Here is a 56,935-nt window from a genome sequence, read left to right as displayed (position 1 = left end):
TCGAGCTGGAAGAGGTGCGCGACCTCGCTGGCCGCGACCAGGTGACCATGGTGAATCGGGTCGAAGGTCCCCCCCATCACACCCAATCGACGCGTTCGTGACATGTCATGAACCCTAACGAGCCCGTCCGCGAGACGCGCACGCAGCCCCTGCGGATCTCAACGGGCCTCGCGCCGGCCTGCCGGAAATGCCCCGGGCGCCGACTCGCAATGGCGGCGAATCGCGCGGCGAGTGGTTCAGGGAACCCTGGGCCTGAGCGGTTCGTCGGAAATAGCATGTCGGATATGACGTCGAACACCCCGGATCGAAACCGCACTCGCTTCCCCGGGATCAGCTCCCGGGCCTACGAACACCCCGCCGACCGTTCCGCGCTCGTGGCGCTCCGGTCGCTCACGGGTTTCGACACCGTGCTCCGGAAGATGTCGGGGCTGTTCAGTGAGCGCGCCATCCGGCTCATGTACCTGGGCGGCAGCGTCCGGGTGAGCGAGGACCAGTTCCGCAACCTGCACGACATGGTGCGCGACGCCTCCTACATCCTGGACCTCCCGGAGGTCCCCGAGCTGTACGTCATCCAGGAGCCGACGCCCAACGCGATGGCCATCGGCGTCGACCACCCGTTCATCGTCATCAACACCGGCCTGATCGACCTCCTCGACGAGGAGGAACTGCGCTACGTCGTGGCGCACGAGGTCGGCCACATCCTGTCCGGTCACGCGGTCTACCGCACGCTCGCGCTCATCCTCGCCTCGCTCGGCTCCCGGCTGGCCTGGCTGCCGCTGGGCAACATCGGGATCGCCGCGATCCTCATGGGCCTGCAGGAGTGGCAGCGCAAGGCCGAGCTGTCGGCCGACCGGGCCGGGCTGCTCGCCTCGCAGGACCCCGAGGCGGTCAAGCGCGGCCTGATGAAGATGGCCGGCGGCGCCAAGCTCACCGAGATGAACACCGAGGCCTTCCACGCCCAGGCCCGGGAGTACGAGGCCGCCGGCGACGTCCGGGACGGCCTGCTGAAGTTCCTCAACCTGCTGCGCCAGTCGCACCCGTTCGCCGTGATCCGGTTCGCCGAGATCGACAAGTGGGCCCGCAGCGGTGAGTACGCGCGCATCCTGGACGGCGACTACCCCCGCCGGTCGGACGACGGCAGCGCCTCGATCTCCGACGAGGTCAAGAACGCCGCGAACTCCTACCGCGAGTCCTGGAGCCAGAGCGCCGACCCGTTCATCGGCAAGGTCCGCGACGTCGCCGAGGGCGCGGCCAGCGCGGCCGAGGGGCTCTTCGACCGGTTCAGCCGCCGCGGTGGCGGCGGCGGTTCGCAGAGCAGCAACAACTGAGCGCTCCCGCACGACCGATCGTGTGGCCGGTGTCGCCACCGGCCACGCGATCACACCACGGCGGCGCCGGCTCAGAAGGGAGCCGGGACGAGGAGCTCGACGTTCCGGTCCTCGGGCTTGCCGCGGCGTAGGTCGTTGTCCTCCTGCCAGTCGTTGCCGGCGAGCTCCCGGGAGAGCGACGCGAGGTGCAGCGGGTCACCGAGCTTCCCGGCGTACGACTCCGGGGCCGCCGAGTCGACCACCGTCGCGAAGATCGACAGGGTTCCGTCGAGGTTGTCGGCGATCTCCATCACGCGGCTCTGCTGCGGCCAGTCGATGTGGGCGGCCGTGCTGACCTCCCAGAAGCCGCCCTTGACCGCGGCGGCCGCGGCCCGGGGGTGCGGCGTGACCTCGTTGACGTGGGTGTGCCCGTTGACCCAGAGCACGACGTTGGGAAACCGCAGCAGCAGGGCCTCCAGCCGCCCGGCCAGCACCCGCCCGCCGCCGAGCGGGTTGTTCATGGTGGCCAGCGTGTGGTGGCTGAAGATGACGACGAGCCGGTCGGTGACGGCGTGCCTGACGACCTTGCCGTCGGCGCGGAGGTAACGGCTGCTCGCCGCGGTGAGCTGCGCCTCCAGCCAGCTCAGCTGCTCCTCGTCGATCGAGCCGTCGGCGTAGCCGTTGGGGTTGACCGTGTCGAGCACGATGCCGCGGACCTTGCCCCGGGTGAAGGCGTAGTAGGCGGTGCCCTTCACCAGGTTGGACCGGGTGAAGCCGTGGCCGCCACCGCTGCTGAAGTGCTCGCGTACGACCTCTGCGCGGGAGAGCAGCCGGCGCCGCGGGTCCGGGGTCACCATGCGGAACAGTCCTGATCGCGCACTCGCCAGCCGGCGCAGCGCGGATCCGTCGCCGTTGCGCAGCATGTCGTCGATCTCGCGGACCTCGGCGTCGTCCGCGGGTGCCGTGATCTTGATGGCTCCGGTGGCCATCGCGTTGAGCAGCGCGTTGATCGGCAGGTTGCCCTGGACCAGCCCGTCGTGGTTGCCGAACACCGCCAGCCACGGGGTGTCCAGCCCGGTCGCCTGGAACGGCGCGCGGGCGGCGTCCAGCAGTCCCTTGACCGTGGGGAAGCCGTGGTCGGCGTGCGGGAGGTCCGCCCGGGCGCCGTCGGGCGCTCCGTCCGGGTGCCAGTAACGCCGGTCGTAACCGACCAGGTCCATGACGCCCTCGTACCTGCCCAGGTCACCGGAGTCGGGGTGGATCCGTTTTCCGTCGAGCAGGTCGATGACCCAGCGCACCTCGTTGAGCTGCACGTTGTCGGCGGCGTCGCCGGTGTTGATGGTGAAGGCGGGCCGGGTGCCGGTGACCGGCCCCAGCGTCACCTTGTTGACCGCGCGGACCATCGCCTCGGCCACCTGGGTGGTGAGGAGTTCCTGCGGCCGGTGGGACGAGGTGAACGGCAGCAGCGCCAGCGGGCTGCCCGGATCGTCGGCCCGGTCGAGGTACTCCACCCGGGCCGGTGACTGCGAGTCGACGATGTGCACGTCGGTCAGGTGGCCGAAGACCAGGACGGGCCGGCGCCCGGTCGTACGGGCCGGGCTCGCGGTGCCGCCCAGATCCCGGCGGAGCAGGTGCGGCTCGCCCGGCCCGGCCACGACCGGCCGGTAGCCCTTGGCACCCGGGCTGCCGAGCAGCAGTGTCCGGTCGAGCGTGGTCCCCGCCACCGAGCCCTTCAACGGGGCGGGGGCCTTGACCGCCGAGGCGGCCGTCGCGGGACGCGCGGGGAGGACGGCGAGCCCGGCCCCGGCCGCGGTGAACTTCAGCATGCGGCGCCGGGTGAGCCGGCCGCTGTCGCCGGTGCTTCCGGCCCGGGGGGTGTTCTGGGGGGTGGGGGTCACAGCCCACGATCAGACCACAACCGCCAAGTGACATCAATCCCCTATGTGTCACTGTCGCCGTGGATTCCCGGATCAGCCCCGGAGGTGGCCCTCCCCGGTGATGACGTACTTGGTGGAGGTGAGCTCGGGCAGTCCCATCGGACCGCGGGCGTGCAGCTTCTGGGTGGAGATGCCGATCTCCGCGCCGAAGCCGAGCTCCTCGCCGTCGGTGAACCGGGTCGAGGCGTTGACCATGACCGCGGCCGAGTCGACCAGGCCGACGAAGCGCCTGGCCGCCTGCTGCGAGGTCGTCACGATGGCCTCCGTGTGCCCGGATCCGTACCTCCGGATGTGGGCGACCGCGTCCTCCAGCGAGTCGACCACCGCGGCGGCGATGTCCAGCGAGAGGTACTCGGCGAAGTAGTCCTCCTCGGTCGCCTCCACCACGTCCGGGCCGTACGACCGGACCGTGGCGTCGCCGTGCACGGTGACGCCCTTGTCGCGGAGGGCCGCCAGCGCCAAGGGCAGGAAGTCCCCGGCGATGTCGCGGTGGACCAGCAGGGTCTCGGCGGCGTTGCACACCGAGGGCCGCTGGGTCTTGGCGTTGACCAGGATGTCGACGGCCATGCCGAGGTCGGCGGCGGCGTCCACGTAGACGCTGCAGTTGCCCACCCCGGTCTCGATCACCGGCACCATCGACTCCTCGACCACCGAGTTGATCAGAGAGGCGCCACCGCGCGGGATGAGCACGTCGACCAGCCCGCGGGCGCGCATCAGGTGCTTGACCGAGTCGCGGCTCCGGCCCGGCACGAGCTGCACGGCGTCGGCGGGCACCTGGGTGCCGCGGAGGGCGTCGCGCATGACCTCGACCAGGGCGTGGTTGGAGTCGTACGCCGAGGACGACCCGCGCAGCAGCACGGCGTTGCCGCTCTTGAGGGTGAGGGCGGCGGCGTCGACGGTGACGTTCGGCCGGCCCTCGTAGATGATGCCGACGACACCGAGCGGCACGCGCAGCTGCCGTACCTCCAGAGCGTTGGGCAGCGTGTAGCCGCGGACGACCTCGCCCACCGGATCGGGCAGCGCGGCGACCGCGCGCACGGCGTCGGCGATGGCGAGCACGCGCTGCTCGGACAGGCCGAGCCGGTCGATCATGTAGTCGGCGGTGCCGGCCGCGCGGGCCCGGTCGACGTCGCCCTCGTTCGCCTTGACGATCTCAGGGATCCGGGCGACCAGGGCGTCGGCGATGCGCGCCAGCGCGGCGTCCTTGACCGCCCGCGGCAGCGGGGCCAGCGTCGCGGCCGCCTCCTTGGCCCGGCCGGCCACCCGCAGGAAGTCCGTCTGCTCCGCCGCCTGCGCCGCGGTGCTCTCGCCCATCGCCGGCTCCTTTCGCTGCACGATCGTGACAGGGTCGCGTCACCCTCACGACCGTGGGGTGAGGGTGTCCTTCTGACTCAGCAGTACGAGGTCGTCACGGTGGATTATCTCGCGTTCGTACTCGGGACCGAGCTCACGCGCGAGCCACCGGGTCGACCGGCCCATCAGGTCGGGGATCTCTCCCGCGTCGTAGTTGACCAGGCCACGGGCCACCACCCGGTCCTCGGGATCGCACAGGTCCACCGGGTCACCGGCCACGAAGTCGCCCCGGACCCCGGTGACGCCGGCGGGCAGCAGTGACTTGCGGCGCCGTACGACCGCGTCGACCGCTCCGGGGTCCAGCGTCAGCCGGCCGTGCCCGGTGGTGGCGTGGGCGAGCCAGAGCAGCCGGGTCGAGGGACGGTGGGCGCCCGGGTGGAAGAAGGTGCCGACCGACTCGCCGGCCAGCGCGGCGGCGGCGGAAGCGGCGTCGGTGAGCACGACCGGCACCCCGGCGCCGGTGGCGATCCTGGCCGCCTCGACCTTGGTGACCATGCCTCCGGTGCCGACCTTGCTGCCGGGCCGGCCGAACACCACTCCGTGCAGGTCCGCGGCGTCCCGTACCTCGTCCAGCCGGGTGGCGCCGGGCCGGCGCGGGTCACCGTCGTAGAGCGCGTCCACGTCGGAGAGCAGCACCAGCGCGTCGGCCCTGGTCAGGTGTGCGACGAGCGCGGCGAGCCGGTCGTTGTCGCCGAAGCGGATCTCGTCGGTGGCCACCGTGTCGTTCTCGTTGACGATCGGGACGACGCCGAGGGCCAGCAACTGGCTGAGGGTGCGCTGCGCGTTGCGGTGGTGGGCGCGGCGCATCATGTCGTCGGCGGTGAGCAGCACCTGGCCCACGGTCAGCCCGTGCCGGGCGAACGCGACCGTGTAGCGCGCCATCAGCAGGCCCTGCCCGACACTGGCCGCTGCCTGCTGGGTGGCCAGGTCACCGGGCCGGCGGGAGAACCCCAGCGGTCCCAGTCCCGCGGCGATGGCGCCCGAGGAGACGAAGACGATCTCCCCGCCGGACGCGCGCCGTGCCGCGAGCACGTCCACGAGCGCGTCGATGCGAGCGCCGTCGATGGCGCCCTCACCCGTCGTCAGCGACGAGGACCCCACCTTGACCACGATGCGACGGGCCTTCGTGACGGCCGAACGCACGATTCCTCCCCCACTTCGCCGGTGCTTGCCGGCGATTCCTCCCCCACTTCGCCGGTGCTTGCCGGCGGTGCCGCCGGCGGTCGCACCGGCCGGTGCTACAGGTGCCCGAGTCGTCTGTCGGTGCCGCGCGGACCGAACCCGACGTCGCCGCCGGCGGCGATGTCCGGCTCCCAGTCGAAGACGACCGACTCTTCCATGGTGCCGATCATCACGGTGGCACCGGCCTCGGCACCGGCCTCGCGCAGCCTCTCCTCGATACCGATCTTGGCGAGACGGTCGGCGAGGAAGCCCACCGCCTCCTCGTTCTGGAAGTCGGTCTGGCGCAGCCAGCGCAGCGGCTTCTCGCCGGTGACGAGGTAGGTGTTCTCGCCCAGGCGCTTGATGTCGAACTCCACGCCGCCGACCGCCCGGGGCCGGATGACCAGCCGGGTGGGCTCCTCCGGTGGCAGCGAGGCACGGTAGGACTCGACCATCTCGGCGAGCGCGAAGGACAGCTCACGCAGTCCCTCGTGTGAGGAGGCCGAGACCTCGAACACCTGGAGGCCACGCTCGGTGAACTCCGGGCGCACCAGCTCGGCGAGCTCCCGGCCGTCCGGGACGTCGATCTTGTTCAGCACCACGATGCGGGGCCGGTCGGACAGCGGCCGGTCGCCCAGGTCGCTGTCGTAGGCCGCGAGCTCGCGCTCGATCACCTCGAAGTCGCTCACCGGGTCCCGGCCGGGCTCGGGGGTGGCGCAGTCGAGCACGTGCGCCAGCGTGGCGGAGCGCTCGATGTGCCGCAGGAACTCCAGGCCCAGGCCCTTGCCCTCGCTGGCGCCCTCGATCAGGCCGGGCACGTCGGCGACGGTGAAGACGTGGTCGCCTGCGCTCACCACCCCGAGGTTGGGCACCAGGGTGGTGAACGGATAGTCGGCGATCTTGGGCCGGGCCGCGGAGAGCGCGGCGATCAGCGAGGACTTCCCCGCGCTGGGGAACCCCACCAGCGCCACGTCCGCGACCGTCTTGAGCTCGAGGATGATGTCGAACTCGCCGCCGGGCTCACCGAGCAGCGCGAACCCCGGCGCCTTGCGCTTGGCCGAGGCCAGCGCGGCGTTGCCGAGGCCGCCCCGGCCCCCTTCGGCCAGGACGTACCGGGTGCCGGCCCCGACCAGGTCGGCCAGGACCTCGCCCTCGGGGGTCTTCACGACCGTCCCGTTGGGCACCTGCAGCACCAGGTCCTCACCGTCCGCGCCGTTACGGTGCGAGCCCTGCCCCGGACGCCCGTTGCCCGCCCTGCGATGCGGGCGCTTGTGGTAGTCGAGCAGGCTGGCGGTGTTGGTCTCGACCTCCAGGATCACGTCCCCGCCGTTGCCGCCGTTGGCCCCGTCAGGGCCGCCGAGAGGCTTGAACTTCTCCCGGTGTACGGAGGCACAACCGTGCCCGCCGTTGCCCGCCCCCACGTGCAGGACGACGCGGTCCACGAACTGCGCGCCATGCGCACTTCCGGCCATGTCTTCCCCTCAGTTTCCTGCTCGGACTCTGCTGCTCGGGCTCCGCCCGTTTCAGGCTCCGCCCGCTCAGGTCTGCCTGCACAGACACGGACAAGGGGCGGACCGAACAGGTCCGCCCCTTGCCGACCCCTCACGGGGTCCCAGGGGGTCGACCCCCTGGATCAAGACTCTTCCGGTGGCGGACTACTCCGCCGCCGGCACGATGCTCACGGCCCGGCGACCGCGGTAGCGGCCGAACTCGACCGCGCCGTCCACCAGGGCGAACAGCGTGTCGTCACCGCCACGGCCGACGTTGAGGCCGGGGTGGAAGTGGGTGCCGCGCTGACGCACGATGATCTCGCCGGCGTTGACCACCTGACCACCGAAACGCTTCACACCAAGGCGCTGCGCGTTCGAGTCACGGCCGTTCCGGCTGGACGAGGCGCCCTTCTTATGTGCCATGTTCTGCCCCTCCTGGACCAACCCCGTAACACGGGGCGAACAACTACTTGTCGGCCGTGATACCGGTGACCTTGACCTGGGTGTACGGCTGACGGTGACCCATCCGCCGCTTGTACCCGGTCTTGTTCCGGTAGTGCATGATGTCGATCTTCGGGCCTTTGAGAGCGCCGATGATCTCGGCGGTGATCTCGTACTTGGCCAGCTCGGCGGGCGCGCTCACGACGCTTTCGCCGTCGACGACCAGCAGCGCCGGGAACGTCACCGTCTCGCCGGCCTTCCCGGCCAGCTTGTCGACGGTGAGCACGTCGTCGACGGCCACCTTCTCCTGCCTGCCGCCGCAACGGACAATCGCGTACACGCGGAACCCTTCCGGTTCATCCCCGCACATGCGGAGCTGAAAATCCTGATGATGCTCGGAGTCATCCCTGCAGATGCGAGGGCTGATGGACCTTCCCCACGAATGGGGCTGCGTCCGGGCCGTGGGGAGAGATCCCGGCGACGGCCTCGAACAATGAGCAACAGGCGCGCTCTGCACGCGCCGATTGCCTAGCGTACCGGATCGGGAGCACCGAAGGCGAACCGAGCCCCCGGTCCGCCCCACCCCCGTCCACCCGCCCCCACCCATGCGTGATCATGCAATCCATCGACGATGGATTGCATGATCACGAACGGTGGACGGGCGGGGTCAGCTGTCGGCGTCGACCTCGGCCTTGGTCCTGACCCGGCGGGGCCGCCGGCGGCGGCCGCCGGTCGTCACCGAGGGCTCGGTGACGTCGTCCTCGCCGATGGCCGCGACGCTGAACTCCTCGGCGTCGGCGGGCTCGAGCACGGCCAGGGAGATCTCGGCCGGTGCCTCGGGCTCGTCCGCGTCCTCGGTCCGCTCGGCCTCGTGCAGGGCCAGCTTCTCCTCGACCGCCTTCTCGACCTCGCCCTTGCGCTTGCGCCGCCGGCCGCCGGCCGCCGTGGTCAGCGCGGCGGGCGAGCTCGCGGGCTTCTCACCCTTGCCGTCCGCCACGGTCAGCGAGACATGGATGCCCCGGCCGTTGCAGCACTCGCACGTCTCGGAGAAGTTCTCCAGCAGGCCGGAGCCGACCCGCTTGCGCGTCATCTGCACCAGGCCCAGCGAGGTGACCTCCGCCACCTGGTGCTTGGTGCGGTCGCGGGAGAGGCATTCGAGCAGCCGGCGCATCACCAGGTCGCGGTTGCTCTCCAGCACCATGTCGATGAAGTCGACGACGATGATCCCACCGATGTCGCGCAGCCGTAGCTGGCGCACGATCTCCTCGGCGGCCTCGAGGTTGTTGCGGGTGACGGTCTCTTCCAGGTTGCCGCCGTGACCGGTGAACTTCCCGGTGTTCACGTCGATGACCGTCATGGCCTCGGTGCGGTCGATGACCAGCGAGCCGCCGCTGGGCAGCCAGACCTTGCGGTCCAGCGCCTTGATGATCTGCTCGTCGACCCGGTAGGCGGCGAACACGTCCTCGGGGCCGCTCCAGTTGGACACCCGCCCGGCCAGGTGCGGCGCGACGTAGCTGACGTAGTCCTCGACGGTGTCCCAGGCCTCGGAGCCGGAGACGACCAGGCTGGCGAAGTCCTCGTTGAAGATGTCGCGGACCACCCGGACGGTGAGGTCCGGCTCGCCGTACAGCAGCGCGGGAGCGCTGGCGGTCTTGGCCTGACGCTGGATGTCCTCCCACTGGGCGGACAGCCGCGACACGTCACGCGACAGCTCCTCCTCCGTGGCCCCCTCGGCGGCGGTACGGACGATCACCCCGGCGTTCTCCGGCATGATCTTCTTGAGGATCTGCTTGAGCCGGGTGCGCTCCTTGTCGGGCAGCTTGCGGCTGATCCCGGTCATCGAGCCGTCCGGCACGTAGACGAGGTACCGGCCGGGCAGCGAGATCTGGCTGGTCAGCCGGGCGCCCTTGTGCCCCAGCGGGTCCTTGGTGACCTGCACCAGCACCGACTGGCCGGACTTGAGCGCCGACTCGATGCGGCGCGGCTGTCCCTCCAGCCCGGCGATGTCCCAGTTGACCTCGCCCGCGTAGAGCACCGCGTTGCGGCCCTTGCCGACGTCGACGAAGGCCGCCTCCATCGAGGGCAGGACGTTCTGGACCTTGCCCAGGTAGACGTTGCCGACGTACGACTGGTGACTGGCGCGGTCCACGTGGTGCTCGACCAGGATGTCGTCCTCGAGCACCGCGATCTGGGTGCGCTCACCGTCCTGCCGGACGACCATCACGCGGTCGACGGCCTCCCGGCGGGCAAGGAACTCGGACTCGGTGATGATCGGCGGCCGGCGGCGGCCCTGCTCGCGGCCCTCACGGCGCCGCTGCTTCTTGGCCTCCAGCCGGGTGGAGCCGCGCACCGACTGGACCTCGTCCGCGACGGCCCTTGCGGTGCGGACGTGGACCACGGTGTTGGGCGGGTCGTCCTGCTCCTGCTCCTCACCGCCGGCCTGCTGGCCTCCGGTGCGGCGGCGGCGCCGACGGCGGCGGCGGGTCGATCCGCTGCCCGACTCGTCGTCCTCGTCGTCGGTCTCCTCGGCCCCGGCCTCGCCACGGGCGGCCTCGGTGGTCCGGGCCGCCGCGGACTCGTCCGCGGCGGTGTCGTCGGCGGACTGCTCGTCCTCGTCGGAGTCGCGGACCTTGCCCCGGCCACGGCCGCCGCGGCGGCGACGGCGGCGCGAGGGCCGATCCGACTCGTCCTCGTCCTCGGACTCGTCCGCGAGTTCCCCCTGCTCGGCGGGCTCCTCGGCCACGGGCTCGGTGACGGCGGGCTTGGCCGCCGGCTTGGCCGCGGACTTCGGGGCGGACGCCGCGGGCTGCGGCGGCTGGAAGACGACCATGGGCGGCTGGAAGGTCACCGCGGGGATGCCCCCGGCGGGCTCCTGCTCGAGTGCCACGGCGTCCTCGTCCGGTTCCGCGACCTCTGCGACTTCCCCGGCGGCGACCGCCGCAGCGGCCACGGCGGCGGCGTCGGCCGCCTCGGCAGCCTCGATCGCCTCGGCCTCGATGGGCTCCGGCGGCGCCTCGGCGCGCTTACGGGTGCGGGCCGCGCGGGTGCGGGCCGGCTTCTTGACGGCGGGCTCCGGGCTCTCCTCGGCGACCGGCGCCGGCTCGGCGTCCGCAGCCTCGGGCACGGAGACCGCCTCGGGCCCGGGGGCCCCCACGGGCTCGGAGACCACAGGCTCGGAGACCGCGGGCTCGGGCTCGGGTGCCGGCCGGGCCGTAGGCGTGGACACCGGCTCGGCCGCGGTCTGGGCCGCCTGCGGCTGAACCGGCGGGACCGCCGGAGGCTCGTCGGCAGGTGGTGCCGGGGGCTCCTGCGCCGGCCGCACGGCGGCCGGTGCGGGCAGGTCCTCGGGCTCCGGCGGCGGACCGGCAGGCCGGCTGGCCGCACGCCTGCGCGTGCGGGTGACCTTGGGCGCCGTCTCGGCCGCCGGATCAGTAGTAGTGACGTTGTCCTCGGTGGCTGACGCCACCCCGTCGATGGGTTCGTTCTCGGGCATGCGGGCAATCTCCCGTCAGGCTTCCGGGCGCACGGCCATGCCCAACCCTCAGGCGAACCGGCTTCATGCGCCGCACGGAAGCACTCCGTATGTCGTCAGCGTCGTCGCGTCCCGGCCCCGATGGCCGGCAACGACGACAAAAGTCGTTGGGGGCGCGCCCGTCCGTCCCCTAGGAGCCGGTGCCGTCTGCACGGCGCCGGTCCTACGCCCGGGCGCTGACGAAGTCCTAGCCCGCGGTTCGCACCGGCTGCCCGGAGGCAGAGCCGCTGGCCGCCATGGCTTCATCGCCAGGCGGTACGGCCTCCCGGTCGGGATCCAGTGGATCCGCGAGCTCGCCGGTCTCTGCGTTCAGCGGCCCCTGCGCCAGCCTGGTCACCAACGGTGGTGACGGCGGCGCGAGGTCGGCCACTTGACGTAGCCCGGCGAGGACGTCGTCTGGTCGTACGGCAGGTGTGAGATGCCGAACAACCATTCGAAGTATCGCATATGGACGGTCCGTCGCTATCCCGGCGCGCCGGTCCAGCTCGAAGGCGGACACGGCGGACCTGGCGTCGAAACGGCGCCGTCCCTTTTTTGTGAGGCGTTCTACCTCGATCACTTCGGCGGCCATGAAGGCCCGCACGGCGTCTTCGGCGGTGCCGGGGGCGACACCGTCGAGCCGTACCAGCCATTCTGACGCCTGCAGCCGGTCCGCGAACGTCGTGCCCACCGTGGCGGGCACGACATCGAGGATGTCGAGACCGTCGGGAAGCGCGGCGTCGAGGTCGGCAAGAACCCGAGCTGGCGCACGGGTGTCGGTGAGCCCGATCTCGAGGTACTCCGCCTCACTGGCCACCCCTGTCGCTGCCGCGCCCGAATAAGAGATCTTCGGATGCGGCGTGAATCCAGCACTGAACGCGACGGGGATCCCGGCGCGCCGGACGGCGCGTTCCACGGCCCGGGATATGTCGCGATGGCTCGTGAACCGCAGCCTGCCACGCTTTGCGTAGCGCACGCGCAGCCGCTGGGTCACGGGGGCCGGTGCTGGACCCTCCGGCATGGGAGCCAGGGCTCTAGTCCTTCCTACTCGTATCGAGTCAGACGTCTGATACCAGAGTACGGGGCATCTGGCCGGCTCGTATCCAGGCATGTGCCCGGGAGCCCGCACAGCCGCCCCGCTCCGACCGCTGACGTACGTGTGACGCACACCAGCCGTCTCAGGTTCACCACGGTACGCCACCTTCGGCGGGCACCGGACCGGCGCGTCCGCCGCCGGGGCGTTCTCCGGGCCTCAGACGACGGTCAGCGGAAGCAGTTTCTTCCCGGTCGGCCCGATCTGGATCTCGGTGCCCATGGTGGGGCAGACCCCGCAGTCGTAGCAGGGCGTCCACCGGCAGTCCTCGACCTCGGTGCCGTCCACGGCCTCCCGCCAGTCCTGCCAGAGCCACTCACGGTCGAGCCCGGCGTCGAGGTGGTCCCAGGGCAGCACCTCGACCTCCTCGCGCTCCCGGACGGTGAACCAGTCCAGGTCGACCGGGCCGCCGGCGAAGACCTTCTCGGCACAGGACATCCAGCGCTGGTAGGAGAAGTGCTCGGACCAGCCGTCGAACCGGCCGCCGTCCTCCCAGACCGCCCGGATGACCTCGCCGACCCGGCGGTCGCCGCGGGACAGCAGCCCTTCGATGATCGAGGGCTTGCCGTCGTGGTAGCGCAGGCCGATGGCCTTGCCGTACTCACGGTCGCGGCGCAGCGCGTCCTTCAGGCCGAACAGCCGCCGGTCGACGGTCTCGGCGTCGCACTGGGCGGCCCACTGGAACGGGGTGTGCGGCTTGGGCACGAATCCGCCGATGGAGACCGTGCAGCGGATGTCACGGCGGCCGGTGGCGTCGCGGCCGGCCTGGATGACGCGGCGGGCCATGTCCGCGATGGCCAGGACGTCCTCGTCCTCCTCGGTCGGCAGCCCGCACATGAAGTAGAGCTTGACCTGCCGCCAGCCGTTCTCGTACGCGGTCGTCACGGTGCGGATGAGGTCGTCCTCGGAGACCATCTTGTTGATGACCTTGCGCATGCGCTCGGAGCCGCCCTCGGGCGCGAACGTCAGCCCGGAGCGGCGGCCGCCCCGGGAGAACTCGTTGGCGAGGGTGATGTTGAAGGCGTCCACCCGGGTGGAGGGCAGCGACAGCGAGGTGTTGGTGCCCTCGTAGCGGTCCGCCAGGCCCTTGGCCATCTCGCCGATCTCACTGTGGTCGGCGCTGGACAGCGACAGCAGCCCGACCTCGTGGAAACCGGAGGCCTTGAGGCCGGTCTCGACCATGTCGCCGACCGTGGTGATCGAACGCTCCCGCACCGGGCGGGTGATCATGCCGGCCTGGCAGAACCGGCAGCCGCGGGTGCAGCCGCGGAAGATCTCCACGCTGAACCGCTCGTGCACGGTCTCGGCCAGCGGCACGAGGGGCTTCTTGGGGTACGGCCACGCGTCGAGGTCCATCACCGTGTGCTTGACGACCCGCCACGGCACGCCCGGCCGGTTCGGCGCGACCCGCTGGATCCGGCCGTCCTCCAGGTAGCTCACGTCGTAGAAACGCGGGACGTACACGCCACCGGACTTGGCCAGCCGCATGAGCAGCTCGTCCCGGCCTCCCGGGGAGCCCTCGCGCTTCCACTCCCGGATCACCTCGGTGATCGCCAGCGAGATCTCCTCGCCGTCGCCGAGCACGGCCGCGTCGAGGAAGTCGGCGATCGGCTCCGGGTTGAAGGCGGCGTGCCCGCCGGCCAGCACGATCGGATGCTCGTCGGTGCGCTCGGCGGAGTTCAGCGGGATGCCGGCCAGGTCCAGCGAGGTCAGCATGTTGGTGTAGCCGAGCTCGGTGGAGAACGAGACCCCGAGGATGTCGAAGGCCGCCACCGGCCGGTGCCCGTCCACGGTGAACTGCGGGATGGCGTGCTCGCGCATGATCGCTTCGAGGTCGGGCCAGACGGTGTACGTCCGCTCGGCCAGCACGCCCTCGCGCTCGTTGAGGATCTCGTAGAGGATCTGGACGCCCTGATTGGGAAGGCCGATCTCGTAGGCGTCCGGATACATCAGCGCCCAGCGGACCTCGGCCTCGTCCCACTCCTTGACCTGGGAATTCAGCTCACCGCCGACGTACTGAATCGGCTTCTGCACCTGGGGCAGCAGTGGCTCCAAGCGCGGAAAGAGCGACTCGACGGGCATGAGAAACCTTCCAGAGAGGGGAACAGGGATCAACTTCTCAGGGTACCCGGCCAGGTCAGTCGAAGTGGCGGCTGCGCACGTGCACGGCCTGCAGCAGGCCGAAGGCGATCATGTTGGCGAAGGTGGCCGAGCCTCCGTACGACACGAACGGCAGCGGCAGGCCGGTGATCGGCATGATGCCGACGCACATGCCGACGTTCTCGAAGGTCTGGAAGGCCAGCCAGCACACGACCCCGGTGGCCACCAGCACGCCGAACGTGTCCGCCGCCTGCGTCGCGATCCGCAGGCCGCGCCACAGCAGGACGCCCAGCAGCAGCAGGATCACGGCGGCGCCCAGGAAGCCGAGCTCCTCCCCCGCGACCGTGAAGATGAAGTCGGTCTGCTGCTCGGGCACGAAGTGGCCGGTGGTCTGCTCGCCGTGGAACAGCCCCTTGCCGAAGACGCCGCCGGAGCCGACCGCGATCCGGGCCTGCTGGGCGTTGTAGCCCGCTCCGCGCGGGTCGGCCGCCGGGTTGGCGAAGGCGGTGAACCGGGCCACCTGGTAGGGCTTGAGCAGCCCGAAGAACCAGGCCGAGAAGGCGACCAGCAGACCCGAGCCGAGCAGGCCGGCCACCCAGGCCTTGCGGGCGCCCGAGATGGCCAGCATGCCGAGGATCACCGCGGCGAACACCAGCGTGGTGCCGAGGTCGGGCTGCAGCATGATCAACGCCATCGGCAGCCCCGCCAGCCCGAGCGCCCACAGGATGTCGCGGCGGCCCGGCCCGACCTCGCCGTCCCGGGGTTCACCGAGGATCATCGCCAGCAGCACCACCAGGCCCACCTTGGCGAACTCCGACGGCTGGAGCTGGAAACCGCCGCCCAGCACGATCCAGGAGTGCGAGCCGTTGATCGTGTCACCCAGCGGGCTGAGCACCGCGACCAGGCCGATGCAGGACAGCGCGTACAGGATGGGGGCGTAGGCCCGCAGCAGCCGGTAGTCCAGCAGCGTCACCACCGCGCCGAGCACCAGGCCGATCAGCAGGTTGAGCAGGTGCTTCTTCAGGAAGCCGGCCGGGTCCTCGTGCCGCTCGATCATCAGGGCGTGGGTGGCCGACCACACCAAAAGCGAGCCCATCACCGACAGCGCGATCACCGGCAGGATCAGCACCCAGTCCAGGCGGCGCAGCGTCGAGTCGTGGGCCGCCACCTTGCGCAGCAGCGACGACCGCACCCCGTAGCCGGTGATCACGGCGCCACGACCGTTCCGTCCGGGCGGAACTTGGGCAGCTCCTCGGGGAGCTTGCCGTAGGGCATTGCGGCCGGCTTGCCCTTCAGCCCGAAGATCGCCTCCCAGATCTGCCGTACGGCGGGGGCGGAGTACTGGCCACCGGTGCCGGCCTGGCTGACCATGACCACGGTGACCAGGCGCGGGCTGTCCGCCGGGGCGTAGGAGGCGAACCAGGCGGTGTCCTTCTTGCCGTAGACCTCGGCGGTGCCGGTCTTGCCGGCGATCGCGACCTTCTTGAAATCGAAGCCGGCGAACGCGCCCCGCGCGGTGCCCTCGCTGGGGACCTTGGCCAGGGCGCCGCGCAGATACGCCAGCACCTCCTGGCTGACCGGCAGCTTGGGCCCGGCGGGCGCGTTGATCCGGCGCACCACCGTGCCGTCCGGCCGGACCACCGCGCGGGCCAGCCGCGGCGTGACCAGGGTGCCGCCGTTGGCCACCGCGGCGTACGCCCGGGCCAGCTGCAGCGGGGTCACCAGGACGTCGCCCTGGCCGACCGAGAAGTTGGCCGCGTCACCGGCCCGCCACATGTAGCCCTCGGCGCAGTTCTCCCGGGCGATGGCCTTGAGATAGCCCTCCCGGTCCGGCGGCTCTCCCGGATAGCCGGTCTTGGCGTGCTTGCAGTCGGACTTCTTGGTGGCGTTCCAGTAGGACTGCTTCCAGGCCCGGTCCGGGATGCGCCCGGGCGACTCGCTCGGCAGGTCGATGCCGGTCCGCGACCCGAAGCCGTACGCCCGGGCCATCTTGACCATCGGGTCCTTGGGGTTCTTGACCGGGTGTACGGCGCCGTCGCGCTGCCATTCCTCGTAGGCGAACCGGTAGAAGATCGTGTCGCAGGACACCACGATCGCGGTGTGCAGGTTCATCGCGCCGTGGCCCTGGCCCTCGAAGTTGTGGAAGGCCCTGCTGCCGACGTCGTAGGAGCCGGGGCAGTCGTAGGTGCCGTGCAGCTTGTAGCCGTCGCCCACGGCGGCGGCCAGCGAGGAGATCTTGAAGGTGGAGCCGGGGGCGAACTGCCCCTGAGTGGCCCGTGAGATGAGCGGCTCGCCCTTGCCCTTGCCGAGCAGCCCCTCGTACTCGTTCTGCGAGATGCCGCCGGTCCAGATGTTGAGGTCGTACGAGGGGTAGCTGGCCAGCGCCACCACCCGGCCGGTGCGCACGTCCATGACGACTCCGGCGGCGGAGTCGGCCTTCCCGCCGTCGTGGCGGACGTTCTTGACGGCCTTCTGCACGGCGTCCTCGACCGCGCCCTGCACCTTGGCGTCGAGGCTGGTCACCAGATTGCCGCCGGGCTGCGCGGCCTGCTCGCTGGCGATGCCGGTCACCCGGCCCTTGCTGTCGACGTTGACCTTCCGGATGCCGGGCCCGCCCCGCAGGTCGGCGTCGTACCGGGCCTCCAGCCCGTCCCGGCCGATCAGGTCGACGCCGCTGAACCCGGTGACCTTCAGGCCCTTGCGCTTGTCGAGCTCCTCCTGGGTGATCGGCTGCAGGTAGCCGAGGGCCTGGACGGCGCCGGCCCCGTCCGGCCGCGGGTAGTCACGGACCGCCTGGACCTGGGCGGTCACCCCGGGGAAGTCCTCCTGGCGTTCCACGATCTGCAACGCCTTCTTCGGCTCGACCTTGTTGTCCACCGGGATCGGCTGGTAGGGCGAGCCCGGCCAGCAGGGCCGCTTGGTGGTCGGGCCGCACAGCCGGACGCGCTGGCTGAGCTCGTCGTAGGAGATGCCCAGCACCTTGGCGAGCCGGGTCAGCACCGTCTTGCCGCCGTCCTTCTGCCGGGACATGGTCGTGCGGTCCACCGACACCACCAGGGCGGTCCGGTTGCGCACCAGCGGCCGGCCCATGTCGTCGAGGATCTGGCCGCGTACGGCGGGGACCACGATGTCGCGGGTGCGGTTCTCGGCCGCGACCTGGCGGTAGTGCTTGCCGTCCATCACCTGGAGGTTCCACAGCCGGCCGACCAGGATGACCAGCAACGACAGCACCAGGACGTGCAGCACCACCAGCCGCTGGTGGGATCTGCTGTTCATCGGTCAGATCCGTTCCCGTGACATCGCCCGGTAACGGGCAGGGGCGAGGTCGAACCGGCCGGGGCTCTTGCCGCGTTCGACGCGCCGGGTGACCCGCAGCACCGCCCAGACCACGAACGGGCTGGCGAGCACGTCGTAGAGCACCGACAACGGCACCATCCGGGAAATGATCGCCCAGGTGGCCCGCGGATCGCCGAGCAGCATGCCCAGCCCCGCGTACAGCAGCGTGCCGGCCAGTGCCCCGGCGGCCACGGCCACGAACGGCACCACCGACGAGCGGTCCATCTCGGCGCTGGCCAGGCCGCAGAGGTAGCCGACGAGGCAGTAGACGAGCGCGTACCGGCCGATCGTGTGGTCGGCGGGCGGCATGATGTCGGCCGCCAGCCCCGCGGTGAACCCGGCGACGAGGCCGACCATCTCGCCGTTCACCAGCGCGAGCGCCACCACGGTGAGCAGCACGAGATCGGGCGTGACCGAGCCGGGCAGCGGCAGCCGGTTGGCCACCGCCACCTGGAGGACGAGCGCGACCACCATCACCAGAACCGCCCAGAGCCTGTGGTTGCCTGGGGCGGAGTCAGAAGATGTGCTCAGCATGTTGCGTCCCCCGAGAGGTGCTCAGCGCCGCGCCATCGTGGGCTTGGGCGGCAGGATGGAGTCGTGCGGATCGGTCTTGGGCGGCTCGACCACGACACCGACGACGTCCAGACTCGCGAAGTGCACGAACGGGCGGACGTAGGCGGTCCGGGTGAGTGACCCCGGCGTCTTCACCACCCGGTCGACGGTGCCGATCGGCAGCCCCGAGACGTAGGGGCGTTCGCCGTCGGAGCCCAGGGTGACGATCCGCTGTCCCGGTGTCATCACGGCGTTGGCGTCGAGCAGCTGGAAGCTGAGCGGGGTGGCGGTGTCGCCCAGCCCCCTGCGCCCCCTGCCCTGGGTGATGCCGATCTGCTTGGAACCCTCCACCCGGCTGCCCACCGCCGAGGCGGCGTCGGTGGCGAGCAGCACGGTCGCCGTCGAGGGCCCGACCCGGGTGACCCGGCCGACGAGCCCGTCGGCCGCCATCACGGTCATGTCCGTGCGCACGCCGCTGCCACTGCCGGCGTTGATGGTGACGGTGTCCTCGAAGCCCTGGCCCGCCGAGATCACCTCCGCTGCGACGATCTTGTACGTGCCGAGACCGGCGGGACGGAGCAGCTTGTCCAGCTGGTCGGCGCGGTCCTTGTCCAGCCGGCTGGACTGGAGCTGCTCGCGGAGCTTCGCGTTCTCCCGTTGCAGCCGGTCGGCCCTCTTGCGCTCGCCCGGCGCGTCGGTGATGGCGTCCACGGTGCCGCCGATCGGGCGCACGATGGCGGCCGCGGTGCGCTCGATCGGCCCGAAGACCGCCGCACCGACCCCGCGCAGCCCGCGCAGCGGCGAATTCTGCCCGCCCCGGTAGTCGATGGTGATCAGTGCCAGGGCGACGAGCAGCAGTGTGCCGAGCACGAAACGGTTGCGCCGGGAGTCCCTCACGAGCTCAGTGACGTGCCTCAGGGACGAGCACCTGACGCAGGGACTCGAAATCTTCCACGCACTTGCCGGTGCCGATGACCACCGAGTCCAGCGGGTTGTCCACCAGATGGATAGGCATGCCCGTCTCCTCACGGAGCCGTTCGTCGAGGTTCTTCAGCAGTGCCCCGCCGCCGGTCAGGGCGATGCCCCGGTCCATGATGTCGCCGGACAGCTCGGGCGGGCACTTGTCGAGAGTGGTCTTCACCGCGTCGACGATGGCGTTGACCGGCTCCTCGATGGCCCGGCGCACCTCGTCGGCGGAGATGACGATCGTCTTGGGCAGCCCGCTCACCAGGTCACGGCCGCGGATCTCCGCGTGCGGCTCGTCCTCGCCGAAGGGGTAGGCCGAGCCGATGGCCATCTTGATCTCCTCCGCGGTGCGCTCCCCCAGCATCAGGGAGTACTCCTTCTTGGAGAAGGTGATGATCGCCTGGTCGAGCTCGTCTCCGCCGACCCGCACGGACTGGCTGGTCACGATGCCGCCGAGCGAGATGATCGCGACCTCGGTGGTGCCACCGCCGATGTCGACGACCATGTTGCCGGTCGGCTCGTAGACGGGCAGCCCGGCACCGATTGCGGCCGCCATGGGCTCCTCGATGATGTAGACCCGGCGCGCCCCGGCCTGGTAACCGGCGTCCTTGACGGCCCGCTGCTCAACGCCGGTGATGCCGCTGGGCACCGCCACCACGATCCGCGGCTTGGCGAAGTGCCGGCGCTTGTGGACCTTCTGGATGAAGTAGCGCAGCATCCGCTCGGTGACGTCGAAGTCGGCGATGACGCCGTCCTTGAGCGGGCGGATCGCCACGATGTTGCCCGGCGTCCGGCCGATCATGCGCTTCGCCTCGATGCCGACTGCGACGATCTTGCCCGTGTTGGTGTTGATCGCGACGACGGACGGTTCGTTGAGCACGATGCCGCGGCCGCGGACATAGACCAGAGTGTTCGCTGTGCCTAGATCGACCGCCATGTCACGGCCCAGGAACGACAGCTTGTTGCCCATGGAGTTTAGGGAGCCCTTCCTGCTGGCGGACGTGCAGAGCGGCATGCTCATCGTAACGCGATAAAGACTGCCAGGGCAGGCGCCGGGACAATGCGAGTTGTCCGAAATTCCAGCCATGCCGCGACAAGTTTCTGACAAAGAACGCGCGAGCCGGAGGTCACCGGCCCGCGCGCTCCCGCCTTTTCTTCGATCGCTCGCCCGGGGCGCTCGGTGCGTCCGCTAGGCGGGATGCCCAGTTGACAGGTCGCTTACACCAGTCCGGGGAAGAACAGCTCGATCTCACGCTTCGCCGAAACGGGCGAATCGGACCCGTGCACGACATTCTCGCCGATCTCCAGGGCGTGGTCACCGCGGATCGTGCCGGGCGTCGCCTTGACCGGGTCGGTCGCGCCGGCCAGCGTACGGAAGGCCTCGATCGCGCGCGGGCCCTCGACCACCAGGGCGACCAGCGGCCCACCGGTGATGAAGTCGACGAGCTCGCCGAAGAACGGGCGCTCGCGGTGCTCGTCGTAGTGCTCCTCGGCCGTCTCGCGGGTCAGCGTGCGCAACTCCAGCGCGACGATCGTCAGCCCCTTGCGCTCGAGCCGGGTGATGACGTCGCCGACGATGCCGCGACGGACGCCGTCGGGCTTGACCAGAACAAGAGTGCGCTCGGACACGGAACTTCCCCTACCTAGATCTGAGATGGCCTTGCCCACGGTGCTCCACGCGGGCCGCGCGCGAAGCCTACTGGATGGCGCGGGCTCCGCTCGCTCGGATCGGCGGACGCATCGGCGGGGTGTCCCGCCCCGGCCCGGCCCGTGTCCCGAGCGTACAACCGGGGCGGGGGCCGGGGAACTCACGCCTCGCTGCGGCGCCGCCGGCCGGCCAGAGCCGACGCGCCCGCCAGGAGCACGGCGATCACCCCTGCCACGATGAGCCAGACCCGGAATCCCGCGGTGAGGGCGTAGACCGCGTTCTGCATGTCGCCGCCGAGCCTTACCGCGGCGTTCACCTTCGCCACCTGCAGGGGGCCGATCACCAGGAAGCCGGACAGCACGGCCGGGAAGCAGAGCGCCAGGCCGAACAGCGCCGAGCCGAGCGGGGCCGACCGCAGCGAGGCGGCGAGCGCCATCCCGATCCCGGCCCCCAGCGCGGCCAGCGGGACGCACAGCATCCACGGGCCGGACTCGGCATCGGTGGTCAGCAGGATCAGCACCGCCACGACGGCCAGCCCGTGGCCGACCAGCACCATGCCCAGCCCGGACGGCCGGCGGACGGCCTCCCCCGGCTCGAGCCCCGCCCCGAGCTCGGCCCCGGGCTCGGTGTCGGCGGTGCCTCCGGCGCCGGACACGCCGACGAGCAGGGCACCGGCCAGCGCGGCGGCGGCCCCGACGGCGAAGGGCAGCAGGGAGATCGCCTGCGGCCCCTCCCGGGTGCTCATCAGCCCGGCGAGCGGAGAGACCACCGGCACGGTGAGCAGCCCGCTGCTGACCATGACGACCGCGCATCCCAGCGGGCTGCCGGTGGTGGCGTCGCGGGTGCCCACGAGGGCGAGCCCGAGCAGGGCGGCCAGACCGATCCCGGCGACCACGAGCTGGGCACCCGGGGACCAGCCGTAGGTGGTCACCACGGCCAGGAAGGCGAAGCCCGCGGCGGGCGCGACGAGCAGCAGCAGCTGGGTCCGCTCGGTGGGCCGCACGACGGGGCGCTCACTCACGATGACGCGGCTGCGGAAGATCCCGAACAGGCCGGTCGCGGCGAGGGCGGCCCCGACCAGCCAGGGGTAGGGCTGCAGCACGGACCGCCACTCGCCGGCCGCCTGCGGGACCCTGGCGAGCGCGAGCGGCATCGTGACCAGGAGCGACGCGGCGAAGATGCCCGCCCAGACGGCGCTGAGGGCGCGACCACCGCGTCGCCAGACCAGGACCAGGGTCGCGGGCAGCACGGCCCCCGCGCCGAGCCCCTGGAGGCTCCTGGCCGCGCCGAGGAGCGGCACCGAGCCGGCCAGCTGCACGACGAGCTCACCGCCGAGCAGGCAGCACAGACCGGCCAGCAGCACCACCCAGGCCGGCAGCCGGCGGGCCAGCACCGCGCACAGCGGCACGGCCAGCAGCAGCGCGGGCAGGACGAGGCCGTTGGCGCGGACCAGGTCGGCGGCCTGGCCGCCGCGCAGCCCGAGGTCGCCGACCGCCTGCGGGACGATGTAGGAGACGGTGTTGGGCACGACGAGCGCCACGATCGGCAGCGCCGTGAACGCCACGAGCAGTGTGATCAGCAGGCCGAACCGGTCGGGGCGGGACGCCGGAAGCGGCTCCGGGGCGAGCGCCCAGGCATCGTCCGGCGCGGGGTCCGCGGCTCGTCCGGCATGTGGCTGAGGGGATGGGGTGGACACTGCCTGTCCTCCGGGAAGGGATCGGCATCCACCACATATCTACAAAGGCACGGCATAAACGCATTTTGGCATTACGCCCGTTTTATGCGTTTAACGCGAATTGTGGATATCGGCGGATGGATTCGATGTGCCATCTCGCCGGAGATTAGCGCGCCTAGCGGCTTTCCACTGTCCGTCCGAGCCAAATGGCGGTAATCCAGAGCGCGGCAAAAATGGCACCGAGGAAGAACATGGTGGAAACCACGAATCCACTGACGATGATGAGCACCTGTAGCGCACTTCCGGCCACGTAGGCCCATCGATACCGGAGGAATCCGGCCAGCAGCAGGCACAGGACCGCCGCCACGCCACCCGCGACGCCCGCGGCCCCGGCGTCGGTGTGCACCACCGTGATCGCCACCGGGATGGCCAGCGCGATCACGATCGCCTCACACGCCAGCACCATCGCGCACAGCCTTCTCATGCCCGGGTTCACCGGCGGCCCTCCACCCGCAGCAGCGTCCGGGCATCGCCCGCGGTCACGACCGAGCCGGTGATCAGCACCCCGGCCCCCTGGTACTCCCCGGTCTCCTCGGCCAGGCCCAGCGCCTGGTCGATGGCGTCGTCCAGCCGGTCCGCGAGATGCACGCGGTCCGCGCCGAAGATGCCTTCCGCCAGGTCGCCGAGCTCCTCGGCCGGCATCGACCGCGGTGAGGAGTTGGGGCTGACGACCAGCTCGGCGAGCACCGGCTCCAGCTCCTCGAGCAGGCTCGTCACGTCCTTGTCCGCCGACACGGCGAGCACGCCGACGAGCCGGGTGAACCCGAACTCCTCGACGATCGCCGCGACGCTGGCGGCCATGCCCGCCGGGTTGTGCGCCGAGTCGAGCAGCACGGTCGGCCCCGTCCGTGCGATCTCCAGCCGTCCCGGCGAGGAGGACCGGGCGAACGCGCCCCGCACCAGCTCGGGGTCGAGCTGGCCCTCGCCGCCCTCGAACATGCCCATGCTCTCCGCGCCCCGGGTGGCGTCCTCGAGCTTGGCGTCACCGAGCGCCGTCGGCGCCCCGCTGGCGAACGCCTCCACGGCGGCCAGCGCGCACACGGCGTTGCTCGCCTGGTACTCGCCGAACATCGGAAGGTAGATCTCGTCGTAGACGCCGTGCAGGCCCTGCAGCCGCAGCAGCTGGCCGCCGACCCCGATCTCGCGGTTCAGCACGCCGAAGTCGACGCCCTCGCGTACCGCCGGCACCCCGGTCTCGGCGATCCGGCCGGCCAGCACCTCGGCCGCCTCCGGCTGCTGGAGGCCGAGCACCGCGATGGCGCCGGGCTTGATGATGCCGGCCTTCTCCCCGGCGATCTGCTCGATCGTGTCGCCCAGGTAGTCCGTGTGGTCCAGCCCGATGGGGGTGATCACGGCCACCGTGCCGTCGGCGACGTTGGTGGCGTCCCACGTGCCGCCCATGCCGACCTCGACCACGGCGACGTCCACCGGCGCGTCGGCGAACGCGGCGTACGCCATGGCCGTGAGCACCTCGAAGAAGCTCAGCCGGACGCCGTGCTTGTCGTCGATCAGCTCGAGGTACGGGACGAGATCGGCATAGGTGCCGGCGAAGAGCTCCTCGCTGATCGGCTGCCCGTCGATCTCGATCCGCTCCCGCAGCGTGGTCAGCTGGGGGCTGGTGTAGAGCCCGACCCGCAGCCCGCGCTCGCGCAGGAGCGCGTCGATCAGCCGCGCGGTGCTCGTCTTGCCGTTGGTGCCGGTCACATGGACGACCGGGTACGCCCGCTGCGGCTCTCCCAGGATGTCCATGAGATCGCGGATCCGGTCGAGGCTCGGATCGATCTCCCACTCGACCCCGCGTTCCATGATCGCGGCGATGACGGCTCGGTAATCGGCAGGCTGGGACACGGAACTCACAGTGCTCGCTGGCGGGCCGCTCGATGGCGGGACTGACTCACTATAGAAGCCTACTTCGCCCACCGCCCCGGCCCGGTGACGGGACGCCGGGGTACGGGCCGCCCGCGTGGTCCCCCTATCGTGGAGAGGGCCCGACCACGGGCCGGGAATCCGATCGGAAGGACCGAGTGACGGCCGGCGCCGACGTCTTCTTCCGCGAATGGGACCGCCGCCTCCCGGGGCAGGCCCGCAGCGTGGACCGGGCGAGACGGCTGGCCACCGGGCTGGGACTGCTCGAGCCCGGTGTCCCCGTGCTGACCGTGGTCGGTTCCAAGGGCAAGGGCACCGCCGCGACCTTCGCCTCGGCCCACCTCGCCGCCGCCGGGCTGCGCGTCTGCACGGTGACCAGCCCGGGCCTGCGCAGCGACCGGGAGCGCATCCGGGTGAACGGGCAGGCCCTGACGGAGCGGGAGTTCCAGGACGTGGCCGGCGACCTCGGCCGCGCGATGGACGCGCTGCCGGAGCCCACCGGCGGCTACCTGTCCCCCTCCGGCCTGTTCACCCTGGGCGGCATGCTGCGGGCCCGCACGGCGGGCGCCGACGTCGTCGTGCTCGAAGCCGGCCGGGGAGGCAGGTCCGACGAGGTGAGCCTCTTCCCGCCCACCGTGGCCGCGCTCACGCCGATCTTCGCCGAGCATGTCGGCGTGCTCGGCGACACCCCGGCGGCCATCGCCGAGGAGAAGGCCGCGGTGACCGGACCCGCGACCCGGGCCGTCGTGTCGGCACCGCAGACGCCCGACGTCACCGAGGCGGTGGTCCGTACCCTCCGGGAACGCGGGATCACCCTGGAGACGCTGGGCGGACAACCCCCTCCGGAGCCGGAGTGGCCGCTGCCGGACGGCTTCGGCCGGGTCAACGCCCTGGTCGGCTCCACGGCCGCCCGTCGTCTGCTCGAGGTGTGCGCGATGGCCGCCGCTCCCCCGGAGACGCTGGCCTCGGTCCTGTCGTCGGTCAGCCTGCCCGGCCGCCTGTCCTGGCACCGCCTGCCGGGCACGGGCGCGGAGCTGCTGGCCGACTGCGCGATCAGCCGGCCCGGGGTGGCCGCCGCCCTCGCGGCGGCCCGGCGGCGCTGGGGGACGATCGGCCACGTGTTCGTCTGCCTGCCCGACCACAAGGACGTGGCGGGCGCGATCACCGAGCTCGGGGACCTGCCGGTGACCTTCGTCCGGCTTCCGGGCCGGCATCTGGGGTTCACCCACCCGATCCCGCCGGGCTGGCCGGTGCTCGACGCCGCGGACCTCACCCGCGGCACGCTGGAGGGCGCCGGCGGGCACGTCGTCGCGCTGGGGACGGTCTACTTCGTCGGGCGCGTCCTCGAACTGGTCGGCGCGTGCACCGAACGGCTCTTCACCCTCCCCGCCGGGTCGTGACCTGGGCACCGCCACGGGCGACGGAGATACCAGGATGCGGCCTCCCACCTGGCATCACCGGTCCCCTCCCGGGGCAGGCACCCGGGAGAGACGGTCCCGGTCGCCGGGGCCGGCCGACCAGCGGCAACCGGCCCCGGTCCGCGGAAGGGACACAGCGATGTACGACAGGATCCTGGTCGCGGTCGACGACTCTCCCGAGCGGGCGCACGTGCTCGAACACGCCGCCGGGCTGGCCCTGGCCACCGGCGCCGCCGTGCACGTCCTGCACATCCAGACCATCGAGACCGACGCCATGGCCACCGGGGTCGTCGAGGAGGACACCGGCCAGGTCCACGCGCTGGTGACGGCCTCGATCAAGGAACTGACGACCCGGGGCGTCACCGCCGACGGCGAGATCCGGGAGGCCATCCGGCCCGACATCGCCGCGGCGGTGCTCAAGGCCGCCGCCGACCAGCGGGCCGATCTGATCATGCTGGGCGTCCGCCGGCACAGCGGCCTGACCGGGCTGATCCTGGGCAGCGTCGCCGACGGCGTCGCGCACGGCACCCCGCCCTGCCCCGTCCTCCTGGTCCCCTGACCCCCCCCCCACCGTGATCATGCAATCGTTCGTCGAACGATTGCATGATCACGGAAGTGGGAGCGCTGGGGAGCTTCAGCCGACCGGCAGGGCGGCGAGCTGTGCCTCCAGGCGGGTGACGTCGGTCTCGGACTGGGCGAGACGGTCGCGGTTCTTGGCGACGACCGCCTCCGGTGCCTTGGCCATGAACTCGGCGTTGGCCAGCTTGCGGGTGGCCTGCTCGATCTCCTTGCGGGCCGCGGCCAGGTCCTTCTGCAGCCGGGCCCGCTCCGCCTTCACATCGATGGTGCCGGCGGTGTCGAGCTGCACCGACAGCCCTTCGACGGGCAGCGTCGCGGTGGGCGTGAAGCCCGCCCCGGGCGGGTTCAGCCGCAGCAGGGACCGGATGGCCGGCTCGTGCGCCGCCATGGGGGTGCCCTCGATGCCCGAGAGGGCGGCCACCACCCGCTGACCGGGCTTGAGCCCCTGGTCGGACCGGAAGCGCCGGACCTCGGTCACCAGCCGCTGCAGCGAGGCGATCTCGGCGACGGCCTCGGCGTCGTACGATCCGGAGCCCTCGGCGTCCACGGTCGCCGGCCAGGCCGCGACCATGATCGACCTGTCGTCGTCGACCCCCTGGAGGGCCAGCCACAGCTCTTCGGTGAGGAACGGGATGAAGGGGTGCAGCAGCCGTAGCACCGTGTCGAGCACCTCGCCGAGCACCCGGCGGGTCGTCCCGGCCGCGGCGCCGCCCTCGGCGAGGGGCACCTTGGCCAGCTCGACGTACCAGTCGCAGAACTCGTCCCAGGCGAAGTGGTAGAGCGCCTCGCAGGCCTTGGCGAAGTCGAAGGCCTCGAAGTACCCGTCGACCTCCCGTACGACCTCGTGCAGCCGGGACAGGATCCACCGGTCGGCGACCCCGGGCGAGCCGGGCAGCGGACCCGCCACGGTCGCGCCGTTCATCAGGGCGAACCGGGTGGCGTTCCACAGCTTGTTGCAGAAGTTCCGCGAGCCCTGTGCCCACTCCTCCGCGACCGGCACGTCACCGCCCGGGTTGGCGCCGCGCAGCAGCGTGAAGCGGGTGGCGTCGGCGCCGTACCGCTCGATCCAGTCCAGCGGGTCCACCACGTTGCCGAACGACTTGGACATCTTCTTGCCGTGCTGGTCGCGGACCATGCCGTGCAGGGCGATGGTCTCGAACGGCGGGACCCCGTCCATGGCGTACAGCCCGAACATCATCATCCGGGCGACCCAGAAGAACAGGATGTCGTAGCCGGTGACGAGCACGCTGGTCGGGTAGAAGCGCTTCAGGTCCGCGGTCTCGTCGGGCCAGCCGAGCGTGGAGAACGGCCACAGCGCGCTGGAGAACCACGTGTCGAGCACGTCGGTGTCCTGGGTCCAGCCCTCGGGCGCCGTCTCGTCGGGGCCGGCGCAGACCATCTCGCCGCCGGGGCCGTACCAGACCGGGATGCGGTGTCCCCACCACAGCTGACGGCTGATGCACCAGTCGTGCATGTTGTCGACCCACGCGAAGTAGCGGGCGGCCAGCTCCGGCGGGTGGATCTTCACCCGGCCGTCGCGCACCGCGTCGCCGGCCGCCTTGGCCAGCGTCTCGACCTTGACGAACCACTGCAGGGACACCCGGGGCTCGACCACGGTGGCGCACCGCTGGCAGTGGCCCACCGAGTGCTCGTACGGGCGGATCTCCTTGACGATGCGGCCGTCCTCACGGAGCGCCGCGACGACGGCGGGACGCGCCTCGAAGCGGTCGAGTCCCTCGAAGGGGCCGTGCGCGGTGATGACGCCGCGCTCGTCGATGACGGTCAGGAAGGGCAGTGAGTGCCGGCGGCCGATCTCGAAGTCGTTGGGGTCGTGCGCCGGGGTGACCTTCACGGCGCCGGTGCCGAACGCGGGGTCGACGTGCTCGTCGGCGACGACGGGGATGCTGCGCCCGGTCAGCGGCAGCTCGACCTCGCGGCCCACCAGGTGGGCGTAGCGCTCGTCCGCGGGGTGCACGGCCACGGCGGTGTCGCCGAGCATGGTCTCCGCCCGGGTGGTCGCCACCACGATCTCGGTGTCGCCGGAGCCGTAGCGGATGGAGACGAGCTCGCCCTCGCGATCGGCGTGCTCGACCTCGATGTCCGACAGCGCGGTCAGGCAGCGCGGGCACCAGTTGATGATGCGCTCGGCCCGGTAGATGAGGCCGTCCTCGTACAGCCGCTTGAAGATCGTCAGCACGGACCGGGAGAGGCCGGAGTCCATGGTGAAGCGCTCGCGGGTCCAGTCGACGCTGTCGCCGAGCCGCTTCATCTGGCCGAGGATCCGGCCGCCCGACTCGGCCTTCCACTGCCACACGCGCTCGACGAACGCCTCGCGGCCGAGGTCGTGCCGGGAGAGGTTCTCCTTGGCCAGCTCACGCTCGACGACGTTCTGGGTGGCGATGCCCGCGTGGTCCATGCCCGGCAGCCACAGCACCTCGTGACCCTGCATGCGCCGGCGGCGGATCAGCGCGTCCTGGATGGAGTGGTCCAGGGCGTGCCCCATGTGCAGCGAGCCGGTGACGTTGGGCGGCGGGATCACGATGGAGAAGTGCGGCCTGCCGGGGTCGCGCGCCGGGTCGGCGGCGAAGAGGCCCGCCGAGATCCAGCGGTCGTACAGCTTGCCTTCGACATCCGCGGGCGCGTACTGGGTCGGCAGCGCCGGCACTGTCGGGGCCTGGTGCGCGGTGGGCTCGGTCGTGGTGGGCTCGGTCACGGAGGCAAAGTCTACTGGCCGCGCGCGCCCGGATCTCGCGCTCTCTTCTGCACCATATCTCCCAATAGGGCACAATTTCCTCTGCTGACACAGACCACATCGCCGAGGGCGGCACAGCGGGGCGATGCAGAGGGGATGACACATGAGTGGTTGGAACGCGCCCCCCGGGCAGGCCCCCGGCGGCGCCCCGGGTTATGGCCCGCAGCCCGGGCACGGGCAGCCGAACGGCTACGGCCAGCAGGGCGGCTACGGGCAGCAGCCCGGATACGGCCAGCAACCGGGATACGGCCAGCAACCCGGTTACGGGCAGCAGCCTGGCGGGCAACCGGGAGGTTATGGGCAACCGCAGGGCCAGCCGTACGGCCAGGCCCCGTACGGGCCGCCACAGGGCTATGCCCAGCCGCCCTACCCGCCGCGCAAGAAGTCCAGCGCGGGTCTGATCATCGGCCTGCTGGCCGGTGCCGTCGTCCTGGTCGTGGTGATCGTCGTCGTGGTGGTCATGGTCTCGGGGGGCGGCGGCACGCAGTACCAGATCGCCACGCCGAGCACGGCCGGCGGGCTCACCCAGGACGCCAGCGGCGACTCGCTGCAGCGAGCCGCCGCCTCGGGCGCCAAGTCCCAGGCCCAGCGGTCGCTCGGCGGGCGGGTGGACAGCGTGGTCTCCGCGACCTACGTGGACGGAAACCGCAAGATCCTCTTCATCGGCGCCACCGGGAAGTTCGACGATCCCGACAGCCTGGTCAGCAAGCTGCGCAGCAGCGGATCCGGCTCGAGCACCAGCCAGGGCGTCTCCTTCACCTGGACCGAGACCGACCCCGGCGTCCACGGCGGCAAGGGCGCCTGCGGCGAGGGCCGGTCCACGACCGTGACCAGCGTCCGGGTCGCGTTCTGCGCCTGGCAGACGACCTCGACCTTCGGTGAGGTGATGGTCCTGCCCAGCGTGACGACGCTCGGCTCGAGTTCCTCCTCCAGGAGCATGTCGGCGAGCGAGCTCGGCGCCCTCATGCGCCGGATGCGGCCCGACCTGGAGCACGAGAAGTAGCGCGCGACCCGGAAGGGGGGCGTGACCGGTCACCGGTCACGCCCCCTTTCTCTTTCCGTCCCGGCTCTCCGTGGCGGGGAGACGGCCGGTCGTTCCCGGGTCGGCGTCCCGGCCGGGTCGGGACTCCGGTCACCTGACACTCCCGCCGGCGGTGGGCCACAGTTCGAGGCGTATCCCCTTCCAAGGAGGATCGCGATGAGAGGCATCGCGTACGGCCCACCGCGGCGGGCCCCGGCCGGCCGCCTGTGGCGGTGACGGCGGAGCAGCCGCCACCACGTCTCCGCGCTGATGCCGAGAGGCCTTCCTGACAGGGTGCTCGCCGCGATACAGGGGCCGCGGCGAGCACCATCTCCCTCTCCCGCCGGCCCACCCGCGCCGGAAGGCTGATGATCTTCCCGTACCGGCCGTGACGCAGGTCCCGTGACGCTGGGACGCCCCGCACCGGAGAGTGAGGACGATGGCCGGCCGGGAGGTGTTCTGATGCGGACAGTCGTCACGGCCGACCGTGCCGCGAGGACCGCCTGGATACGCACCCGGGCGCCGTACGCGCTGCTCTACGGCCTGGCCCTGGTGGCGATCACCGCCGCGTACTGGGCGGTCGCGGCCGTCACCGAACCGCTCGCTCCGGCCGCCACCCACGCCGGCGGGCTGGCCGGGGCCTTCGCCGCGGGCGCCGCCGTCCACTCGCTGCGGAACCGGCTGCGGAGCCTGCTGCGAGACCGGCGCTCCAGGGCGGATGGCGGGCGGTCCCCCGCCAACGATCACGCCGGTCCCCTCGCGCACGGCGAAGCCCCCGCGCAGGGCGAGCCCCCGGCGGAGGGCGGCTCTCCGCCCCTGGCCGACCCCGCCCCCCTGGCCGACGCCGGCGCGCAAGCCGACCCCGCCCCGCAGGCCGGCGCCGTGCCGCGTGAGGCACCGGCGCACGAGGCTCCGGGAGCCGCCGAGGCCCTGGTCACGGCCATCACCACCGTGCGCGAGACGCTGGGCGTCCCCGGCGCCGCGGTCGAGGCCGGTGGGGAGACCTACGCCAGCGGGGAGATCGGCGAGCGGCCCCATCTGGTACCGCTCGTCCGGCACGGCGAGCCGGTGGGCCAGATGCTGATCGGCCGCACCGTGGTGCCCGGGCAGCGGATCGACGAGCGGCTGCTGGGCATGCTGACGCTGCACCTGGCCGACGTCACCCATGCCGTACGGCTCAGCACCGACCTGCAGCGGTCGCGGGAGCGGATCCTGTCCACCCGGGAGGAGGAGCGGCGGCGGCTCCGCCGGGACCTGCACGACGGGCTGGGACCGACCCTGGCCAGCCTCGCCATGTCACTCGACGCCGCGCGGATCACCCTGGTCAAGACGCCGGAGCGGGTGGAGCCTCTGCTCGCCGAGCTGCGGGAGCGGATGGCGACCGCGATCGGGGACATCCGCGAGCTCGTGTACGACCTGCGGCCGCCCGCGCTGGACGACCTGGGCCTGGAAGGGGCGATCCGCTCCCTGGCCGGGGGCGCGTGCACCGGTCCCCAGGTGGAGGTCGCGTTCGAGGGCGACCCCTCCGATCTGCCCGCGGCGGTGGAGGTCGCGGCGTACCGGATCGTCCAGGAGGCACTGACCAACATCCGGCGGCACGCGAACTCCGCCACGGCGCTGGTCCGCATGCGCCGTGCCGAGGAGTTGCGGATCGTGGTGGCCGACGACGGCGCCGGGCTGCCGCCCCTGCTGCGCCTGGGAGGCGGCCTGACCTCCATGCGGGAACGGGCCGCGGAACTCGGCGGCATCTGTGTGATCGCCCCCCGCGCCGGAGGCGGCACCACGGTGACCGCCCGGCTGCCGCTCACACGCGAGCCGGAGAGGTGCGGCGGCAGGACCGAGCAGCGACCGAGCGAGAGTGCACGCTAGTGCGCCTCGGAGACGAGTGGGTCATGGAAATCGACAAGGTCCGGGTCATCATCACCGACGACCACCCCATGTTCCGGCAGGGGCTGCGTGCGCTGCTCGAGGCACTCGACGTGGAGGTGGTGGCCGAGGCGGTCAACGGGCCGGACGCGGTGAAGCTGGCGGCGGAGCTGCAGCCGGACGTGGTGGTCATGGACCTGCACATGCCGGGCGGCAACGGCATCGAGGCCACCCGCACCATCACCCGCACCAGCCCCCGCATCGGCGTCCTGGTCCTGACCATGTTCCGCGACGACGACTCCGTCTTCGCCGCCATGCGCGCCGGCGCCCGCGGCTACCTGCTCAAGGAGTCGGGAGCCCAGGAGATCGCCCGCGCGGTCCGGGCGGTCGCCGCGGGCGAGGCCATCTACGGACCCGAGATCGCCCGCCGGGTGCTCGCCTACTTCGCCCGGGTCGTCGACCCCCGGCAGGCCGCCTTCCCCGAGCTGACCGACCGGGAGCGCGAGGTCCTGGAACTGATCGCCCAGGGCCGCAACAACCAGGAGATCGCCGGCGTGCTCTTCCTCAGCCCCAAGACCGTGCGCAACCACGTCTCCAACATCTTCATGAAACTGCACGTCGCCGACCGCGCCCAGGCCATCGTCCTGGCCCGCGAAGCAGGCCTCGGGGGTGAATGATCTGGGTTCCTGGCACGATGGGGGCACTTGACTCGTCCCCGCCAAGGAGCCCCATGAGCACCGAGCCGATCCGTGTGATCATCACCGACGACCACCCGGTGTTCCGGCAGGGGCTGCACGGGCTGCTCGAGGCACTCGACATCGCCGTGGTCGCCGAGGCGGACAGCGGTCCCGAGGCGGTGAAGCTGGCGGCGGAGCTGCAGCCGGACGTGGTGGTCATGGACCTGCACATGCCGGGCGGCAACGGCATCGAGGCCACCCGCACCATCACCCGCACCAGCCCCCGCATCGGCGTCCTGGTCCTGACCATGTTCCGCGACGACGACTCCGTCTTCGCCGCCATGCGCGCCGGCGCCCGCGGCTACCTGCTCAAGGAGTCCGGGGCCGAGGAGATCGCCCGCGCGGTCCGGGCGGTCGCCGCGGGCGAGGCCATCTACGGACCCGAGATCGCCCGCCGGGTGCTGACGTACTTCTCGAACATGCCCGACCCCCGGCAGACGGCGTTTCCCGAGCTGACCGACCGGGAACGCGAGGTCCTCGAAGTGATCGCCCAGGGCCGCAACAACCAGGAGATCGCCGGCGTGCTCTTCCTCAGCCCCAAGACCGTGCGCAACCACGTCTCCAACATCTTCATGAAACTGCACGTCGCCGACCGCGCCCAAGCCATCGTCCTGGCCCGCGAAGCAGGCCTCGGGGGCGAATGACGCATAATGACCGAAATGCCCCGTCGGAGGGGAAACTCCGCCGGGGCATTCGGTCGTTCTACAGCTATGTCCTCAGGTGACGCGTCAGGCGCTCTTCTCGCGCGGCTCCCGCTTGGTGGTCCGCTCACGCGGCACCAGCGTGGGGTTGACGTGCTCCAGCACCGCCTCGCGGGTGATGACGACCCGGGCCACGTCATGGCGGCTGGGCACCTCGTACATCACCGAGAGCAGGACCTCCTCCAGGATGGCCCGCAGCCCGCGGGCACCGGTGCCCCGCAGGATGGCCTGGTCGGCGATGGCCTCCAGCGCGTCGGTCGTGAACTCCAGGTCCACACCGTCCAGCTCGAACAGCCGGTGGTACTGCTTGACCAGCGCGTTCTTGGGCTCGGTGAGGATATTGATGAGGGCTTCACGGTCGAGGTTGTGCACCGAGGTGATCACCGGCAGCCGGCCCACGAACTCCGGGATCATGCCGAACTTGAGCAGATCCTCCGGCATGACGTCGGCGAAGATGTCGGGCCGCTCGACGAAGTCGACCTTGGAGCGGATGACCGCGCCGAAGCCCATGCCCTGCCGGCCGACCCGCTGCTCGATGATCTTTTCCAGACCGGCGAACGCCCCGCCGCAGATGAACAGCACGTTGGTGGTGTCGATCTGGATGAACTCCTGGTGCGGGTGCTTGCGGCCGCCCTGCGGGGGCACCGAGGCGGTGGTCCCCTCCAGGATCTTCAGCAGCGCCTGCTGGACACCCTCCCCGGAGACGTCCCGGGTGATCGACGGGTTCTCGCTCTTACGCGCGATCTTGTCGACCTCGTCGATGTAGATGATCCCGGTCTCGGCCTTCTTGACGTCATAGTCGGCCGCCTGGATCAGCTTGAGCAGGATGTTCTCCACATCCTCCCCGACATAGCCGGCCTCGGTCAGCGCGGTGGCGTCCGCGATGGCGAACGGCACGTTCAGCAGCTTCGCGAGCGTCTGCGCGAGCAGGGTCTTACCGGAACCGGTCGGGCCCAGCAGCAGGATGTTGGACTTGGCCAATTCGACCGCATCATCCCGGCCGTCCCCGGACTGGATTCGCTTGTAGTGGTTGTACACCGCGACGGACAGTGCCTTCTTAGCGGAGTCCTGACCGATCACGTAGGAGTCGAGAAACTCGTAGATCTCCCGCGGTTTGGGCAGGTTGTCCCACTTCAAGTCGGAGGTCTCGGAGAGCTCCTCCTCGATGATCTCGTTACAGAGATCGATGCACTCGTCGCAGATGTACACGCCCGGGCCCGCGATGAGCTTCTTGACCTGCTTCTGGCTCTTTCCGCAGAAAGAGCACTTAAGCAGATCACCACCGTCGCCGATGCGTGCCACCCAACTGTCTCCTTTACGTGGACCGCCCGCCCGAGAGGCTGCGGCGCAGATGCGACCTGATGGCCCTCGACGTTCCGGCTTTTCGAGTTCTCTTCGACGTTACCGTCCCCGAGGAACTTGGTGGGCCCCTCGATCGGAAGTGTGACGTGGAGGCTCGGGGGTCACCCGCGCCTCCCGCCTTCTTATGACGACACTACCTCGGCTCGCCGCTTGGTGCCGCCGAAGACATCGTCGATCAGTCCGTACTCCTTGGCCTCCACGGCCGTCAGGATCTTGTCCCGCTCGATGTCGTGCTGGACCTCTTCCATGGTCTTACCGCTGTGACGGGCGAGAATCGTCTCCAGCAGCTCTCGGATCCGCATGATCTCACGAGCCTGGATCTCGATGTCGCTCGACTGACCGTACGTGCCCTCGGTCGCCGGCTGGTGGATCAGGATCCGCGAGTGGGGCAGCGCGGCGCGCTTGCCCGCGGTGCCGGCGGCCAGCAGCACGGCCGCGGCCGAGGCGGCCTGGCCGATGCACACGGTCTGGATCTCCGGCTTGACGAACTGCATCGTGTCGTAGATCGCCGTCATCGCGGTGAACGAGCCGCCGGGCGAGTTGATGTAGATGCTGATGTCCCGGTCGGGGTCGATCGACTCCAGGGTCAGCAGCTGCGCCATCACGTCGTTGGCCGACGCGTCGTCGATCTGCACGCCGAGGAAGATGATCCGCTCCTCGAAGAGCTTGTTGTACGGGTTCATCTCCTTGATCCCGTACGTGGTCCGCTCCACGAAGGACGGGAGGACGTACCGGCTCTGCATCGGCTGGGGGGACGCGCCATGGGCGCCGGCGGCGCCGTTCGGCAGGATCAGATCACTCATGTCAGTGCCTCCGCTACTCGTTCGGGCGTCTTCAGGAGACGGAGCCCTCGGAGGGCACCTGGTTTGCGCTGAGCACCACGTGGTCGACGAAGCCGTACTCCTTGGCGGCCTCGGCGGTGAACCAGCGGTCCCGGTCGGAGTCGCGCTCGATCTGGTCCAGCGGCTGCCCGACGTGGAAGGCGATCCGCTCGGCGAGCGTCTTCTTCACGAACAGCATCTGCTCGGCCTGGATCTTGATGTCCGAGGCCGTGCCGCCGATGCCGCCGGACGGCTGGTGCATCATGATCCGGGCGTGCGGCAGGGCGTACCGCTTGCCCTTGGCGCCCGCGCAGAGCAGGAACTGCCCCATCGACGCGGCGAGGCCCATACCCACCGTGGCCACGTCGTTCGGGACGTACTGCATGATGTCGTAGATCGCCATGCCGGCCGTCACCGAGCCGCCGGGCGAGTTGATGTACAGGAAGATGTCGCGCTTGCCGTCCTCGGCGGACAGCAGCAGCAGTTCGGCGCAGATGCGGTTGGCGATGTCGTCGTCAACCTGCTGGCCCAGAAAGATGATGCGCTCTCGCAACAGCCGCTGGAACAGCATCTCGCCCAAGGGAAGCAGCGAAACATCGCCGCCCCTTGACAGGATGGGCGTCGACTCATCAAAAGTCGGAGGCTGGCTCACGTGGTGTTCCTCCGGTCGCTATCAGGTCCGATGATTGGACATTAACGCGCCGGACCGACCGGTCATGCCGTGAGGCCCGCCTTTTCGCTCGGGGCGTATCCGTCAGATGGCGTTCGCTGGCAGGCTCGCTCTCGCGGCCGGGCGGCTCTGGGAGCACGTCCTTCGAGGGGATGCGCACGTGTCGCTTCGCTCCGTGCGCACCCCGTCGAAGGACGCGCAGCCGCCCGGGACGGTGGCTGAGGTCGGCGGCACCCCCGCGGCCACGCCGCTTTCAGGGCGAGGGCTGAGGTCGGCGGCATCCCTGTGGCACCGCTGCGGCCACACCGCCTTCAGGCCGGGAAGGGGCGCGGATGCGCAGCCGCCTGGGGGCTTGGGGCGGGCGGCGGGGCGCCGGAGGAGAAACGGGTCGGGCCGGTACCGCCAAGGCGGTACCGGCCCGTACAGCCGTCGGAAGGCGCGAGGGATCAGGCCTCGGGCTTCTTGTCCTCGGTCGTGTCGTCCGCCGCCGGCTCGGCGGTCTCGGCCGTGTCGGCCGCGGGCTCGTCGGCGGCGGCCTCGGTGGCCTCCGCCTCCTCGCCGGTCTCGGACTCGCCGTCGAGCTCACCGCGGAGCGTCTCGAGGTCGAGCTCCGTGCCCGACTCGTCCTTGATCTTCACGTGCTCGAGCAGGACGTTCAGCGACTTGGTGCGCAGCACCTCCGAGACCAGGGCCGGGATCTGCCCGCTCTCGGTCAGGTGCTGGGCGAGCTGCTGCGGCTGCAGTCCCATCTGCATGGCCTGGGTCACGACGTACTCGCTGAGCTCCTCGTTCTCGACGCCCAGCTCCTCCTGGAGCGCGAGCTGGTCGAGCACGAAGCCGCCCTTGACCGCCAGCCGGGCGGCGTCGGCGATCTCGTTGTCGAACTCCTCGGCGGTCTTCTCCTCGGAGTCGAGGTAGTCGTCCTTGGTGAGCCCGGCGTACTGGAGCTGCTGGTCGAGCTGCTCGTTACGGCGCGCGATCTCACTGTCGATCACGCTCTCCGGCAGCGGGATGTCGATCTGCTCGAGCAGGGCCTCCAGGGCCTTGTCCCGGGCCGAGGCGACCTGCTGCAGGCGCTTCTGCCGCTCCAGGCGCTTGCGGACGTCGGCGCGCAGCTCGCCGATCGTGTCGAACTCGCTGGCGAGCTGGGCGAAGTCGTCGTCGAGCTCGGGCAGCTCCTTGACCTTGACGCTCTGCACGGCGACCGTGATCTCGGCCTCCTCGCCGGAGCGCTCACCGGACACCAGCGTGCTGGTGAAGGTCTTCTCGTCACCGGCGTTGAGGCCGATGAGCGCCTCGTCCAGGCCGTCGACGGAGGTGTCGCTGCCGATCTCGTAGGAGTAACCGCTGGTGCGGGCATCCTCGACGTCTTCGCCATCGATCTTGGCGGACAGGTCGATGGAGGCGAAGTCGCCGTGCTGGGCGGCCCGGTCGGCCCCCTTGAGCTGGGCGAACCGCTCGCGCAGGTTGCCGATGGTCTCCTCGACCTCGTCCGGGGTGACGACGGCGTCCTCGACGGTAACCTCGAGGCCTTCGTAGTCGGGCACCTCGAACTTGGGCCGGATGTCGACCTCGGCGGTGAACGCGAACTCGTTGCCGTCGTCGAGGTTGGTGATCTCGACGTCGGGCTGCCCGAGCACGAACAGCTCGGTCTCCTCGACGGCACGCCCGTAGAGCTCGGGAAGCGCCTCGTTGACCGCCTCCTGCAGGACCGCACCACGACCCACGTACTGGTCGATCAGCCGGGCAGGCACCTTGCCAGGGCGGAAGCCCTTGAGGCGCACCTGCTGCGAGAGCGCCTTGTACGCCTTGTCGAGGCTCGGCTTGAGCTCCTCGAACGGCACCTCGATGGTGAGCTTCACCCGCGTGGGGGTCAGCTCCTCGACATCGGTCTTCACTGGGGCAGGTCTCCTTGATCCGGCGCGATCGCGGCAAAAGATTCATGAATCGCCGCGGCGTTTCGACGCATTAGCAGCCTGGCAGTCGGCCTGTCGGCAGGCACGCTGAACAGGCGTCCGCACGGCTTCGCGCGGCCAAGTCTAGGGGGTTCCGGCACGGACTGCGGACACCATGGGCGGCCGGGCGCGCTCCAGCGGCCCGGGAAGGGGCCGGACGCGCTGCCCCGGACGGGCGGAAGGGCGCTCCCCGCTGGGGGAACGCCCTTGCCTCCGGCCGCGATCGGCCGGTCACTCCGTCTGGTCGTCCGTGCTCGCGTCGGGGGCGTGCCGCTTCACCGAGTCGATGCCGTTCAGCGCGGCCGACTTGGTCTTGTAGCTCTCACTCGACGCGATGACCTGGCCGTTCGAGGCCACCAGGTTGAACCGGAACTCTCCGGCCCGGTCCTGCTTCAACACGAATTTGCCCGCCATATTGCCTCCTCGAGATGGGGATCGGGATCCCGACGGGCGTGATGTAACCGCCAGATCTCATCTCAATCACGGCATCGCCAAAAATAATTGGCCGAATCATCAGAAGTTGGATACGACCTCCGTCAAGACCTCGCGGATCCCATTCGGATTGGACGAGTCGTACTCGGCGCCGTCGGTCGACTCCGCGATCTGCCGCAGCACGGCCTGGTCGGCGTCCTGCCCGTAGGCGATCGTGAAGACGCGGACCTGCTCGCCCTGCTGGTCGGACAGCTTGCTGATCAGCGCGGGCAGGTCCAGGCCGCCGGGCCGCTCGTTCTTGCCGTCGGTGAGCACGACGACCGCGTTGATCGAGTCCTCCTCGCGGCCGGCCCGCATCGCGTCGTAGGCCGCCGCGGTGGTGTTGTACAGACCGGTGGCACCGCCCGCGCCCAGCGTGGTCAGCGACCGCTTGAGCGCACCGCGATGGCCGGCGTCCACCGACGCGACGGGCTGCAGCTCCTGCCAGTCCTGCTCCCCCTTGAGCTTGGAGGAGAACATCCACAGCCCCACCTTGTCCTGGCCGCGGAACTCGGCGAGCGAGTCGGCCGCCGCGGACCTGGCCAGGTCCAGCTTGGTCTTGCCGGTGCCGGGGACGCCCTCCTTCATCGAGCCCGAGCGGTCGACCACCAGCAGCACCTTGGCCGGCTTGCGCAGCTCGCCCCAGGCGTCCAGGAGCGCGCTGAGCACCGGCGCCGAGGGTACGTTGAGCGTGCCCTTCGGCCCGTCGGCCAGCAGGCCGTTGCCCTGGTTGATCTCGCTGCCCGGCTTGCCCTGCCAGCCCCGGTAGCCGAAGTTCTGGAAGCCGCGCTGGGCCTCGTCACCGTGCAGGTAGGCGAGGAAGTCGTCGGAGGCCTTCTGCTTCTCCGCATCCATCCAGGTGAGCGCCACGTAGGGGTGATCGGAGTAGATCGTGCCCTCTTTGGGATAGATGGCGACCAAGGGGGTCTTCGGCTTCGGGTGCTTGCCGAGCAGCGCCGGGTCGCCGGTGGGATCGCCCTGGTTGTAGGCCCAGACCGAGTCCTCCTCGACGGTCACCGCGGAGATGTACGACAGCGCGCGGCCCCTGTCGTCGGCGCGCTGCAGGGCCGAGAGGAAGGTCAGCGTCGTGTCGCCGTAGTGCACGATCGAGCGCTCGAGGTTCCGCACGAAGGTCTGGTTCTTGGAGTCGGAGACGTCGTCCACAGTCAGGTCCGCCGTCGTGCCGGCGCTCGCGAAGTAGGCGCCCACGGTGGCGTTGAGGCCGGAGGTCGAGAGGTTCGGGTTGGTCTTGCCGAGCTTGAACCTGCCCCACTCGGGATGCCCGTAGCTCGCCCAGCCCTTCGGGTCCTGGGCCAGCTTGGCCAGGTCCTCCCAGCCGATGGCCTTGGCGGGCCAGCCGATGGCCTCCGCCATGGGCTTGGGCATCGCGATGGTCAGCGGCGACGTCATGATCGACTGCGGAGCGCCCTGCGCCACCGGAACCGGCTTGTCGGAGCCCTGGGCGCGCTGCCGCAGCAACGTCACCCAGACGCTGGACGCCGGGCTCCAGATGTCGGGCCGGGGTCCGTCCGCGGTCTCGTTCCAGCCCCGGACCAGCGCGTTCATGGCCGTACCGGAGTTCTTGGAGTCGACCGTCACCGCGACGCACTTGCCCCCGACGGTGTGCTTCCTGCCGTAGTCGTCCGCGGCCCGCTGCAGCAGCCCGACCGTGTCCTGCGACGCCGCCATCCGCAACCGGATCGTCCCGTCGCAGTCCGGTTTCCCGTCGCCGCGCATGAAGACCACGAATCCGGCCACGACCACGGCGACCAGCACCGCCGTGACGAAGAAGGGCCACAGCGGGGTCCGCCGCCTGCCCCTCGGCACACCCGAGTAGTTCACTCAACCTCCCGCGACAGATGATCGCGACATTATGGGCCGTAAGCCCACGTGACACCGCAAATCGGCCGAACTGCCGGCGTCTGTGACGGTCCGTTCGTTTCCATTGGAGCGACGAAGCCCGGGAAACGTTCCCCTTGTGACCGATCCGTTGTACGAATCGATCACGACCTGCAGGTTATGGACAAGTCCGGAAATCCACCGATGTAACACCATGGATTTCCCAGCGTGCCGCCAGTAACGTGCGTTCGGCCCCGCACTGAGAGGAGGAGTACGTGGCAGGAGTGCACACGATGACATGACAGGAGCACTCGCGGCCTTCGCGGCCACCGCCCTCTACTACCTCGGCTTCGCCGTCTTCAAAGTGGCGGCGGACCGGGCGGAGCCGCTCCGCGTCAACCGCATCCTGCACCTGACCTGGCACGTCGTGAGCGACTGGATCTTCCTGGCCGGGCTCTGCCTGGTGCTGGGCGGGTTGTCCCTGCAGATCGTCGCGCTCTCCAAGGTGCCGCTCAGCGTGGCCGTGCCGATCTTCGTCTCGGGCCTGGTGCCGCTGCTGATCATCGCGGTGGTCTTCTTCGGCGAGCGGCTCACCCTCCGGGAGTGGCTCAGCCTGCTGCTCATCGCGGCGGCCATGCTCCTGATCGCGCTCTCCATCGGCTCGCCCCCGCCGATCAAGGCGACCTCCGTGGCGCCCTGGAAGCTGGCCGCGGTGGTGGCCCCCGCGCTGGCCGTGCCCTTCCTGATCATGCTCTTCGGGGATCACCGCCCGGACGGCAGGCACGCGCGTCCGGTCTCCGGGATCGCCTACGGCATGAGCGCGGGCCTTCCGGTGGGCTCCGCGGAGCTGGCGATCAAGGGCTGGAGCGACTCGCACGCGGATGGGCTGGACATCCTGCAGACGCCCTACCCGTACGTCACCGTGCTGGCCGCGGCCCTCGGCTTCGGGATCCTGCAGCTGGGGTTCCAGCGCGCCCGGGTCTCCATCGTGGCCACGGTGATGACGATCACCGCCAAGACGTACCTGCTGCTGGTGGGCACCATGCTGTACGGCGAGCCGTGGCCGGACGACCGTGGCCGGGTGGCGCTGCGGCTGCTGGGCTTCGCGGTGGCGGCCGGCGCGGTCCTGCTCTTCCCCCGCCACGACCCCAACGCGGTGCAGCCCGGCGACTGAGCGGCTCCGTCCCGGCCGATCAGCCCGGCAGCTGCACCGCCACGAACTCGTTGCCGTACAGATCCAGCACGTGGCACACGGCGGCGCCCTCCGCGTCATAGGGATCGACGCTGAAGCGCACCCCGCGGTCCTGCCATTCGGCGGCCAGCGCCTTGAGGTCGTCGGTGTAGACCACCGCGACCGGCTCGCCGCCGGTCTGCGCGCCCACCCGGTCCATGTTGGCGGCGCTGCCCGGCCGCAGCAGCCAGATCGCGGCCTCGTCCCCGGGAAAGCGGACATGGACGAAGCGCAGGTCCGCCGATCCCGGGCGATCCTCCAGGACCTCGCACCCGAAGGACTTGGTGTAGAACTCCAGCGCCTCGTCGTAGTCCCGTACCAGCACGATCACCCGTCCCAGCGCTACCTTCGCCATACCGCCTCCTCGTCGAGCCGCCACCACCGGCGCCGTCCCTCCAGGTAACCATCCCGGCCGGCGGACTTTCGCGATCCTGCCGGCTTGCACCTGACGCGGCGTCGGGTCCTAGCGTCGCAGGCATGACACCACGACAGGCCCCCGACCGCGTCTGGCGGGTCGGCGAGCTGGCGCGGGCGACCGGACTGACCGTGCGGGCCCTGCACCACTACGACCGGCTCGGCCTGCTGACGCCACGCCGGGATCACGGCGATCACCGCTACTACACCGGCTCCGACGTGCGCAGGCTCCACCAGATCATGGCCCTGCGCGGCTTCGGGCTGTCGCTCGCGGAGATCGCCGGGATGCTCGACGGCACCGGCGCCGATCCCCGCGAGCTCGTACGGCGGCAGCTCGAGCAGACCGAGGAGCGGATCGCGGCGGCCCAGCGGCTGCGGGTGCGCCTGCTGGCCGTCATGGGCGCGCTCGGGCACCGGCCCGAGCCGTCGGCACAGGAATTCGTCGAGCTCATCGAGGAGATGACCACCATGGACCGAGCGTTCACCCCCGAGCAACTGGAGCAGATGACGCAGCAGCGCCGCGAGATGATGGAGGCGCTCGGCCCGGAGGAACTGGCCGAGATGCGGCGCCACCGCGAAGAGGCGATGAACGGCCTGTCCGCGGAGCAGCTGGCCGAGATGGAGCGGCACCGCCGCGGTCTCCTGCCGGACTCCTGACTCGCCCCCGGCCCGGCCGGGCTTCGCCCACCGCCCGGCCGGGCCCGCCGCCCCTCCCGGCGGGCACCGCCGCAGGCTCGATAGCGTTCCAGGCAGGAGTGCGGACGACCATCGAGGAGCGGCCATGGCGACGACCGAGCGGGAGTTCACCCTGGCGGAGGCCCGCGCGCTCCTGCCCGAGGTGCTCGCCAGGGCGGACGAGATCGTACGGCTCCGGGCCGATCTCGCCGAGCTCGCCCTCGAGCTGAACACCGAGGGCTCCTCGGCGTTCGGCGGGATCCCCGAGGCGAAGGCCTACGAGGCCCGGCTGGAGGAGCACCTCGCCTGGTTCGGCGAGCAGGGCATCGAGGTCAAGGGCCTCGCCCCGCTGCTGGTCGACTTCCCGGCCCGGATCGACGGCCGCTCCGTCCGGCTCTGCTGGCTCGAGGGCGACCGGGAGCTGGCGTGGTACCACCTGAGCGAGCTGGGCTTCATCGGCCGCCGTCCGCTGAGCTGAACCCTCCGCACGGCGATCACCCCCGGTCCCGGCCACCGGCGGGCCGCGCGGACATCGCCGTTCTCTCCCCTATGACCCTGTGACCCACGTAACATCACGTTTATCTCCGATCATGGCGGGATAAGGGTGGGGCCGGTGACAGAGACCACGTTGTGGGGAATGCTCTGCGATCGGAAACTCTCCTTTCCGCTGGACGCGGCGGAGGTCAACGTCGCCACCCTGATGTTCGAGGTGCCCGTCGCGGCGGCGAGGGCGCTGGTGCCGGGCACGGCGTTCGAGGTGGTGGAGATCGCCGCGGGCAGGGCCCAGTTCATCGTCGCGGCGTGCGACTACCTCCGCACCGCATGGGGCGCGTGCCGCGAGATGACCTTCGCGTTCCTCGTCCGGCCGGCGGGCGCCCCCGCCGAGGCACCTGGGCTGTTCGGCTACCGGATGCCGGTCGACGAGGCGTTCACCTGCGCGGTCGGCAACGGCGTGATGGGCTACCCCGTGAGCGTCGAGCTGATCCAGGCCCGCTACACCACCGACGAGGTCACCTTCGGCCTGGCGGTCGGCGTCCAGCGCGCGCTCGAGCTGCGGATACCGCGCGGCGGGCGGCGGGCTCCCGGCGGCCGTTTCAGCATGGTCAGCTACTCCTACCGGGACGGCGTGCCGTACGCCATGCCGATGGAGATGGACGTCGCCCCGCGTACGGCGACCGGTTCCGTCGGCGTCACGCTGGGCACCGGGCCGCTCGCCGACGAGTTGCGCGGCCTCGGCCTGCCCAGGGAACCCGACTCGTGCTCCTGGGGTGAGGGGCTGACCGCGACGTTCCACATCGGCCGCCCGGTGCGGCCCGCCGTCGCGTCCCGGGCCCGGTCAGGAGTCCTCGGGCAGCGGGATCTCCAGGCAGGTCAGCCCACGTAGATCGAGCCATGCCCGCCCAGGGGCGCGTACCAGCCGGAACAGCACCGTGTCGCACGCGGGGCAGCGCCCGACCAGGCCGGGAGCACGCGCGTAGAGGTACGTCTCGGCCATCACCCCGGTGCGCCCGCAGCCCGTGCACCGGCCCACGGCGGCCGTCACGTCGACGGTGAAGACCTCCCGCAGCGCGGCTGCGGCGGCGTTCGTGTCGAGATAGTCGTGCTGATCGTGCTGGTCGTCGGTCATCGCGGTCCTCCGCTGGGGCCGAAGCGTTCGGTGTGGATCCGGGCGGGGTCGTGGCCGGCGTCGACGAGCAGTCCGGCGGCGGCCTCCACGAAGCCGGTGGGGCCGCACACGAAGCAGGCCGGGTCGGGTTCCGCCGGCCGGCCGCCGGCGATGAGCTGCTCGGCGCCGATCCGGCCCGGCGGGTGCGGCCATCCCTCGGGCACCCCGCGGGTGTAGACGTAGGAGACGTCCAACCCGGGGTCGTGCCGGCCCCGGTGGCGCAGCTCCTCGGCGTAGAGCATCGACCGCGGGTCGCGCACGGAGTACACCAGCCGGAACGGCACCCGGCTGTCGTGGGCGGCCCGGGTACGGATCATCGCCATCAGCGGCACGATCCCCGAGCCGCCGCCGACCAGCAGCACCGGGTCGGTCGCCGCCGGACGCCAGACGAACCAGCCGCCGACCGGGCCGCGCAGCTCCAGCGGGTCACCGACGGACAGTACCTGGGTCAGGTACGGCGACACCTCCCCGTCGGGGACCGCCTCGACGGTGAGCTCCAGACCGTCGGACCCCGGGGCCGACGCGATGGAGTACGACCGCTGGGTGGAGTAGCCGTCGGCCGCGGTCAACCGCAGGTCGACGTGCTGACCCGCCAGGTGGCCTGGCCAGCCGGGCACCTCCAGCACGAGCGTGCGGGCCGTGGCGGTCTCCTGCCTGACCGCCACCACGGTGCCGACCCGCCAGGTCAGTCGCCCCAGTACCGCTGCTCGCGCCATGGATCTCCGTAGTTGTGGTAGCCCGCGCTCTCCCAGAACCCCGGCTCGTCGTCATCGAGCAGTTGCAGGCCACGTACCCACTTGGCGCTCTTCCAGAGGTAGAGGTGCGGGACGAGCAGCCGCGCGGGGCCGCCGTGCTCGGCGTCCAGCTCCGCGCCGTCGTAGCGGAAGGCGATCCACGCCTGCCCGTCGAGCAGGTCCTGCACCGGAAGGTTGGTGGTGTAGCCGCCGTAGGACAGGGCCAGCGCGTACTCCGCGGCGCTCTCCACGTCGGCGAACAACGTGTCCAGTGACACGCCCTCCCAGGCCGTGCCCAGCTTCGACCACTTGGTGACGCAGTGCAGGTCCACGGTGAACCGCTCGGCCGGCAGGGCGCGGAACGCCGTCCAGTCCCACCGGTGCCGCACCCCGGCCTCGGTGGTGATGGTGAACTCCCAGCCGTCGCGGGTCACCCGTGGCGTCGGGCCGGCCGACAGCACCGGGAAGTCCTCGGTGAGGTACTGGCCCGGCGGCAGGTCGGGGGCTCCGGTACGGCGACGGCCGGAGAACCCCGGCGACACGATGCCCATTACCCTCACCCCTGGATCGATCGGCAGGCGAAGACGGCCTGCGCCTATCGATCAGTATCCCCACCAGGCTCAGGTCGTGTCCAACGCGGCCTCAGTATCCCGAGCCACCGTCGTACCCACCCGGCCCCGAGCCCGAGGACGCGAGGGCCTTCTTGCCGGCGGGGTTGCTGACGAACCAGATGCCGCCGACGCCCTGGCCCTTGGTGTCACCCGGGGCGGTGTCCTTGGCGAACCGGTACAGCGGCCATCCGTTCAGCGCGATCTGGCACTTGCCGTCCTTGCGCATGATGTTGGTCAGCAGGGCGCGGTCCACGCCGACGACCTTGAAGCCCTTGGTCCACAGCACCGGCGGCCAGGCCTTGGCGCAGGCGCCCAGGCAGTTGGAGATCGCCTTGCCGCCGGGCCTGGGGATGTCCTTGTCGAAGCGGTAGAGGGTGCGCCCGGAGCCGTCGACCACGATCTTGCCGAGCTCGGGGTCGGTCACCACGCGCAGCAGGACGTTGCCTTTGGGAGCCGCCGGGGCGGCGGGCGCCGGGGCCGGGGGCTTGGCGGCCTTCTTGCCGGTGGGGGCGGTGACGAACCACTTGCCGGAGACTCCCTGCCCGTTGGTGTCGCCGGGGTTGTCGTCCTTGGCGTAGCGGTACAGCGGCCAGCCGGCCAGGGTCAGCTGGACCGTGCCGTCGGGGCGGGCCAGGGTGCCGAGCAGCTTGGAGTCGATGCCCTTGACCGACACGGACTTGTCGTCGGCCGTCACCGGCGGCCAGGCGGTCGCGCAGGCGTTGTTGCAGTTGCTGACCGAGGTCGGCTTGGCGGAGTCGGCGTCGAAGCGGTACAGGGTGCGGCCCTGGTCATCGACAACGATCTTGCCGAGCTTGCCGTCACTGGCCACTTCCAGCTTCTTCGTGGTGTTGCCCGCCGCGGGGCTCTCGGTGGGATCGGCATAGTCACTGGGGCTCGCGCTGGGCTGGGTCTTCCCCGAGGTGCTCGATGCGTTGCCGCTGTTCCCGCCGTACACGACGAAAATGGTCCCGGCTGCGACCACGGCGGCCGCCGGTATGGCCCATCGCTGGATTTCCTTCATCATGCCTCCGCGTATCGGTACCACCGCATCGGGAACAACCGCTCGATCCCGGTCGGCAGGCAGTACGGGAGGCGAGCCCGCCAAGGTTCGACCGACCTGCCACTTTTTCCCCGGGCAGACGGTGCCGCGGGCCCCTCGGCAGGCCCGGTCACGACGCTCAGCCGACCCGGAGGCTCACCCGGCTCTGAAGCTCAGCCGCCACCGGCCGTGCCGGCGTCGGCGGCCTGCACCAGGGCGCTGTGGCGGTAGGCCTGCGGGCTCAGGCCGTAGGCGGACTTGAAGATCCGGCTGAAGTGCGCGGCGTCGGTAAGCCCCCACCGCGCGGCGATGGCGTGGACCGGCCGGGCGGCCAGCAGCGGGTCGGCCAGATCGCGGCGGCACCGCTCCAGCCTGCGGGCACGGATCCAGCCGACGACCGTGAGGCCGTGGGCGTGGAACAGCCGGTGCAGGGACCGCGCGGAGATGTGGTGGGCGGCGGCGACCGTCGCCGGTGACAGGGCCGGGTCGCCGAGCCGCTGCTGGATGAAGACCTGCGTGCGGTGCAGCAGCACCTGCCGGTGGGACTCGGGCGGCAGGGCGCTGCCGGTCTCCAGCTCGTGCGCGAGCAGAGCGCCCAGCAGGTCCAGCAGGGTGGTCGACAGGCGCACGGCGTCGGCGGGGCGGTAGTGGCCGATGTCCTGGGCGGCTCGCGCCACGAACCCCGACAGCAGCGCACCGATCCCGGTGTGGCCGCAGAACCGTGCGCCCACGAGCCGCTGCACGGCGGGGACCGGCAGCGGGAGCAGGTGCCGGGGGAACCGCACCATCACCCACCGGTCGTCGCCGGAGCCCCGCCATCCCAGGGCGGGCAGCGAGGTGTCGTAGAGCACCATGTCACCGGGGCCGAGCGTGACCTGATGATCGTTGTGGTCCAGCACGCTGGTCCCGCCCAGCTTGAGCACCAGCCGGTACGCCTCCGGATCGGATCGCCGGATCAGCTCGGCACTGCGGTGGATCCGGCAGCGCCCCGGTGTCCGGGTCGACAGCGACACCATCGTCACCGCGCCGAGATCGGCCTTGTCGAGCTGCGCCGAGAAGTCGGCGGGCCGATCACAGTGCACGGCCATCGGGGACGGTTCCCGGAAGACGATGTCGCGGAAATAGGCGAATCTGTCGGCGACCGGAAGGTGCTCTGTCGTAATCAGAGTGCGCACCACCGACCGGGTTTTACCGACGCCCTTTTTCGGGATTTCCCTTGATCTTTTCTCCATTCGTATCCCCCGACCACAAGGACGCCCCACCGCGGATCGCGAAGTGGAACCCGACCGTCGTGCGGACGCTGGCATCATAAGGATCGAGCAAATTAGATGTCAAGGCTGACCTGGTGTTATGCCATCGCGAGAGCATGAACTGCATAGCCGTCGACACACTTTTCGATAGTGCGACATTTCATTACTTTCGCACGCTGCGGGCGAAAGGGAGAGGCTCGGCGGAAGGCGCGCATCGTCAAGTGGCGGGCGCGCACGGACAACGACGGCCGGCGCGATTCCCGGGATATTCGAACCGGCAGATCGAACCGCATCCACAGGGAGCACGAACACCATGAGAACGACCTTCGCCAAACACCTCGGGACCGCCGCCCTCGCGGCCGTCGCGGCGCTCACGGCCACCGCACCGGCCACCGCGCTCGCCGCCCCGGCGTCGACGCCGGCCCCGCCCTCACCGGTACCGGACTCCTCGGCCCAGAAGCCGGTCACCGGCACCAAGTCCTTCGACGGGGCCGCCAGCGGCGCCCTGGCGTCGACCACCTGCGACAGCATCGGCAACAACAGGCACAGCTGGTGGGCGAACTGCCGGGTCAACTCCGGCTCCTCCCGCGCCTGGACCTACTGCTCCGACGGCCGGTTCCGGTACGGCTCGTGGGTCGGCGTCGGCTACTGGAAGTTCGGCGGCAGCTGTGGCCCGTTCCGGCTGCGGGACTACGGCATCCAGATCAGCGACTGATCACAGTGCCCGGCGGGCGTGTGCCCGCGCCCGCCGGGCACCACCACGTCGAACGCCTGTTTGAACACCGCGTAGGCTCGAGATATGACAGACGCGTTCCAGGGTTCGCTACTGGACTTCTGCGACGAGGTCGGGCCGGGCCCGCTCGGCTCGTCGGTGCGGCGGACACCACTCGCCCACGGGGCCTGGATCGATGTCCGGCCCGGCTGGATCGCCGGTGCCGACGTGCTCTTCGACCGGCTGATGGAGGTCGTGCCGTGGCGGGCCGAGCGGCGGAGGATGTACGACCGCACGGTCGACGTCCCGCGGCTGCTCAGCTTCTACGCCGAGGACGAGCCGCTGCCCGACCCCGTGCTCGACCAGGCCAGGCAGGCCCTCGACGCGCACTACGCGGCGGAGCTCGGTGAGCCGTTCCGCACCGCCGGCCTGTGCCTGTACCGCGACGGCAGGGACAGCGTCGCCTGGCACGGCGACCGCACGGGGCGCGGCAGGACCGAGGACACCATGGTGGCGATCATCTCGATCGGCACGCCGCGCACCCTGCTGCTGCGGCCGCAAGGGGGCGGCGAGACGTTGCGCCACCACCTCGGCCACGGCGACCTCATCGTGATGGGCGGCAGCTGTCAGCGCACCTGGCAGCACGCGATCCCGAAGACCACCCGCGCGACGGGCCCGCGGATCAGCATCCAGTTCCGCCCGAGCGGCGTTCGCTGATCCTCCCCGGCACACCGGGCCGCGCCCCAGACCGCCCGGACCGCCGAGACCGCCCAGGCCGCCCCGGGCCGCTCCGGCAACCCCGGGCCGCGTCGGCCGCAGGCACCGGGCCGCCCCGTGTCCCGGACCGGAAAAACGGCTCGCCCGGCCGGCGGCCGCACCGTAGGCTGCGCCCATGACCTGGCGACATTGATCCTCACCTGAGTCCGGACTCGCGCGCAGGCTTTACACCTACGCGTTCTTCGAAGATCTCGTGCTGCTGTACCCGGTGTACGCGGTGCTGTTCACCGATGCCGGATTGTCGGCCGCCGAGATCTCCTCGCTGTTCGTCATCTGGTCGGTGACCTCCTTCGCGCTGGAGGTGCCGTCCGGGCTGTGGGCGGACGTGTTCTCCCGCCGGCGGCTGCTGATGATCGCGCCCGTCCTGGCGGCCGCCGGGTACGCGCTGTGGACCTTCCTGCCCTGCTACGCCTCCTTCGCGGGCGGCTTCGTGCTGTGGGGCGCCGCCTCCGCGCTGCGCTCGGGCACCCTGCAGGCACTGGTCTACGAGGAGCTCGTGCGGCTGGGCGCGGCGGGCGCGTACGGGCGCCTCACCGGACGGGCACAAGCCATCGGCATGACTGCGATCATGGCGGCCTCCGGCCTGGCCGCGCCGGTCCTGGCCGTAGGCGGCTACCGGGCGGTGGGGATCGTGAGCGTCGGCACCACGCTGCTCGGGATCCCGCTGGCGTGGTCCTTCCCCGAGTCCCGCGGCCGGCGCGGCGAGCGGGAGGAGACCTTCGCGACGGTGTTCCGCGGCGGGCTGGCCGAGGTCCGGCGATCGTCGACGGTGTCGCGTTCGCTGGTGCTCGCCGCGGCGCTCACGGGCATTGGCGCGCTGGACGAGTACGTCCCGCTGCTCGCCCGGGCGACCGGGGCCGGCCCGGCGGCGGTGCCGCTGCTGGTGCTGCTGGTGTCCGCCGGGGCCATGGTGGGCGGCTGGTTCGCCGGTCGCGGCACCCGCCGGGTGGCTCCCGCGCTGGCGGTCGCGGCCGGGTGCCTGGCCGCCGGGGCGCTGAACGGGCGGCCCGCCGGGCTGGTGTTCGTCGCCGTCGCCTTCGGGGTCTTCCAGTGGGCGATGGTCGCCGCCGAGACCGTGCTGCAGGATCACCTCGCGGACCAGGCCCGGGCGACGGTCGTCTCGATGGCGGGCTTCGGCTCGGAGGTGGTGGCGGTGCTGACCTACGCCGGTTACGCGCTGGGCTCCGTCTGGGCGGGGCCCGGCACGCTCTTCGCCTGCGCGGCCGTGCCGTACCTGATCGTGGCCCTGGTCCTGTGGCGGAGCACCTGAGACACCACCTGGGTCGTCCCGTACGGACGCCGAGATCCGTGACCCCGCGCGGCGGCGGGGCCGTGCGGCCTATCCTGGGCCATCCCCCGCCGAGGAGCCGCGATGACGACCAGCACGTCCAAGGTTCTCGTCGAGGCGAGCAGGCTGCACGAGAACGGAGTGCGCATCTGGTGCGCTCTGGAGGCGGCCGCGGATCTGCACTCCACCTCCTCGGACCGCCGGGACGTCCACGCCCGGGCCCAGGCCGCGCTCGCGCGCTACCTGCGGCGCGGGGCGGCACGGGACGGCGGCCGCCAGGGGGAGCCCGGCGAGGACCCCGAGGCCGTCATCGAGAGGTGGCTCACCCGCGACGAGCCGTCCCTCGCCGAGCGGGTCGCCGCGCTGCGCGGAGCAGCGATGGTGCCCGAGGCGGTGGACTAGGTGGTGGACCGGGCGGTGGACCGGGCGGTGGACTAGGTGGTGGGCCAGGACGGGATCAGATGCCGGCGGGCGATCTCGAGGCCGCGCGCCATCGTGTCCCGCAGCACGGCCAGTTCCTCGTCCGACCACGTCGGCTCGGCGGACTCCGCCTCGGCGGTCATGGCCGGCAGGTTGTTGCCCCAGAAGAGCTTGTCGTAGATCTGGTCACGGACCTCGCCCCGGTCGTCGAACTCGGTGCCCACGCTGTGGGCGAGATCGACGAACAGGTTCCACGCGTTGAGCAGCTCGATGCAGTCGACGCCGGCCTCGTCCGCGACGACGGTCCAGAAGGCGACGGAGTCGAGGTCCAGGGCCCAGACGTCCTCGGTGCCCGAAGTGTCGATCCGAATGTGCTCAGCGTGGGCGAAATTGCGCAGGGCCGCCATGTCCGCCTGGACTATCACCCGGCCGTCGTCGTCCACGAGGACCCCGTCCGGCTCGTCGCCTCCGTCGAACCAGACGATCAGCAGGTCCCGGCCCTCGAGCCGGAGACCGTAGGGGAAGAACTCACGCACCCTGGGCAGACTGCCAGAGCAGGCCGCGACGAACTACTCGAATGCCCGGAGACGTCGCCCACCGGACGGCCCGATGCGCCCGGCCGATCGGTTCGGCGTCGCGTCCCCTGGCCGAGTGCCCCCACGGTGCGAACCACCCACTGTGACAAATAGGGTCATTTGTCATGGCAGGAGCGATCACACCGGAAGCCCACCCGCTACGGCCGGGAGATCCCGCGTATCTCGGCGCCTACGAGGTGGTCGGCAGGCTGGGGGAAGGCGGTCAGGGCTCGGTGTTCCTGGCCCGCCGGGCCGGGGACCCGGAGTTCCGGGCGATCAAGCTGCTGCACACCGGGCTGACCTCCGACCCCCGGGCCCGCACCCGTTTCGTCCGGGAGCTGGAGGTGGCCAAGCTGGTCGCCCGGTTCTGCACCGCGCAGGTCCTCGACGCCGACGTCGCGGGCGATCGCCCGTACATCGTGAGCGAGTACGTCGCCGGCCGGTCGCTGCACAGCCTGGTACGTGAGGAGGGGCCGCGCGCGGGCGGCGCGCTGGAACGGCTGGCGATCGGCACCCTCACCGCGCTCGCCGCGATCCACCAGGCCGGGATCGTCCACCGGGACTTCAAGCCGCAGAACGTGATGCTCGGCTCCGACGGCCCACGGGTCATCGACTTCGGGGTGGCGCGGGCCCTCGACGCGGCGGGCGAGACCCAGAACGTCGGTACCCCGTCGTACATGGCGCCGGAGAACTTCGACGGCCGGCCCATCGGCCCGCCGGTGGACCTGTTCGCCTGGGGCAGCACCATGGTCTTCGCCGCGACGGGCCTGCCCGCCTTCGGCAACGACGAGATCGGCGAGGTGATGCACCGCATCCTGCACGCGGAGCCTGATCTCGGGGCCTTCCCCAGCCCGCTGCGCGAGGTGGTGGCGGCCTGCCTGTCCAAGGACCCCGACCAGCGGCCCACCGCACGAGAGGCCCACGAGCGCCTGCTGGACACGGCGCCGTCCGCACCGGCCCTCACCACCGCACCGCTCGCCGCCGCGCCCACCACGGTGGCGGCGTCCTCCGCGCCTCCCGCCGTCGCCGCCCCAGCGGCCGCCGTACCGCCCCCCGGGCCGGCGCCCATGCCCGCGCCCATGCCCGCCTCCATGCCACTGACGGTGCCGGGCGGGATGCCGCGGGCCGGTCGCCGCTTCCCGGTGCTGCCGCTGCTGGCCGGTGCGATCGTGGCCACGCTGCTGCTCGCCGTCCCCGTGGTGTGGGCGACCGTACGCGGTGACGGCGACCGGCCGGCCGGCACCGCCGCGGAGGCGACGCCCGGCCCGGAGGCACAGGGCAACGGGAACACCGCCGGGGGCACGACGACCGGCGGACACGACGGCCAGAGCGGCAGCGGCAAGAAGGGCGGCGCGGTCGCCACGCCCGGCAGCACGGCGACCCGGTCCCCCGCCACCGCGGGTACCCCGCAGGCACGGCCCACCGGCGCTGCCGGTGGGCGCCCCGGGAGCGGCGGCGGGGAGACGCCCCCCGTGGTCAAGAATCCCTACACGCCCGAGCAGGTGTGCAACTCGGGCGGCCACGGCTCGGGCTACTACCGCCAGCGTTCCAGCTCGTTCAGCGGCGGCTCGGTCCACCAGCTCTACAACGGCTCCGGCTACAACTGCGTCGTCACCCTCAAGACCGTCAGCGTCGGCAAGAAGACCAGCGTCTGGGCGACGCTCACCCGCAAGGACGGCCAGAGCGCCACGGACAGCGGAGCGTTCGCGTACTACGCCGGGCCGGTCTACCTCTACGCCAAGGGTCAGTGCGTGAAGTACCGGGGCGGCGCCGGCCAGGCCAGCGCGTCCGTGTCGTGGGCCAACTGCGGCTGATCACCATGGGCCCGGCTTCCGGCGGACCGTGGGCCGCGCCGCGCGGCGCCGTCTCATCTGCGCCGCGCGGCGCCGGGGGCGCTGGCCTCCAGCAGGCCGTGCGCCTGCAGCGTCTGCTCGGCGGTGGGGCCGAACAGGCGCAGGCAGGTGTCGCGGAGCTCCAGCGCCACGGTGTGCGCCCCGGCGAACCGGCCGAGCGCGTGCTGGACCCAGCCGATCAGCTGACGGCTGTCCAGGGTGTCCTCGTGCTCGTTGCCGAGCACGCGTGCGCGCGCATGAGCGACGTCGTACGCCAACGGGAGTGCCTCGGCGTTCCGTCCCAGCATGTGCAGCGTCCACGCGACGGTGTTGCGCGTGTCGAGCGTGTCGGCGTCGTCGGGTCCCAGCACCTGCTGCCGCGACGAGGCCACCCCCGCCGCGATCGGCAGCGCCTCCGCGTGGCGGCCGAGCATGTACAGGATCTTCGCCAGCAGGTGCCAGCTGGTCAGCGTGTCGGCGTGGTGCGGCCCGAGGACCCGCGAGCGCGCCTCGGCGGCGCCGTAGACGACCCGCTCGGCATCGGCCTCCATGTCCAGCATGTACAGCGCCGTGCCGACGAGGTGCCGGCTGCTCAGCGTGTCGGGATGCTCCGGCCCGAGCAGCTGCATCCGGGTGCGCGCCACGTGGTCCGCCAGCGCCAGCGCCTGGCTGAACCGGCCCTGGTAGCAGTGCTCGACCGCGATCTCGTGCTGGTGCTCCAGATCGGAGAGCCGGGGGTCGGAGAGCAACGCCTCCTGGCCGGCCCCTGATCCGGGCAGGGCCCATGCCGCCGCGGGCGCGGGCTCCGGCGGCGCCGCCCGGGCCGGCGCTTCCGGCCGCACGGCCTCGGCCGGTGTTTCCGCGCGTACGGCCTCGGACGGTCTTTCCGGGTCTACGGCCTCGGATGATGCCTCCGGGCGTACGGGCTCGGACGGCGGGCCGGAGAGCGGCACGGGTGAGGCGAGCGACGGGTCGGTGGTCACCGCCGCCGTGTGGGCCACGCGGAGGGCTTGCAGCCGGCGCGTGACCGTGACCGCGTCGGCGGGGCGATCCGCGGGATCCTTCGCCAGCAGTTCGCGGACGAGCCCGTCCACGTCCTCGGGGATGCTCTGGTCGGCCGCCCTGGGGCCCGGCGGGGTGAGGTTGAGGTGGCCGTTGATCAGGGCCGGGATGCCCTGGTCGACGGGGAAGGGCGGACGCCCGCACAGCAACTGGTGCAGCAGGCAGCCCAGGGCGTACAGGTCGGTGCGCCCGTCGACCTCGCCCGACGAGAACTGCTCCGGGGCCATGTAGACCGGGGTACCGATCATCCCGGTCCCGGTGAGCCCGGTGGCGGACTCGACGAACCGGGCGATCCCGAAGTCACAGATCTTCACCCAGCCGTCCCGCAGGACGATCAGGTTGGCGGGCTTGATGTCGCGGTGCACGACCCCGCGGGCGTGGGCGGCGGCCAGCGCGCCGCTGATCTGGACGGCGAGCGACAGCGCCTCGTCGAGCGGCAGGCCCCCGGGCCGGCGGGCCAGCACCCTGCCGAGGTCGTCGCCGTCGAGCAACTCCATCACCAGGTAGAGCAACTGCTCGGGCGGGTGCTCGTCGATGTCGTGGACGACGGTGATCCCCGGGTGCTGGAGGCCGGCGGCGAGCTGGGCCTCACGCCGGAAGCGGGTCACGAGTCTTGGGTCGGCGTCGGCCTGGGCGGGCAGCAGCTTGACGGCCACGGGCCTGTCCAGCCGCAGGTCTGTGGCGCGCCAGACCTCGCCCATCCCGCCCCTGCCGATCCGCTCCACCAAGCGGTACCGGCCGCCCAGTTCGAGCCCCTCGCGCATACCCGCCTCCGTTCAGCCCGGCGTTCGGAGCCGATCGAGAAATCGTGCCGACCAACGGGGCGGGACCGCCACCAAGCGGTCAGCATACGCAGGCAGGGCGGCTCCCCGGAGATCTGTACATCGAAAGCGTAAGTTCCAATAATGGTGTTGGCACATGACATCTCGGACTGCTGGAGCCGGCATGGAGCACCTCGGCATTCTCGCGCACAGCACCGAAGGGGCCGCGCTCTGCTTCCGGGCCTTCTGCCAGGAGGGCTTCGCCGAGCTGGGCTCCCATCAGCATCCGGACGTCACCATGGACTGCATCTCCATGGCGCACAGCATGCCCGCGTGGGACGAGGGCGACCACGCGTCGATCCGGGCGACGCTGTCGGAGAGCGTGCGACGGCTCGCCCGCGCCGGCGCGGACTTCTTCGTCTGCCCGGACAACACCGCGCATCTGGCCCTCGAACAGCCGGGCGCGGATCTCGCCCTTCCCGGCCTGCACATCGCCGAGGTGGTCGCGGACCGTGCCGCTCACGACGGCCGTACGCGCGTCGGCGTGCTCGGCACCAGATACCTGATGGACGGCCCGATCTATCCCCGGGCCCTCGCCGACCGCGGGATCGCCGCCGAGGTGCCGGACCCGGACGACCGCCACATCATCAATAAGATCATCTTCGCGGAGCTGGTGAACGGTGTGTTCACCGCGGGCTCGCGTGCGGAGTACACCCGCATCATCGGCCGGCTGGCGGACCGGGGCTGCGACGCCGTCGCCCTCGTGTGCACCGAGATCCCGCTGCTGGTGACGCCCGACGCCTCCCCTCTGCCCACGCTCGACTCGACCCGCCTGCTGGCTCGCGCCGCCTTCGAGGTCGCCGTCGGCCGCCGGGCCATGCCGGACTGGCGCGGCGGACCGGTCGGTCGACCGCCGGGTTCGTCCTCCCGGGTGTCCTGAGGCCGATCCGTGCGCGGCGCCTCCCGCCTGCCGAGGTTCCGTAACCGAAGTGTGTCGGTGCTGTCATACGAATCCGTACCCGTTCCGTACCTCCTGACATCCGCTGTTCTCCCTGGTCACGGCCGCCGCCGTACCGGTCCCCGGCCGTGGCAGAATCATCGCGCGTGACGATCAAGGCCGTGCTGTGGGACTGGACCGGACACTTCCGCCGCCGGGGCGCCGACGGGGCGTCCAGGACGAACGAGGTGATGAACGAGGTC

52 protein-coding genes (2 of these 52 running past the window's edge) are annotated in these 56,935 nt (G+C 71.2%); 18 read left to right on the top strand and 34 right to left on the bottom strand.

The features are described from left to right. Nucleotides 1–104, bottom strand: the beginning of a protein-coding gene (gene nadD, locus ACRYCC_RS41460; RefSeq protein ID WP_433819598.1) for a nicotinate-nucleotide adenylyltransferase. It extends 490 nt beyond the left edge of the window; the window shows 104 of its 594 coding nt (coding positions 1–104); its start codon is at nt 102–104; its stop codon lies beyond the left edge, outside the window. A gap of 180 nt (nt 105–284) precedes the next feature. Here nadD and ACRYCC_RS41455 point away from each other — a divergent pair, with 180 nt between their 5' ends. Beyond that, nucleotides 285–1,328, top strand: a complete 1,044-nt coding sequence (locus ACRYCC_RS41455; RefSeq protein WP_433819597.1) for a M48 family metallopeptidase — start codon at nt 285–287, stop codon at nt 1,326–1,328. A gap of 71 nt (nt 1,329–1,399) precedes the next feature. Here ACRYCC_RS41455 and ACRYCC_RS41450 read toward each other — a convergent pair whose 3' ends face one another. The 18 genes from ACRYCC_RS41450 to ACRYCC_RS41365 all read right to left on the bottom strand — a co-directional run bounded on the left by ACRYCC_RS41450 (nt 1,400) and on the right by ACRYCC_RS41365 (nt 24,436). Then, nucleotides 1,400–3,205 (bottom strand): TIGR03767 family metallophosphoesterase, encoded by a 1,806-nt coding sequence (locus tag ACRYCC_RS41450; protein WP_433819596.1) that lies wholly within the window; start codon nt 3,203–3,205, stop codon nt 1,400–1,402. Nucleotides 3,206–3,277: 72 nt separating this feature from the next. After that, a complete protein-coding gene (locus ACRYCC_RS41445; RefSeq protein WP_433819595.1) occupies nt 3,278–4,558 on the bottom strand; it encodes a glutamate-5-semialdehyde dehydrogenase in 1,281 nt (426 codons plus the stop codon). A 45-nt stretch (nt 4,559–4,603) separates the two neighbouring features. Then, entirely contained in the window at nt 4,604–5,740 is a 1,137-nt protein-coding gene (gene proB / locus ACRYCC_RS41440; protein ID WP_433819594.1) for a glutamate 5-kinase, read from the bottom strand. A gap of 95 nt (nt 5,741–5,835) precedes the next feature. After that, nucleotides 5,836–7,230 (bottom strand): GTPase ObgE, encoded by a 1,395-nt coding sequence (obgE, locus tag ACRYCC_RS41435; protein ID WP_433819593.1) that lies wholly within the window; start codon nt 7,228–7,230, stop codon nt 5,836–5,838. 183 nt (nt 7,231–7,413) lie between these two features. Further along, on the bottom strand, nt 7,414–7,671 hold the full coding sequence (gene rpmA / locus ACRYCC_RS41430; RefSeq protein WP_433819592.1) for a 50S ribosomal protein L27: 258 nt from the start codon (nt 7,669–7,671) through the stop codon (nt 7,414–7,416). 43 nt (nt 7,672–7,714) lie between these two features. Then, nucleotides 7,715–8,029, bottom strand: coding sequence for a 50S ribosomal protein L21 (gene rplU / locus ACRYCC_RS41425; protein WP_433819591.1), 315 nt, complete (start codon nt 8,027–8,029; stop codon nt 7,715–7,717). Between the two features lie 327 nt (nt 8,030–8,356). Then, complete coding sequence (locus ACRYCC_RS41420) at nt 8,357–11,182, bottom strand: Rne/Rng family ribonuclease (protein WP_433819590.1); 2,826 nt, start codon at nt 11,180–11,182, stop codon at nt 8,357–8,359. A 226-nt stretch (nt 11,183–11,408) separates the two neighbouring features. Next, complete coding sequence (locus tag ACRYCC_RS41415) at nt 11,409–12,221, bottom strand: TIGR03936 family radical SAM-associated protein (protein ID WP_433819589.1); 813 nt, start codon at nt 12,219–12,221, stop codon at nt 11,409–11,411. Nucleotides 12,222–12,452: 231 nt separating this feature from the next. Beyond that, complete coding sequence (locus tag ACRYCC_RS41410) at nt 12,453–14,375, bottom strand: TIGR03960 family B12-binding radical SAM protein (RefSeq protein WP_433819588.1); 1,923 nt, start codon at nt 14,373–14,375, stop codon at nt 12,453–12,455. A 55-nt stretch (nt 14,376–14,430) separates the two neighbouring features. Further along, nucleotides 14,431–15,603 (bottom strand): rod shape-determining protein RodA, encoded by a 1,173-nt coding sequence (gene rodA, locus ACRYCC_RS41405; RefSeq protein WP_433819587.1) that lies wholly within the window; start codon nt 15,601–15,603, stop codon nt 14,431–14,433. After that, complete coding sequence (gene mrdA / locus ACRYCC_RS41400) at nt 15,600–17,669, bottom strand: penicillin-binding protein 2 (RefSeq protein ID WP_433819585.1); 2,070 nt, start codon at nt 17,667–17,669, stop codon at nt 15,600–15,602. The genes rodA and mrdA overlap by 4 nt, the downstream gene beginning before the upstream one ends. Nucleotides 17,670–17,672: 3 nt before the next feature. Then, nucleotides 17,673–18,263 carry a rod shape-determining protein MreD gene (mreD, locus tag ACRYCC_RS41395; protein WP_433819583.1) on the bottom strand — a complete coding sequence of 197 codons (591 nt, stop codon included), beginning with the start codon at nt 18,261–18,263 and terminating at the stop codon, nt 17,673–17,675. 21 nt (nt 18,264–18,284) lie between these two features. Next, a complete protein-coding gene (mreC, locus tag ACRYCC_RS41390; protein WP_433819582.1) occupies nt 18,285–19,178 on the bottom strand; it encodes a rod shape-determining protein MreC in 894 nt (297 codons plus the stop codon). 4 nt (nt 19,179–19,182) lie between these two features. Beyond that, nucleotides 19,183–20,217, bottom strand: a complete 1,035-nt coding sequence (locus tag ACRYCC_RS41385) for a rod shape-determining protein (protein WP_433819611.1) — start codon at nt 20,215–20,217, stop codon at nt 19,183–19,185. Between the two features lie 248 nt (nt 20,218–20,465). Next, entirely contained in the window at nt 20,466–20,876 is a 411-nt protein-coding gene (gene ndk / locus ACRYCC_RS41380) for a nucleoside-diphosphate kinase (RefSeq protein WP_433819580.1), read from the bottom strand. 179 nt (nt 20,877–21,055) lie between these two features. Then, nucleotides 21,056–22,591 carry a hypothetical protein gene (locus ACRYCC_RS41375; RefSeq protein WP_433819579.1) on the bottom strand — a complete coding sequence of 512 codons (1,536 nt, stop codon included), beginning with the start codon at nt 22,589–22,591 and terminating at the stop codon, nt 21,056–21,058. Between the two features lie 154 nt (nt 22,592–22,745). After that, nucleotides 22,746–23,066: a DUF4233 domain-containing protein gene (locus ACRYCC_RS41370; RefSeq protein ID WP_433819577.1), complete on the bottom strand. Its 321-nt coding sequence runs from the start codon at nt 23,064–23,066 to the stop codon at nt 22,746–22,748. Then, on the bottom strand, nt 23,063–24,436 hold the full coding sequence (locus ACRYCC_RS41365; RefSeq protein ID WP_433819610.1) for a bifunctional folylpolyglutamate synthase/dihydrofolate synthase: 1,374 nt from the start codon (nt 24,434–24,436) through the stop codon (nt 23,063–23,065). The genes ACRYCC_RS41370 and ACRYCC_RS41365 overlap by 4 nt, the downstream gene beginning before the upstream one ends. 218 nt (nt 24,437–24,654) lie before the next feature. On the opposite strand from ACRYCC_RS41365, the gene ACRYCC_RS41360 reads away from it, so the two are divergent. Beyond that, nucleotides 24,655–25,896, top strand: coding sequence for a folylpolyglutamate synthase/dihydrofolate synthase family protein (locus tag ACRYCC_RS41360; RefSeq protein WP_433819576.1), 1,242 nt, complete (start codon nt 24,655–24,657; stop codon nt 25,894–25,896). A 157-nt stretch (nt 25,897–26,053) separates the two neighbouring features. Next, nucleotides 26,054–26,473 (top strand): universal stress protein, encoded by a 420-nt coding sequence (locus ACRYCC_RS41355; protein WP_433819575.1) that lies wholly within the window; start codon nt 26,054–26,056, stop codon nt 26,471–26,473. 75 nt (nt 26,474–26,548) lie between these two features. Here ACRYCC_RS41355 and ACRYCC_RS41350 read toward each other — a convergent pair whose 3' ends face one another. Beyond that, nucleotides 26,549–29,206, bottom strand: coding sequence for a valine--tRNA ligase (locus tag ACRYCC_RS41350; protein WP_433819574.1), 2,658 nt, complete (start codon nt 29,204–29,206; stop codon nt 26,549–26,551). 142 nt (nt 29,207–29,348) lie between these two features. Between ACRYCC_RS41350 and ACRYCC_RS41345 the strand changes: the two genes are divergently transcribed. The 4 genes from ACRYCC_RS41345 (at nt 29,349) to ACRYCC_RS41330 (ending at nt 33,513) form a co-directional block, all read left to right on the top strand. Then, nucleotides 29,349–30,248 carry a hypothetical protein gene (locus ACRYCC_RS41345; protein ID WP_433819573.1) on the top strand — a complete coding sequence of 300 codons (900 nt, stop codon included), beginning with the start codon at nt 29,349–29,351 and terminating at the stop codon, nt 30,246–30,248. A gap of 480 nt (nt 30,249–30,728) precedes the next feature. After that, entirely contained in the window at nt 30,729–32,135 is a 1,407-nt protein-coding gene (locus ACRYCC_RS41340; RefSeq protein ID WP_433819572.1) for a sensor histidine kinase, read from the top strand. A 23-nt stretch (nt 32,136–32,158) separates the two neighbouring features. Further along, nucleotides 32,159–32,809 (top strand): response regulator transcription factor, encoded by a 651-nt coding sequence (locus ACRYCC_RS41335; RefSeq protein WP_433819571.1) that lies wholly within the window; start codon nt 32,159–32,161, stop codon nt 32,807–32,809. 53 nt (nt 32,810–32,862) lie between these two features. Next, entirely contained in the window at nt 32,863–33,513 is a 651-nt protein-coding gene (locus ACRYCC_RS41330) for a response regulator transcription factor (RefSeq protein ID WP_433819570.1), read from the top strand. An 84-nt stretch (nt 33,514–33,597) separates the two neighbouring features. Here the strand turns inward: ACRYCC_RS41330 and clpX are convergent, their stop codons facing one another. The 6 genes from clpX to ACRYCC_RS41300 form a co-directional block, all read right to left on the bottom strand. After that, nucleotides 33,598–34,872 (bottom strand): ATP-dependent Clp protease ATP-binding subunit ClpX, encoded by a 1,275-nt coding sequence (gene clpX / locus ACRYCC_RS41325; protein ID WP_433819569.1) that lies wholly within the window; start codon nt 34,870–34,872, stop codon nt 33,598–33,600. 182 nt (nt 34,873–35,054) lie between these two features. Further along, nucleotides 35,055–35,735: an ATP-dependent Clp protease proteolytic subunit gene (locus tag ACRYCC_RS41320; protein WP_433819568.1), complete on the bottom strand. Its 681-nt coding sequence runs from the start codon at nt 35,733–35,735 to the stop codon at nt 35,055–35,057. A 31-nt stretch (nt 35,736–35,766) separates the two neighbouring features. After that, nucleotides 35,767–36,405 (bottom strand): ATP-dependent Clp protease proteolytic subunit, encoded by a 639-nt coding sequence (locus tag ACRYCC_RS41315; RefSeq protein WP_433819567.1) that lies wholly within the window; start codon nt 36,403–36,405, stop codon nt 35,767–35,769. Between the two features lie 464 nt (nt 36,406–36,869). After that, nucleotides 36,870–38,321, bottom strand: a complete 1,452-nt coding sequence (tig, locus tag ACRYCC_RS41310) for a trigger factor (protein WP_433819566.1) — start codon at nt 38,319–38,321, stop codon at nt 36,870–36,872. Between the two features lie 288 nt (nt 38,322–38,609). Next, complete coding sequence (locus ACRYCC_RS41305; protein ID WP_433819565.1) at nt 38,610–38,792, bottom strand: YegP family protein; 183 nt, start codon at nt 38,790–38,792, stop codon at nt 38,610–38,612. Between the two features lie 99 nt (nt 38,793–38,891). Then, nucleotides 38,892–40,691, bottom strand: coding sequence for a substrate-binding and VWA domain-containing protein (locus ACRYCC_RS41300; protein ID WP_433819564.1), 1,800 nt, complete (start codon nt 40,689–40,691; stop codon nt 38,892–38,894). Nucleotides 40,692–40,986: 295 nt separating this feature from the next. Between ACRYCC_RS41300 and ACRYCC_RS41295 the strand changes: the two genes are divergently transcribed. Further along, nucleotides 40,987–41,862, top strand: a complete 876-nt coding sequence (locus ACRYCC_RS41295; RefSeq protein ID WP_433819563.1) for a hypothetical protein — start codon at nt 40,987–40,989, stop codon at nt 41,860–41,862. Nucleotides 41,863–41,881: 19 nt separating this feature from the next. Here ACRYCC_RS41295 and ACRYCC_RS41290 read toward each other — a convergent pair whose 3' ends face one another. Next, nucleotides 41,882–42,274 carry a VOC family protein gene (locus ACRYCC_RS41290; RefSeq protein WP_433819562.1) on the bottom strand — a complete coding sequence of 131 codons (393 nt, stop codon included), beginning with the start codon at nt 42,272–42,274 and terminating at the stop codon, nt 41,882–41,884. 122 nt (nt 42,275–42,396) lie between these two features. On the opposite strand from ACRYCC_RS41290, the gene ACRYCC_RS41285 reads away from it, so the two are divergent. The 3 genes from ACRYCC_RS41285 (at nt 42,397) to ACRYCC_RS41275 (ending at nt 44,392) form a co-directional block, all read left to right on the top strand. After that, nucleotides 42,397–42,990, top strand: a complete 594-nt coding sequence (locus ACRYCC_RS41285; RefSeq protein ID WP_433819561.1) for a MerR family transcriptional regulator — start codon at nt 42,397–42,399, stop codon at nt 42,988–42,990. 124 nt (nt 42,991–43,114) lie between these two features. Continuing rightward, nucleotides 43,115–43,486 carry a DUF2203 domain-containing protein gene (locus ACRYCC_RS41280; RefSeq protein WP_433819560.1) on the top strand — a complete coding sequence of 124 codons (372 nt, stop codon included), beginning with the start codon at nt 43,115–43,117 and terminating at the stop codon, nt 43,484–43,486. A 135-nt stretch (nt 43,487–43,621) separates the two neighbouring features. Next, nucleotides 43,622–44,392 carry an acetoacetate decarboxylase family protein gene (locus tag ACRYCC_RS41275; protein WP_433819559.1) on the top strand — a complete coding sequence of 257 codons (771 nt, stop codon included), beginning with the start codon at nt 43,622–43,624 and terminating at the stop codon, nt 44,390–44,392. Here ACRYCC_RS41275 and ACRYCC_RS41270 read toward each other — a convergent pair. From ACRYCC_RS41270 to ACRYCC_RS41250, 5 genes are all read right to left on the bottom strand, one after another. Next, nucleotides 44,345–44,635 carry a DUF6510 family protein gene (locus ACRYCC_RS41270; protein WP_433819558.1) on the bottom strand — a complete coding sequence of 97 codons (291 nt, stop codon included), beginning with the start codon at nt 44,633–44,635 and terminating at the stop codon, nt 44,345–44,347. The genes ACRYCC_RS41275 and ACRYCC_RS41270 overlap by 48 nt on opposite strands. After that, nucleotides 44,632–45,390 (bottom strand): ferredoxin reductase, encoded by a 759-nt coding sequence (locus ACRYCC_RS41265; protein WP_433819557.1) that lies wholly within the window; start codon nt 45,388–45,390, stop codon nt 44,632–44,634. The genes ACRYCC_RS41270 and ACRYCC_RS41265 overlap by 4 nt, the downstream gene beginning before the upstream one ends. Continuing rightward, entirely contained in the window at nt 45,360–45,959 is a 600-nt protein-coding gene (locus tag ACRYCC_RS41260; protein WP_433819556.1) for a molybdopterin-dependent oxidoreductase, read from the bottom strand. The genes ACRYCC_RS41265 and ACRYCC_RS41260 overlap by 31 nt, the downstream gene beginning before the upstream one ends. Before the next feature lie 91 nt (nt 45,960–46,050). Continuing rightward, the gene (locus ACRYCC_RS41255) at nt 46,051–47,043 is read right to left on the bottom strand and encodes a hypothetical protein (RefSeq protein WP_433819555.1); all 993 of its coding nucleotides are present in this window, start codon (nt 47,041–47,043) and stop codon (nt 46,051–46,053) included. A gap of 188 nt (nt 47,044–47,231) precedes the next feature. Then, nucleotides 47,232–48,236, bottom strand: a complete 1,005-nt coding sequence (locus ACRYCC_RS41250; protein ID WP_433819554.1) for an AraC-like ligand-binding domain-containing protein — start codon at nt 48,234–48,236, stop codon at nt 47,232–47,234. 385 nt (nt 48,237–48,621) lie between these two features. Here ACRYCC_RS41250 and ACRYCC_RS41245 point away from each other — a divergent pair, with 385 nt between their 5' ends. From ACRYCC_RS41245 to ACRYCC_RS41230, 4 genes are all read left to right on the top strand, one after another. Further along, complete coding sequence (locus ACRYCC_RS41245; RefSeq protein WP_433819553.1) at nt 48,622–49,023, top strand: hypothetical protein; 402 nt, start codon at nt 48,622–48,624, stop codon at nt 49,021–49,023. 84 nt (nt 49,024–49,107) lie between these two features. Beyond that, nucleotides 49,108–49,737 (top strand): alpha-ketoglutarate-dependent dioxygenase AlkB, encoded by a 630-nt coding sequence (locus ACRYCC_RS41240; RefSeq protein WP_433819552.1) that lies wholly within the window; start codon nt 49,108–49,110, stop codon nt 49,735–49,737. A 253-nt stretch (nt 49,738–49,990) separates the two neighbouring features. Further along, nucleotides 49,991–51,067 (top strand): MFS transporter, encoded by a 1,077-nt coding sequence (locus ACRYCC_RS41235; protein ID WP_433819551.1) that lies wholly within the window; start codon nt 49,991–49,993, stop codon nt 51,065–51,067. 102 nt (nt 51,068–51,169) lie between these two features. After that, nucleotides 51,170–51,487, top strand: coding sequence for a hypothetical protein (locus ACRYCC_RS41230; protein ID WP_433819550.1), 318 nt, complete (start codon nt 51,170–51,172; stop codon nt 51,485–51,487). Nucleotides 51,488–51,519: 32 nt separating this feature from the next. Here ACRYCC_RS41230 and ACRYCC_RS41225 read toward each other — a convergent pair whose 3' ends face one another. Further along, nucleotides 51,520–52,041: a hypothetical protein gene (locus tag ACRYCC_RS41225; protein WP_433819549.1), complete on the bottom strand. Its 522-nt coding sequence runs from the start codon at nt 52,039–52,041 to the stop codon at nt 51,520–51,522. A 164-nt stretch (nt 52,042–52,205) separates the two neighbouring features. Here ACRYCC_RS41225 and ACRYCC_RS41220 point away from each other — a divergent pair, with 164 nt between their 5' ends. After that, the gene (locus tag ACRYCC_RS41220; RefSeq protein WP_433819548.1) at nt 52,206–53,894 is read left to right on the top strand and encodes a serine/threonine-protein kinase; all 1,689 of its coding nucleotides are present in this window, start codon (nt 52,206–52,208) and stop codon (nt 53,892–53,894) included. 53 nt (nt 53,895–53,947) lie between these two features. On the opposite strand, the gene ACRYCC_RS41215 is transcribed toward ACRYCC_RS41220, so the two are convergent. Continuing rightward, nucleotides 53,948–55,738, bottom strand: coding sequence for a serine/threonine-protein kinase (locus tag ACRYCC_RS41215; protein WP_433819547.1), 1,791 nt, complete (start codon nt 55,736–55,738; stop codon nt 53,948–53,950). Nucleotides 55,739–55,892: 154 nt separating this feature from the next. Between ACRYCC_RS41215 and ACRYCC_RS41210 the strand changes: the two genes are divergently transcribed. Together ACRYCC_RS41210 and ACRYCC_RS41205 are read left to right on the top strand one after the other, a co-directional pair. Beyond that, the gene (locus tag ACRYCC_RS41210; protein ID WP_433819546.1) at nt 55,893–56,675 is read left to right on the top strand and encodes an aspartate/glutamate racemase family protein; all 783 of its coding nucleotides are present in this window, start codon (nt 55,893–55,895) and stop codon (nt 56,673–56,675) included. A 164-nt stretch (nt 56,676–56,839) separates the two neighbouring features. Then, nucleotides 56,840–56,935: the beginning of a hypothetical protein gene (locus ACRYCC_RS41205; protein WP_433819545.1), read on the top strand. It continues 510 nt past the right edge of the window; the window shows 96 of its 606 coding nt (coding positions 1–96); its start codon is at nt 56,840–56,842; its stop codon lies off the right edge, out of view.

Origin of the sequence: Actinomadura scrupuli, from assembly GCF_050971785.1 — a bacterium.
GTDB lineage: Bacteria > Actinomycetota > Actinomycetes > Streptosporangiales > Streptosporangiaceae > Actinomadura_E > Actinomadura_E scrupuli.
This window is presented reverse-complemented; position numbering and strand designations above follow the sequence as displayed.

Bases quoted from the DNA above. Each gene is read 5' to 3' on its own strand.
- ACRYCC_RS41455 (WP_433819597.1), top strand. From the start codon at position 285: ATGACGTCGAACACCCCGGATCGAAACCGCACTCGCTTCCCCGGGATC.
- ACRYCC_RS41445 (WP_433819595.1), bottom strand. From the start codon at position 4,558: ATGGGCGAGAGCACCGCGGCGCAGGCGGCGGAGCAGACGGACTTCCTG.
- obgE (WP_433819593.1), bottom strand. From the start codon at position 7,230: ATGGCCGGAAGTGCGCATGGCGCGCAGTTCGTGGACCGCGTCGTCCTG.
- rpmA (WP_433819592.1), bottom strand. From the start codon at position 7,671: ATGGCACATAAGAAGGGCGCCTCGTCCAGCCGGAACGGCCGTGACTCG.
- ACRYCC_RS41420 (WP_433819590.1), bottom strand. From the start codon at position 11,182: ATGCCCGAGAACGAACCCATCGACGGGGTGGCGTCAGCCACCGAGGAC.
- ACRYCC_RS41415 (WP_433819589.1), bottom strand. From the start codon at position 12,221: ATGCCGGAGGGTCCAGCACCGGCCCCCGTGACCCAGCGGCTGCGCGTG.
- ACRYCC_RS41410 (WP_433819588.1), bottom strand. From the start codon at position 14,375: ATGCCCGTCGAGTCGCTCTTTCCGCGCTTGGAGCCACTGCTGCCCCAG.
- mrdA (WP_433819585.1), bottom strand. From the start codon at position 17,669: ATGAACAGCAGATCCCACCAGCGGCTGGTGGTGCTGCACGTCCTGGTG.
- mreD (WP_433819583.1), bottom strand. From the start codon at position 18,263: ATGCTGAGCACATCTTCTGACTCCGCCCCAGGCAACCACAGGCTCTGG.
- ACRYCC_RS41385 (WP_433819611.1), bottom strand. From the start codon at position 20,217: ATGGGCAACAAGCTGTCGTTCCTGGGCCGTGACATGGCGGTCGATCTA.
- ACRYCC_RS41365 (WP_433819610.1), bottom strand. From the start codon at position 24,436: ATGGAACGCGGGGTCGAGTGGGAGATCGATCCGAGCCTCGACCGGATC.
- ACRYCC_RS41355 (WP_433819575.1), top strand. From the start codon at position 26,054: ATGTACGACAGGATCCTGGTCGCGGTCGACGACTCTCCCGAGCGGGCG.
- ACRYCC_RS41345 (WP_433819573.1), top strand. From the start codon at position 29,349: ATGAGTGGTTGGAACGCGCCCCCCGGGCAGGCCCCCGGCGGCGCCCCG.
- ACRYCC_RS41340 (WP_433819572.1), top strand. From the start codon at position 30,729: ATGCGGACAGTCGTCACGGCCGACCGTGCCGCGAGGACCGCCTGGATA.
- ACRYCC_RS41335 (WP_433819571.1), top strand. From the start codon at position 32,159: ATGGAAATCGACAAGGTCCGGGTCATCATCACCGACGACCACCCCATG.
- ACRYCC_RS41330 (WP_433819570.1), top strand. From the start codon at position 32,863: ATGAGCACCGAGCCGATCCGTGTGATCATCACCGACGACCACCCGGTG.
- ACRYCC_RS41320 (WP_433819568.1), bottom strand. From the start codon at position 35,735: ATGAGTGATCTGATCCTGCCGAACGGCGCCGCCGGCGCCCATGGCGCG.
- ACRYCC_RS41305 (WP_433819565.1), bottom strand. From the start codon at position 38,792: ATGGCGGGCAAATTCGTGTTGAAGCAGGACCGGGCCGGAGAGTTCCGG.
- ACRYCC_RS41295 (WP_433819563.1), top strand. From the start codon at position 40,987: ATGACAGGAGCACTCGCGGCCTTCGCGGCCACCGCCCTCTACTACCTC.
- ACRYCC_RS41290 (WP_433819562.1), bottom strand. From the start codon at position 42,274: ATGGCGAAGGTAGCGCTGGGACGGGTGATCGTGCTGGTACGGGACTAC.
- ACRYCC_RS41285 (WP_433819561.1), top strand. From the start codon at position 42,397: ATGACACCACGACAGGCCCCCGACCGCGTCTGGCGGGTCGGCGAGCTG.
- ACRYCC_RS41280 (WP_433819560.1), top strand. From the start codon at position 43,115: ATGGCGACGACCGAGCGGGAGTTCACCCTGGCGGAGGCCCGCGCGCTC.
- ACRYCC_RS41270 (WP_433819558.1), bottom strand. From the start codon at position 44,635: ATGACCGACGACCAGCACGATCAGCACGACTATCTCGACACGAACGCC.
- ACRYCC_RS41265 (WP_433819557.1), bottom strand. From the start codon at position 45,390: ATGGCGCGAGCAGCGGTACTGGGGCGACTGACCTGGCGGGTCGGCACC.
- ACRYCC_RS41260 (WP_433819556.1), bottom strand. From the start codon at position 45,959: ATGGGCATCGTGTCGCCGGGGTTCTCCGGCCGTCGCCGTACCGGAGCC.
- ACRYCC_RS41255 (WP_433819555.1), bottom strand. From the start codon at position 47,043: ATGATGAAGGAAATCCAGCGATGGGCCATACCGGCGGCCGCCGTGGTC.
- ACRYCC_RS41245 (WP_433819553.1), top strand. From the start codon at position 48,622: ATGAGAACGACCTTCGCCAAACACCTCGGGACCGCCGCCCTCGCGGCC.
- ACRYCC_RS41240 (WP_433819552.1), top strand. From the start codon at position 49,108: ATGACAGACGCGTTCCAGGGTTCGCTACTGGACTTCTGCGACGAGGTC.
- ACRYCC_RS41230 (WP_433819550.1), top strand. From the start codon at position 51,170: ATGACGACCAGCACGTCCAAGGTTCTCGTCGAGGCGAGCAGGCTGCAC.
- ACRYCC_RS41220 (WP_433819548.1), top strand. From the start codon at position 52,206: ATGGCAGGAGCGATCACACCGGAAGCCCACCCGCTACGGCCGGGAGAT.
- ACRYCC_RS41215 (WP_433819547.1), bottom strand. From the start codon at position 55,738: ATGCGCGAGGGGCTCGAACTGGGCGGCCGGTACCGCTTGGTGGAGCGG.
- ACRYCC_RS41210 (WP_433819546.1), top strand. From the start codon at position 55,893: ATGACATCTCGGACTGCTGGAGCCGGCATGGAGCACCTCGGCATTCTC.